Below are 55,343 nucleotides of genomic sequence, written 5' to 3'. Positions count from 1 at the left end.
GCGGGTGCTGATCCCGCTGCCGATCATGTAGCTGTCGGCGTACGGGAGCGGCAACTCGGGGACGTACACGATGGTGTCCACGCCCGCGCCGCCCAGGACGAGGACGTCGGTGTCCATGCCGGACCGGGCGGACCGGGCGGACCCGGCGGACCGGCTCACCTCAGGCCTCCCCATGGTCGTACACCGTCACCGCGATGCCGCGCTTCACCAGGCGTTCGGTGATCAGCGGCTCCACCCGGGACCACTTGCCGCCGGCCAGGCCGCACCCGATGCGGGGCATGTGGACGGAGGCGTCGAGTTCGGCGGCCTTGCCGGCCAGGGCCTGAAGTGCCGTGGCGATGGCCTCGTAGCGCACGGGGACGCCCTTGCTGCCCATGGGGGTCCCCCCGCGCGAGCGAAGCCGAGCGTGGGGGACGATGCCGCGCTGGCCGACCAGGTTGGCGACCCAGACGTACGGCTCGACCTGGACGAACTGGGCCGCGCCGAGCCCGAAGTCGTTCGCCGCGCGCTCTCGGTGCCAGGCGCGGTAGGCCGCCTCGGGCTGCGGCCAGCGGCGGGAGAGCGCCACGACGAAGCCCTTCCCCCATCCCCCGATGTCGTTGCAGACATGGGCGATCACCTTGACCCCCTTCACCGACGGCACGGTGGCGTCACCCCGGATGTAAGTGATCTCCGACATGACGCCACCGTAGGCGATGCCACTGACAGTGGCCTGCGAGTCACCGCGTGGGCCGGCCCGCTACTTCGTGGGGCCGGTCAGCTCCTGGCCGGCGGTCCGCGCCACCCTGTCGCGGATCCCGAACCAGCCGGCGACGAGTGCGGCGGCGATGAGCGGGACGAGCAGGACGGTCTTGCGGCCGACCTCGGGGTCGTTCCACATCAGGCCGAGCACGGCGATCAGGAAGGCGATCGTGACGATCTCCGTGCCCGGGCTGCCGGGGAGGCGGAAGGACGGCCGGTGGAGCAGGCCCGCCCTGGCGCGGCGGACGAAGACCAGGTGGCAGACCATGATGATCACCCAGGTGCTGATGACGCCGAGGGAGGCGACGTTCAGCACGATCTCGAAGGCCTGCTCCGGCACGAGGTAGTTCAGGCCGACGCCGAGGACGCAGACCCCGCAGGTGAGCAGGATGCCGCCGTAGGGGACCTGGCTGCGGTTCATGCGGGCGGTGAACTTCGGGGCGGAGCCCGCCGTCGCCATGGAGCGCAGGATGCGGCCGGTGGAGTACAGGCCCGAGTTGAGCGAGGACATGGCGGCGGTGAGGACGACGAGGTTCATCACGTCGCCGGCGCCGGAGACGCCGATCTTCGACAGGACGGTGACGAACGGGCTCTGGTCGGCGGAGTAGGCCGAGCCGGGAAGCAGCAGGGCGAGCAGGACGACCGAGCCGACGTAGAACAGGCCGACCCGCCACATGATCGAGTTCACCGCGCGCGGGACGACCTTCTCCGGCTCGGCGGTCTCGCCCGCGGCGACGCCGACCAGCTCCAGTGCGGCGTACGCGAAGATCACGCCCTGCATGACGATGACGACTGGCATCAGGCCGTGCGGGAGGAGGCCGCCGTTGTCGGTGATCACGCCGAGGCCGGGCGCCCGGCCGTCGACCTCGTGCCGGGTGGCGAGCAGGAAGATGCCGATGCACATGAAGGCGACGAGGGTGGCGACCTTGACGACGGAGAACCAGAACTCCATCTCGCCGAAGATCTTCACCGAGATCAGGTTGACGGCCAGCACCACGGCCAGTGCGGCCAGCGCCAGCACCCACTGCGGGATGCTGGTGAACAGACTCCAGTAGTGCGTGTAGAGCGCGATCGCCGTGATGTCGGCGATGCCGGTGGTCGACCAGTTCAGGAAGTACATCCAGCCGGCGACGTAGGCGCCCTTCTCGCCGAGGAACTCGCGCGCGTACGACACGAACGAGCCGGAGGACGGCCGGTAGAGGACCAGCTCGCCCAGGGCGCGGACGACGAAGAAGGCGAAGACGCCGCAGACGAGGTAGGCCACGGCGAGCGCCGGGCCCGCGGTGTGGAGGCGTCCTCCGGCACCCAGGAAGAGGCCGGTGCCGATGGCGCCGCCGATGGCGATCATGTTGACGTGGCGGTGCTTCAGGTCCTTGCTGTAGCCGGCGTCGCCCGCGTCCGCGGGTGTCGCGGTCGCCCCGGTGGGGGCGGCGACCTCGGCCGTGTGCACGGTGTCCTTGCTCACGGGAGTTCCACTCTCTGGTGCGCCCGGGCGTCGTGCGCCCGGGTTTCCTTACGGTCATGGCCCGCGGCTCCCGGGTCGGGGCACAGACCAAGGGGGCAGCTTCCCAGCGCGTGACCGCTCATGCGGTGGCTCATGTCACAGAGGGTGACTTCTCACAGGGTCCTCACTCCCGCCTCTCGGCTTTCACGGCGGTGGTGTGACAGCGATACTGCTGCGCATGACGATCGAGACCGAGGAGCCGTCCCTCACGGTCGACGAGCTGGCCGCCCGCGCCGGTGTCACGGTGCGCACGGTCCGCTTCTACGGCACCAGGGGGCTGCTGCCGCCGCCGGTCATCGGGCCGCGCCGGGTGGGCCGCTACGGCGCGGGGCATCTCGCGCGGCTGGCGTTGATCGAGGAGCTGAGGCGGCAGGGCATGACGCTGGCCGCGATCGAGCGCTACCTGGACCGGCTGCCCGCCGGTCTCGACGCGCACGACCTCGCCGTCCACCGCGCGGTGGTGGCGTCCTGGGCGCCGGACGCGCGGGAGACGGTGACGCGGGAGGAGCTGTGCCGGCGGGCGGGGCGGGCGCTGGAGCCGGGGGACGTGGAACGGCTGACGGCGATGGGCGTGCTGACCGGGGGGCCCGACGAGGACTCCTACCGGGTGGATCCGGGGCTGCTGAGGCTGGGCGTGCGGCTGCTGGACGTGCCGCTGTCGCCGGAGTCGATCCTCGCGGCGCGCACCGTGCTCGTGGAGCACGCGCGGGCCGCCGCGCACGAGATGTCGCGGCTGCTGCGCGAGGAGGTGGCCGAGGGCGACGCGCGGGCGGTGCGGTCGCTGTCGGCGCACATGCAGCCGCTGGTGGTGCAGGCGCTGCTCACGGCGTTCCAGCGGTCGCTGACCGAGGAGGTGCGGGAGTGGCTCGGGGAGCCGCCGCCGGCGGAAGGCTCCCCTTGAGGGAGCGGCTCGCCCGGAGAAAGCCGCTCCCCTCGATGCCGCTCAGCGGCCGTCGGTGAAGGTCTCCCCCTTCTCCGCCTTCTCGACGAGCAGCGCGGGCGGGGTGAAGCGGTCGCCGTAGCGCTCGGCGAGTTCACGCGCGCGTGCCACGAAGCCGGTGAGGCCGCCCTCGTAGCCGTTGACGTACTGGAGCACGCCGCCGGTCCAGCCCGGGAAGCCGATGCCGAAGAGGGAGCCGATGTTGGCGTCGGCGACGGAGGTCAGCACGCCCTCCTCCAGCAGCCGGACCGTGTCGAGGGCCTCGGCGAAGAGCATGCGCTCCTGCATGTCCCGGAACGGGATCTGCGCGCCCTCGCGGGTGAAGTGCTCGCGCAGGCCCGGCCACAGGCCCGTCCGCTTGCCGTCGGGCCCGTACTCGTAGAAGCCGGCGCCGCCGCTGCGGCCGGTGCGGCCGAACTCGTCGACCATGCGGTCGACGACGGCCTCGGCGGGGTGCGCGGTCCACACGCCGCCCGCGTCCTCCACGGCCCGCCGGGTCTCCTGGCGGATCCTGCGGGGCAGGGTCAGGGTCAGGTCGTCCATGAGGGACAGCACCTTGGCCGGGTAGCCCGCCTGGGCGGCCGCCTGTTCGACGGAGGCGGGCTCGATGCCCTCGCCGACCATGGCGACGCCCTCGTTGATGAAGTGGCCGATCACCCGGGAGGTGAAGAAGCCGCGCGAGTCGTTGACGACGATCGGCGTCTTCTTGATCTGCCGGACCAGGTCGAAGGCGCGCGCGAGCGCCTCGTCGCCGGTCCGCTCGCCCTTGATGATCTCGACGAGGGGCATCTTGTCGACGGGCGAGAAGAAGTGCAGCCCGATGAAGTCGGCCTGGCGCTCCACGCCCTCGGCGAGGGCGGTGATGGGGAGGGTGGAGGTGTTGGAGCACAGCAGGGCGTCGGGCGCGAGGAGGTGCTGCACCTCCTGGAACACCTTGTGCTTGAGGGAGGTGTCCTCGAACACGGCCTCGATGACGGCGTCGCAGCCGGCCACGTCCTGCGGGTCGGCGGTGGGCGTGATCCGGGCGAGCAGGGCGTCCGCCTTCTCCTGGCTCGTACGGCCCCGGGAGACGGCCTTGGCGCACAGCTTCTCGGAGTACGCCTTGCCCTTGAGGGCCGCCTCCAGGGAGACGTCCTTCAGGACGACGTCGATGCCGGCGCGGGCGCACGCGTAGGCGATGCCGGCGCCCATCATCCCGGCGCCGAGGACGGCGGCCTTGCGGACCTGGCGCCGCGGGACGTCCCGCGGACGGCTGGCGCCGGAGTTGACGGCCTGGAGGTCGAAGAAGAACGCCTGGATCATGTTCTTGGAGATCTGCCCGGCGGCCAGCTCCACGAAGTAGCGGGCCTCGATGACCTGTGCGGTCTCGAAGTCGACCTGGGCGCCCTCGACGGCGGCGGCGAGGATGTTGCGCGGGGCCGGGTAGGGGGCGCCCTTGGTCTCCTTGCGCAGACCGGCCGGGAAGGCGGGCAGGTTGGCCGCGAACTTGGGGTCGGCGGGCGTGCCGCCGGGGATGCGGTAGCCGGGCAGGTCCCAGGGCTGGCGCGACTCGGGGTGGGCGTCGATGAAGGCGCGGGCCCTGGCGAGCATGTCCTCGGGCGTGTCGGCCACCTCGTGGATCAGGCCGTTCTCCAGGGCGCGCCGCGGGCTGTACTGGGTGCCCTTGAGGAGGACCTTGAGGAGGGCGTCGGCGATGCCGAGCAGGCGCACGGTGCGCACCACGCCGCCGCCTCCGGGGAGCAGTCCGAGGGTGACCTCGGGGCAGCCGATCCGGGAGCCGGGGGCGTCGAGGGCGACGCGGTGGTGGCAGGCGAGGGCGATCTCGTAACCGCCGCCCAGGGCCGCTCCGTTGAGGGCGGCGACGACGGGCTTGCCGAGGGTCTCGATGCGGCGCAGGTTGCGCTTGATCTCCAGGCCGCCGTCGAGGAGCTGCCCGGCGGTGTCGGGGGTGACGCGGATCAGGTCGCGCAGGTCGCCGCCGGCGAAGAAGGTCTTCTTCGCGGAGGTGATGATGACGCCCCGCACGGTGTCCTTCTCGGCCTCCAGGCGGTCGGCGATCACCGCGAGGGAGTCGCGGAACGCCTGGTTCATGGTGTTCGCCGACTGTTCGGGGTCGTCGAGGACGAGGGTGACGAGGCCGGTGCGGTCCTGTTCCCAGCGGATGGCAGTGCTCTGTGTCATGACAGGGTCTCCAGTGAAGTCTGTTGTTCCGCCGGGGAGTTCAGAGGCGTTCGACGACGGTCGCGATGCCCATGCCGCCGCCCACGCACAGCGTGGCGAGGCCGTAGCGCTTGTCCTGGCGCTCCAGTTCGTCGACGAGCGTGCCGAGGATCATCGCGCCGGTGGCGCCCAGGGGGTGGCCGAGGGCGATGGCGCCGCCGTTGACGTTGACCTTGTCCAGGGACAGGCCCATGTCCTTGACGAAGCGCAGGACGACGGCGGCGAAGGCCTCGTTGATCTCGACGAGGTCGATGTCGTCGACGGTCAGGCCCGCCTTGGCGAGGGCCTTGCGGGTGGCGGGGGCGGGGCCGGTGAGCATGATGGTGGGTTCGGAGCCGGACACGGCGGCGGAGACGATCCGCGCGCGCGGGGTGAGCCCGTACCGTTCGCCGACCTCCTTGGAGCCGATCGCGACGAGCGAGGCGCCGTCGACGATGCCGGAGGAGTTGCCCGCGTGGTGGACGTGGTCGATCTTCTCCACCCAGTGGTACTTCTGCAGGGCGACCGCGTCGAAGCCGCCGAGTTCGCCGATGTCGGCGAAGGACGGCTTGAGGCCGGCGAGGGAGTCGGCGGTGGTGCCGGGCCGCGGGTGCTCGTCGTGGTCGAGGACGACCAGGCCGTTGCGGTCCCTGACCGGCACGACCGAGCGGTCGAAGCGGCCGTCCTTCCAGGCGGCGGCCGCCCGCTCCTGGGAGAGGGCCGCGTACTCGTCGACGTCGCGCCGGGTGAAGCCCTCGATGGTGGCGATGAGGTCCGCGCCGATGCCCTGGGGCACGAAGTTCACGGCGAGGTTGGTCATCGGGTCGTTGAACCAGGCGCCGCCGTCGGAGGCCATCGGCACCCGGGACATCGACTCCACGCCGCCCGCGAGGACGAGGTCCTCCCATCCTGAACGGATCTTCGCGGCTGCCAGGTTGACGGCTTCCAGGCCCGAGGCGCAGAAGCGGTTCTCCTGGACGCCGGCGACGGTGTCGGGCAGTCCGGCGGCGATCGCGGCGATGCGCGCGATGTCGGATCCCTGGTCGCCGACGGGGCTGACGACGCCGAGCACGATGTCGTCGACGGCGGCCGGGTCGAGTCCGGGGAAGCGGTCGCGCAGCTCGTGGATGAGGCCGACGACCAGGTCGACGGGCTTGGTTCCGTGGAGGGCGCCGTTCGCCTTGCCGCGCCCGCGCGGGGTGCGGATCGCGTCGTACACGTACGCTTCGGTGCTCACTGGGAGGCCTTTCGGGGAGGGTGGGCCGAGGAGGACCGGTCGCCCTGGCGGGGAGGGTCCGTGACGAGCAGGGGGACGTCCCAGTCGCGCGCCACCTCGGCGGTGTCGGCGCCGGGCCGGGCGGGGCCGCCGCGCACGGCGGCCGGGGTCAGGGAGAAGCGGGGCGCGGGGGCGGGCTGGGTGATGCCCCCGTGGTCGGTGAAGGTGCCGCGGGCGGCGAGGTGCGGGTGGCGGGGGGCCTCGGTCAGCGACAGCACGGGCGCCACGCACGCGTCGGTGTCGGCGAAGAGAGCCGTCCACTCGTCCCGGGTGCGGGACTTGAAGCGGGCGGCGACGGCCTCGCGCAGGTCGTCCCAGCGGGAGGGGTCCTTGCGGGCGTCGGTGAAGTCGTCGAGCTCCAGCAGGCGTACGAAGGTGTCGTAGAACTGCGGTTCCAGGGCGCCGACGGCCATGTGGCCGCCGTCGGCGGTCTCGTAGGTGCCGTAGTAGGGGCAGCCGCCGTCGAGGAGGTTGGCGGCGCGGCGGTCCTGCCAGCGGCCGGCGGCGAGCATGCCGTGGAGCATGGCGGACAGGTGCGCCGTGCCGTCGACGATGGCGGCGTCGACGACCTGGCCCTCGCCGGTCGCGCGCGCGTGGTGCAGGGCGGCCAGGACGCCGACGACGAGGTAGAGGGAGCCGCCGGCATAGTCCCCGAGGAGGTTGGCGGGGGCGGGCGGGGGCGTGTCCGGGGGGCCGATCAGGCCGAGGGCGCCGGTGAGGGCGATGTAGGCGATGTCGTGGCCGGCGCGGGGGGCGAGGGGGCCGCCCTGGCCCCAGCCGGTCATCCGGCCGTAGACCAGCCGGGGGTTGCGGGCGTGGCAGGCCTCGGGTCCGACGCCGAGGCGTTCGGCGACGCCGGGGCGGTTGCCCTCCAGCAGCACGTCGGCGCGGGCGGCGAGGTCGAGGACGCGCGCGGGACCGTCGGGGGACTTCAGGTCGACGATCACCGAGCGCTTGTTGCGGTTGGTGACGTCGTGCGCGGGGTCGACGGCGAGGGCGGAGCCGCCGGGGCGGTCCACGCGGACGACGTCGGCGCCGAGGTCGGCGAGGAGCATCGCGGCGAAGGGGCCGGGGCCGATGCCGGCGAGTTCGACCACGCGTACGCCGGTGAGCGGGCCGTGCCGGGGCGTGGGTGCCGCGTCCGGGGTGTCTGCCGTTGTCATCGAGCCCCCTTGCTGTGACACAACCGATGTAACACCAGTGATGCTAGGAACGTGTTCCCGTGGACACAAGAGGCGAGCGAGCAAGCGCTTAGCCAGTTTAGTCCGCGGAGCGGGGTTTCTCCCGGCGGGCGATCGAAAGGGAGCGGACGCGGGCGGCCGGCGTGCCTTCTCCCGCTTTTTCCGGGCGTTCCCGGTCACGGCCGGCCGCTGCTCGCGGCCTCGTGGACGGGCCCCGCGCCGCTCGCGCTAACCTCGCCACCCACAGCGGCGCGGGCTGCACGACAAAGGGGTGTCATGAGCAGGCTGAACAGGTCGGACCGTCCGTACGACATCGTGCTCTTCGGGGCCACCGGCTTCGTCGGGGCGCTCACTGCGGAGTACCTGGCCGCCCACGCGCCCGAGGGCCTGCGCTGGGCGATCGCCGGGCGTGACGAGGTCAAGCTGCGCCGGCTGCGCGACCGGCTTCCGGGCGGCGCGGAGCCTGGGGTGCTACGGGCCGACGTGTCCGACACGGCCTCCCTGCGCGCGCTCGCCGGGCAGGCACGCGTGGTGGCGACGACGGTCGGCCCCTATGTGACCTACGGCGAGGACCTGGTGGCCGCCTGCGCGGACGCCGGCGCCGACTACCTCGACCTCACCGGGGAGCCGGAGTTCGTCGACCTGACGTACGTCCGGCACGACGCACGCGCGCGGGAGACCGGCGCGCGCCTGGTGCACGCGTGCGGGTTCGACTCCGTGCCGCACGACCTGGGCGTGTACTTCACGGTCCGTCAGTTGCCCGAGGGCGTGCCGCTGACGGTGGACGGCTTCGTGACCGCCGACGCCGCGTTCTCGGGCGGGACGTTCGCCTCGGCGCTGGGGCAGTTCGCGCGCGGGCGGCGGATGGTGGCCGCGGCTCGGGAGCGGCGCCGGCACGAGCCCCGGCTGATGGGCCGGCGGGCGGGTGCGCCCACCGGGTCGCCCCGGTTCGCGCCGGAGGTCGGCGCCTGGGCGCTGCCGCTGCCGACCATCGACCCGCAGATCGTGCGCCGCTCCGCGAAGGCGCTGGAGCGCTACGGGCCCGACTTCCGCTACCGGCACTACGCGGCCGTACGGCGCCTGCCGGTCGCCGTGGGCGGTGTCGCGGGTGTGGGGGCGCTCTTCGCCGCCGCCCAGGTGCCGCCCGTGCGGCGCTGGCTGTCGGAGCGGCTGAAGCCCGGCGACGGGCCGAGCGCCGAGCGGCGGGCGCGCAGCTGGTTCTCGGTGCGGTTCGTGGGCGAGGGCGGCGGCCGGCGGGTCTTCACCGAGGTGTCGGGCGGCGACCCCGGCTACGACGAGACGGCGAAGATGTTCGCCGAGGCGGCGCTGGCCCTGGCCCTCGACGACCTGCCGGAGACGGCCGGCCAGGTCACGACGGCGGTCGCGATGGGCGACGCGCTGATCGGCCGGCTCGGCGCCGCGGGCATCCGCTTCCGGGTGGCGGCGCGCCGCTGAGGCCTTGATCCGGCGGTTCAGAGGTTCCAGCTTGCCAGGGTGTAGATCATTCCGGCTGTCCAGCCCAGTCCGGCCACCACGGAGAGGACCAGGGCCGCGTTCATGGCGCGCCGCACGGGCAGGGCGGGGCTGGCCGGCGGCTCGGGGAAACGGTGCGTCGTCATGGCGGCCACACTGCCGGGCGGCGGCCGGGCGTCGCATCCGTACGGGTACTCAGACGGCGTACTCAGGCGGCGGGTCCCGCTCAGCGGCTCGCCGTCGCCTCCCGGAGAGCCCGCCGGCACAGCGCGTCGGCCCGGCGGGTCGACTCCGGGAGCCGGTACCGCGGGGTGAGCGCGAGCGTGTGGGCGCAGGCGTTGTCCAGGCTCACCCGGTGCCCGACGGACACGAAGACCGGCTTGACGCCCTCGCGGGTGCGCAGGGCGCGGCCCACCTCGTCGGGGCCCGCGAGGAGCGGGGACGCCGATCCGCGGGGGACGCCGGGCTCGTCGTACGTGAAGGCGAAGGGGTTCTTGGCGACGCCGATCGTGGGCAGGCCGGTGAGGACGCCGAGGTGGCTGGCGAGTCCGAAGCGGCGCGGGTGGGCGAGGCCGTAGCCGTCGCACACGACGAGGCCCGGCGGGCAGGGCAGCGCGTCGAGCGCGGCCAGCACCGTGGGGATCTCGCGGAAGGCGAGCAGACCGGGCACGTACGGGAAGGAGATGCGTCCCACGGCGGTCGCCTCGGCGACGACGTCGAGGGTCGCCGCGTCCAGCACGACGGCCGCGGCGGCGACGACGTCCCGCTCGTCGTCGTAGGCGACGTCCACCCCCGTCACCCGGCCGGCGCCGGGCGGCGGCCCGGGCTCGTCGAGCACCAGTCGGGCCCGCAGCGCGTCCTGGACGGCGTGGGCCTCTGCCTCGGTCGCGGGCCGGCCCGCGGGAATGGGTGCGGTCGTCATGGTGGTGACGAGCGTACGGTCCCCGCGGGCCGGTCCGCGATCGTGTTCCCCGGCGGCCGGGTCAGCCCTTGTCGTCCAGGGCGCGCTGCAGCTGGCTCTTGTTCATGTCCGAACGGCCGTGGACGCCGCGGCGCTTGGCCTCCTCGTACAGCTGGTCGTACGTGGGCCCCTGCGCGCCCTTGTGGGACCGCCGGCCGCCGCGCTCGCCGGACGACATGTCCTGTGTGGAGGTGCGGCTGGCGGTCTTGGACTCGCCGGCCCGGGCGCGTTCCTTGTTGACCGTCCTGGCGGCGATCTCCTCCGCCCGGTCGGTGCTCTCACCCCGGTCCTGCGCGCTCTTCTTGATGTGCTCGTACTGGCGCTCCCGCTTGGGGCTGGAACCGCGTGGCATGTGCGCTCACTCCTTTCGCGGCTGTCGCGTTCGCACCGAGCGAGTACCCCGCAAACCGCTCACCTCTCCAGCCGTGCCACCCGCCCCTGTTCGCCGGCCGCCCAGCAGGCCCCGTCCGGGACGCAGTCGACGGTGTCGTACGAACCGGTGTCGACCGTGCGCCAGGTGCGGCCGGCGTCGGTGGTCAGGTCGGTGCCGGTGGGGCCGACGGCGAGGGCGGCGGTGCGGCTGTGCGGCAGCCAGGCGACGCCGGAGCGGTAGGCGGGCGGGGGTGCGGCGGCGGTCCGCCAGGTCCGGCCGGCGTCGCCGGTCGTGGCAGCCGGCCGGGGGGAGGTCCGGTCGGGCCGGTAGTCCCCGCCGACGGCGAGGCCGTGGGCGCGGTCGCGGAAGGCGAGGGCGAAGACCCCGCGCGCGGGGTCGCCCGCGGGGATGGGGGCGTCGGCGGCCTTCCAGGTCCGTCCGCGGTCGGAGGAGTGCAGCACCCGCGCGCGTGCCCCGCCGCCGGTGGCGAGCCAGACGTCGCGGGACCCGGCGGAGACCAGGCACTGGCCACTGGCCGCGAAGCCCGCCTCGCCCTCCAGGGCCGGCGGCATGCCGCCGTCGGGCAGCACCTTCCAGGAGCGGCCGCCGTCGCTCGTGGACAGGATGCGGAACCTGCCGTCCACCGGGTCGCTCATCGCGAGGCCGTGGCGGCGGTCGAAGAAGGTCATGCAGTCGTAGAAGGCGCGGACGTCGGTGTTGCGGAAGGACTCCTTCCAGGTGGCTCCGCCGTCGTCCGTGCGGTAGACGCGGGAGGCCTCGCCCTCGCCGATGGCCAGCACCACGGCGCGGCGCGCGTCGAACGCCTCGATGTCGCGGAACTGCAGCTCGGCGGCGCCGGGCGGGGAGACGTCCCGCCAGGTCCGCCCACCGTCGACGGTGCGCAGGACGGTGCCGAGGCTGCCGGCCGCCCAGGCGGTGTTCCGGTCGACGGCGGCCAGGCCGCGGAAGCGGACGGCGGGCTTCCCGGTGTCCTTCAGGGCCCACGCGGGCGCGTGACCGCCCGGCACGGCCGGGGCGAGGCCCGCCTCCCGCGCGGGCGCCCCGTCCGCCGCCCGGGCCGGGACGGCCGTCATGGCCAGGACGGCCGCGCAGGCCGCCGCCGCTGCCGTCACGGCGCGCGCGGCACGCCTGGTCCAGAGGAGGGGAGATGTCGGGGTTGTGCGGGTCGCGGGATCCGTCCCCGCCGTCGGAACCGTTCGTACCGTGCGTCGCGTCTTCCCCAGGGGTCTCATGGCGCGGGAAGCTAGCCCACGGCCCTGACGGCGTCCAGAGGACCACGGTCGCCCCAATCGCCTTACCGGGCACAGGAAGAGAGGTGAGTCACTCGTGTGCATGAAACTCGGTGACCGAGGTCACTCGCATTGCATGTGCACGCACCGGCAGGTTCCGACGTCTCTTCCAGTGTCCGGCTGCACTCACCCCCGGTAGTTCGTCCCGCTGTCACAAGGGAGCAAGGCGTTGTCCATCGTCATCGATCAGCCCGTTGAGGCCCGCCTGGTCGCCGCCGCACCTCGGATGTCGAGCATCCCCGCCACGCTGCACTACGACCGGCGCGACCCCTTCGCCGTCCGCATGACCTTCCCCGCCCCGGCCACTCTCGAGGGCGTCGAGGTCTGCTGGACCTTCGCCCGCGATCTGCTCACGGCGGGGCTGCACGAGGCGGAGGGCCACGGTGACGTCCGCGTCCGCCCCTACGGCTACGACAGGACGGTGCTGGAGTTCCACGCGCCTGAGGGCACCGCGATCGTGCACGTGCACTCGTCGGAGATCCGGCGGTTCCTCCAGGCCACGAGCGAGCTGGTGCCGGCCGGGCGCGAGCACCTGCAGCTCGACCTCGACAACGGTCTGGCGGAGCTGATGCGGGACGCCTGAACCGGCCGAAGCCTGAAGCGGGCGGGACGTCCGAAACCGGTGGGCGCCCGGCCCTGAATTGCGTTGACCGGCCCTCGTGGTCCCCTTACGGTGAGAACGCTTCTGTCGCCACCGAAGGGAGAAGGACGTTGTACGTCTGAGGTCAGAGACACCGCGCCACGCCTGTCAGGCGTGCGTGCAGCGTGCGACCTCGGCGTCGAGCCGTCCTTGCGAGCGGGCCCCCTTGCCATGGGTTCCCCGTGACCGCATCCCTGCCGCTCCCCCGCGGTGGTCGCCGTCTCCCGGTGTCTCGATACGCGTTGCCCTGACCGCACACGCGACCGCGAGGCCCACTTGTCATCATCAGTCACCTGTTCCGCCCTGTCCTTCGCCTGGCCCGACGGCACCCCCGTCTTCGAACGGCTCGACATCGCCTTCGGCCCCGGCCGGACCGGACTCGTCGGCGCCAACGGCTCCGGCAAGTCCACCCTGTTGAAGCTGCTCACCGGTGAACTCGCCCCGACCGAAGGCTCCGTGCACATCACGGGCGAGGTCGGCCATCTCCCGCAGAACGTCACCCTGGACACCTCCCTCCGCGTCGACGAGGCGCTGGGCATCGCCGCCCGGCGGGCCGCACTGCACGCCATCGAGGCCGGCGACGTGTCCGAGAGGCACTTCGAGACCGTCGGCGACGACTGGGACGTCGAGGAGCGCGCCCTCGCCGCTCTCGGCGAACTCGGGCTCGACCACATCGGGTTGGACCGCACCGTCGGCGAGATCTCCGGCGGCGAGTCGGTCCTGCTGCGCCTGGCCGCGCTGCTGCTGCGCCGCCCGGACGTCCTGCTGCTGGACGAGCCCACCAACAACCTCGACCTGCACGCCCGGCAACGGCTGTACGCGGCCGTCGCATCCTGGCCGGGCGTCATGGTCGTCGTCAGCCACGACCGCGAACTCCTCGACCTGGTCGACCAGATCGCCGATCTGCACGCAGGTGAGATCACCTGGTACGGCGGCAACTTCTCCGCGTACGAGGAGGCGCTCGCCGTCGAACAGGAGGCCGCCGAGCGGATGTTGAAGGTCGCCGAGGCCGACCTGCGCAAACAGAAACGCGAACTGGCCGACGCCCAGGTGAAGCTGGCCCGCCGCAAGCGGTACGGGCAGAAGATGCAGGAGCAGAAACGCGAGCCGAAGATCGTGATGGGGGCGCGCAAGCGGTCCGCGCAGGAGTCCGCGGGCAAGCACCGCATCCTGCACGAGGAGCGGCTCGCCGAGGCCAGGGAACGGCTCGACGAGGCCGCGGAGGCGGTGCGCGACGAGGACGAGATCCGCGTGGACCTGCCGTACACGGCGGTGCCGCCGGGCCGTGACGTGCTCACCCTGCGGGACCTGCGTCTCGCGTACGGCGCGCGCGTGGCGGGCGGTCTCGATCTGCGCGGGCCCGAGCGGGTGGCGCTGGTCGGGCGCAACGGCGCGGGCAAGACGACGCTGTTGCGCACCGTCGCCGGTGAGCTGGAACCGGTGTCGGGCGAGGTGCACGCGCATGTGCCGCTGCGTTTCCTGCCCCAGCGGCTGGACGTGCTCGACGGCGAACTGACCGTCGCCGAGAACGTGGCCCGTCACGCGCCCGGCGCCACCGCGAACCGGATCCGCGCCCGGCTGGCCCGCTTCCTGTTCCGCGGCGCCCGCGCCGACCGCAGGGCGGCGACGCTCTCGGGCGGGGAGCGGTTCCGGGCGGCGCTGGCGGCGCTGATGCTGGCCGAGCCGGCGCCGCAGTTGCTGATGCTGGACGAGCCGACCAACAACCTCGACATGGCCAGCGTGCGCCAGCTCACCACGGCCCTGGAGTCCTACGAGGGCGCCCTGATCGTCGCCAGCCACGACCTGCCGTTCCTGAGGTCGCTCGGCATCACCCGCTGGCTGCTGCTGGACGGGGAGTTGCGGGAGACGACCGAGGACGAGGTGAGCACACCGGTGTGAGCCGGGGGCGCGGGGCGGCGCCGGGGGTTTTGTGCTGAGCGGGACGGGTTGCATGATGGCGGATCGGTGCCGGACAAGGGGCACCGGCCACCGCCGATCCGAAAGGCCTGGACGTGCCCAGCAAGAAGGCCCTCATCCGCCGCCCCAGCCCGCGCCTCGCCGAGGGCCTGGTGACGCACCTCGAGCGGGAGGCGGTCGACGTGGGCCTCGCCCTGAAGCAGTGGGAAGGGTACGTCGAGGCCCTGCGGGCGCACGGCTGGGAGACCGTCGAGGTCGATCCGGCCGACGACTGCCCCGACTCGGTGTTCGTCGAGGACGCCGTCGTGATGTACCGCAACGTCGCCCTGATCGCGCGGCCCGGCGCCGAGTCCCGGCGGGAGGAGACCGCCGGCGTCGAGGAGACCGTCGCCCGCATGGGCTGCTCGGTCAACTGGATCTGGGAGCCGGGCACGCTGGACGGCGGCGACGTGCTCAAGGTCGGCGACACGGTCTACGTGGGCCGGGGCGGCCGTACGAACGCGGCCGGCGTGCAGCAGGTACGCGAGGCCTTCGAACCGCTGGGCGCACGGGTCGTGGCGGTGCCGGTGAGCAAGGTGCTGCATCTGAAGTCGGCGGTCACCGCGCTGCCGGACGGCACGGTGATCGGGCACATCCCGAAGGTGGACCGTCCCGCGCTGTTCCCGCGGTTCCTCTCGGTGCCCGAGGAGGCCGGCGCGCACGTGGTGCTGCTGGGCGGCCCCAAGCTGCTCATGGCGGCGAGCGCGCCGAGGACGCGCGAGCTGCTCGAAAGCCTCGGGTACGAGCCCGTCGTGGTCGACATCAGCGAGTTCGAGAAGCTGGAGGGCTGTGTGACATGCCTCTCGGTGCGAATGCGGGAGCTCTACGCCTGACCGGGTGACGCGTGCGCCGTCCCAGCCCCTGGACCCTTGCGTCCCGGGGCTGTTGCGCGTACCCGGAAAGATCGGCTCGGCGAGTCGCCGGGCCCGCTCGACCGGGGCTGATCAGCACTCTTTACGCCGACCTTAACCTACGGATTCGTAACCTACGGGCTCGTAGCCTACGATCCCGTAAGTTCCGGTGCAGCACCGGATGTCTTTCCGCTCCGCCTCCCGCCCCCCTGGAGTACCCGTGACGATCGCCTCCCCGCACCTCGGCAGCCCCTCCGTCTGGACCGACGCCAAGCTGCTGTACGCCCTGGAGGAAGTGGTCGAGAAGGAGCTCAACCGGCATCTGCAGGTCACCAAGGACTGGATGCCGCACGAGTACGTGCCCTGGAGCGACGGCCGCAACTTCCCCGGCTTCTTCGAGGACGGCGAGGCCTGGGAGAAGGAGCAGTCGAAGGTCACCGAGATCGGCCGTATCGCCCTGGTCGTGAACCTCCTGACCGAGGACAACCTGCCCAGCTACCACCACGAGATCGCCTCCCTGTTCGGCCGGGACGGCGCCTGGGGCACCTGGGTGCACCGCTGGACGGCGGAGGAGGGCCGGCACGGCATCGTGATGCGCGACTACCTGCTGGCCTCGCGCGCGGTGGACCCGGACAAGCTGGAGGCGTTCCGGATGTCCCACATGAGCGAGGGCTTCGAGTCCGACAACCGGCACTCGATGCTCCACTCGATCGCCTACGTCTCCTTCCAGGAGCTCGCGACCCGCATCTCCCACCGCAACACCGGTCACCAGTCCGGCGACCCGGTCTGCGACCGCATGCTGGCCCGCATCGCGACCGACGAGAACCTCCACATGGTCTTCTACCGCAACCTCCTGAAGGCCGCCTTCGAACTCGCCCCGGACCTCACCATGCAGGCCGTGCGGGACGTCGTCGTCAACTTCCGCATGCCCGGCCACGGCATCCCCGGCTTCGAGCGGGCCGCGGCGCAGATGGCGATCGGCGAGGTCTACAACCTGCGCATCCACCACGACGACGTGCTCCAGCCGGTGCTGCGCTTCCTGAAGGTGATGGAGATCGACGGCCTGGGCCCCGAGGGCCTGAAGGCGCAGGAAGAACTGGGCCTCTACATGAACGGCCTGGACGCCGAGGCCCTGAAGTTCGACGAGAAGCTGGCGGCGCGCAAGGCGCGGATGGCGGCACGCGCCGGAGCCTGACACCCGCCGGCCCCGGCGACACGGGCAGCTCGGACCGACGGCCCGCGCGGGGAAACGATTTCCCGGTGCGGGCCGTCGGCCTCCTGCGGCATCATGCCGCCATGCACCACAGCCACCCGGAGGGCCGGGCGCTCGGTTTCCTGCTCGGTCTGACCGACGCGGAGACCGCCCGGCGCGTCCGCGCACGCGTCGGGCTGACGGGCGGCGCGCGCGAGACCTCCGCGTCGCGGCGGCAGCGGCTTGACCGGCCGTGGACATGGCCGCCGGACGTGCCGTCCTCCGTCGTGCTGTGGGTGCTCCAGGAGGACGACCCGCAGCTGAACGCCGTGGTGTGGCAGTACACCGGCCTCGACACGGGCCTGCGCCGGGCCCTCGCCCGCGGCATCCCGTTCGGCCCCGGCCGCGAGCGCCCCCTTCGGCCCGGCTGGCGGCTGCCGGTCGAGGAACCCGGCATACCCGAGAGCTACGTCCGCCACGGCCTGGTCGGCGCTCTGCGCGCGGTGACCACCATGGCCGCCGGGCGCGCGGCCGCGTCCATGGTCCTCACCCCGGACGACTGGGCGTCGGTCACCGAGGCGGACGCCGAGCGCGCCCTGCCGGGTTACGCGCGCTGGGCGCTGTCCGTACGCCCCGACTGCCCGCCCGCGACCCGCGCCGGCTTCGGCGCGCACCCCAGGTTCACCCACCGGCTCCGTGACGCGGGCGTCCTCGACGGCCCGGCGGAGTACGCCCTGGACCACGGGCCCGCCGTACGCGTCCTGGACCTGCTGTCCATGGGCGGGGCGCTGTTCCCGGCGCGGATCGGCGAAGCCGAGGACGCCCTGCGGCCCCTGGTGCGGCGTCACCTGGGCGACCGGATGGAGGCGTGGACGGCGCTGGCGCGGCTCATCGGCACGTTCCGCGGCACCGCCCGCGAGTTGACGGCGACGGCGGGCACCGTCACCCGAAACGGGGCGCGGCGGTAGGGAGTTGAAGGGGGGCGGAGTGGCTGGATTCGAACCAGCGTGTTCCGGTTTTGGAGACCGGTGCGCCTGCCTCTGCGCTACGACCCCGCCCTTGACGCAGAGCGTAGCGGCTCTGGTCCGGTGTCAGGGAGATCAGGGAGAGGGGACGGCGGGGCCGGTCACCACTGCGCCTCGCGGTAGTCTTTCAGGAACACGCCCGACACCGGGTCGCCGGCCTCGCCGCGGACGACGGGGTCGTAGACGCGGGCCGCGCCGTCCACGATGTCCAGCGGGGTGCGGAAGCCCGCGTTCGCCATCCGGGCCTTCTTGGGCGCGGGGTTCTCGTCGGTGATCCAGCCCGTGTCGACGGCGCACATGTGCACGCCCTGCTCGGCGAGTTCGGCGGCGCTGGTGCGGGTGAGCATGTTGAGGGCGGCCTTGGCCATGTTGGTGTGCGGGTGCCCCGCCGTCTTGTTGCGGACGGCGAACCGGCCTTCCACGGCGGTCACGTTGATCACGTAGCGGCGCGGGCGCGGGGAGGCGAGCAGCAGCGGCAGCAGCCGGTCGCACAGCAGGGCGGGGGCGAGGGAGTTGACGAGCTGCGTCTCCAGTACCTCGGCCGCGTCGAGTTCGCCGAGCCGCGCGGACCAGGAGTTCTCGGGGGAGGGGTCGGGCAGCAGCCCGGCCTCGTCGGCCTCGCGCAGGGCGGCGGGCAGGGCGGAGAGGGAGCCGCCGAGACCCTCCAGCATGCGCATCGGCGTGAAGCCGGGCGCGCGGCGCGCGCTTTCGGGCAGCGCGTCGCGCTCGCCGGCGGCCAGCAGGGCGTAGGACGAGGGCGGGCGGCGTACGGTCTGGGCCGCGTTGTTGACGAGGATGTCGAGCGGCTCGCCGTCCCGGCGCAGGTCCTCGCAGAGGCCCAGCACCTGGCGCGGGTCGCGCAGGTCGACGGCGAGGACGGTGAGCCGGTCCCGCCAGGCCGCGCTGCCGGGCTCGGCGTGGAACCGGCGCACGGTATCGTGCGGGAAACGGGAGGTGACGGCCACCTCCGCGCCGTCGCGCAGCATCATCAGGGCCAGCTGGAAGCCGATCTTCACCCTGCCGCCGGTCAGCAGGACCCGGCGTCCGCTCAGGTCGGTGCTCAGGGCGCGGCGCGCACTGTTGTCGGCGGCGCAGGCGGGACAGAGACGGTGGTAGAAGGCGTTCACCTGCCGGTACGGCAGCTTGCAGACGTAGCAGGTGCGGGGCCGGCGGTAGACGCCCACGGTGCGGGGGGCGCCGGTACCGGGGCTTGCCACGGGCCCCGTGCCCGGGGCTCGGCGGCCCGTGCTGTCGGCCGACCCGGCGGGCTCGGCACCGTGTCGGACGTCGTCCGTCAGGGGTGCGTCCTCGCGGCGGTCCAGCGCGCCGGTCGCGGTCGCGGCCATCGCCGCCGCGTCGGCGGCGGACACCTGCGCGCCGCGCGCCTTGCGCCGACGCAGCCGCCCGTCGCGGGCGAAGGACGCGGCGACCTGCTCAGCCCGCAGCCGGACGGGATCGTCGACGGGCAGAGCCCGCAGCCGGCCCACGACGTCGTGGAAGGCGGCGATCTCCGCCTCGGTGATCTCCGCGCCCATCCGTCCCCGCCCGCCCCTGCCCCCGTCGAACCGTGGTCCCGACCGGATTCGAACCGGCGTGACCGCCCTGAGAAGGCGGCGAGTCTGCCTCTGCTCTACAGGACCTCGCGCATCCGGACGGCCGGACGCGCTCTTCTCGGGATCTTAACCGCACCCCCGCGACGCGGTCTCCCGATTATCCCGGCCCTGTCGTGCGGCCGGCCGTGCCGTGTGCGCCGGGCTCAAGACGACTTACGGCGCAGTTCGAGGCGTTCCTTCTCGGAGAGGCCGCCCCACACACCGAAGCGTTCGTCGTGGTTCAGGGCGTAGTCGAGGCAGGCGGGGCGCATCTCGCACAGGCCGCAGATGCGCTTGGCCTCGCGGACCGAGCTGCCGGGCTCGGGGAAGAAGAAGTCCGCCCCGGTCTGCGCGCACAGCGCCTCCCGCTGCCAGGCGAGCTCGGGTGTGCGGATCGTGTCGGTGTACATGGTGAGGATCGTGCCGGGCGGCGAAAAACGTTCGCTCAACGCCGGATATACACGGCCGGGCGGCGAGTGTCAGTGGGCGGTGTCAGACTCGGCAGTGCACAGAACGGGACTGCGAGGAGGAGGGCGCGATGCTCACCACCCGTTTCGTCAACGGCGCTCCGAACTGGGTCGACATCGGCACATCGGACATCGGGCGCGCTTCGGCCTTCTACGGCGCCCTCTTCGGCTGGCGGTTCCGGTCGGCGGGGCCGGACGCCGGCGGCTACGGCTTCTTCCAGCTCGACGGGAGGACGGCGGCGGGCGGCATGCAGACCACGCCCGAGCAGGGTCCGCCGTCGTGGACGGTGTACTTCCAGTCGGCGGACGCGGAGGACACCTGCAAGGCGGTCGAGCAGGCGCGCGGCAGGGTGCTCTTCCCGCCCATGGACGTCATGAGCCAGGGCACGATGGCGATCCTCGCCGACTCGGCGGGCGCGCCGTTCGGCGTGTGGCAGCCGGGACAGGTCAAGGGCGTGGACATCGCCGGTGACCCGGGCTCGCTGCGCTGGGTCGAGCTGCACACGCCGGACGAGGCGGCGGCCGCCGCCTTCTACGCGGCGGCCCTGGGCCTGGAGACGTCGGCCGTGCCGTTCCCGGGCGGCACGTACACGTGCCTCAACCCGGCCGGCGCCGAACAGGATGCCATGTTCGGCGGGATCGTCCCGCCGGACGACGATCCCGAGGAGGCGGGGGCGGCGTCGGGCGCGTACTGGCTGCCGTACTTCGAGGTCGACAACGTGGACACGGCCGTCGCCCGCGCCGTGGAGCTGGGCGGGTCGGTGCGCCGGGCGGCCTTCGACCTGCCGGGCGTCGGCCGCATCGCCTCACTCGCCGACCCGGACGGCGCACGCTTCGCGGTGATGAGGAGCGCACCCCGGCAGGGCTGAGGGGAACACTCCCTAGGCGGAGGCGCGGCGGATCAAGGTGGTCGGCAGGACCGTGCCGGGTCCGGAGGCGGCGGGGTCGTGTCGGCCGTGGAGCAGGAGGCGGGCCATGATCCGGCCCATCTCCTCGATGTCCTGACGGACGGTCGTCAGCGGTGGATCGGTCTGTTCGGCCACGGGCAGCATGTCGTCGAAGCCGACCACCGCCACGTCCTCGGGCACGCGCCGCCCGTGTGCGCGCAGGACGCGCAGGGCGCCCGCGGCGCTGAGGTCGTTGGCGGCGAACACGGCGTCGACGTCGGGGCTGCGGTCCAGGAGTTCCCTCATCGCGCGCTCGCCGCCGCCGGGGGTGAAGTCGCCCTCCGCCACGAGCCGCTGGTCCGTGTCGCCCATGACGTCGAGGAAGCCCTGGAGACGGTCCGCGGCGGAGGTCTGATCCAGGGGCCCGGTGATGTGCGCGACGCGGCGACGGCCCAGGCCCACGAGGTGGCGGACGGCCTCGCGGGCGCCGCCGCGGTTGTCGCTGTCGACGTGGACGACGTCCCGGGTGCCGTCGCTCCAGCCGGGACGCCCGCCGAACACGGTGGGCACGCCGGCGCCCTGGATCAGGCCGGGCAGCGGATCGTCGAGGTGGAGGGAGAAGACGAGGGCGCCGTCGACATGGCCGCCGGCGAGATAGCGGGCGACCCGGGCGTGGTCGTCGCGGCCCTCGGTGAGGAGCAGGACCAGCTGATTGTCATGGGCCGTCAACTCCTTGCTGATTCCTCGGAGTTGGAGCGCGAAGAAGGGGTCGGCGAAGACCCTGGTCTCGGGTTCGGCGATGACGACGGCGACGGCGTCGTGCCGTCTGGTCACCAGACTGCGGGCGGCCTGGTTGGGGACGTACCCGAGTTCCTCCACGGCCCGCCGGACCCGCTCGACGAGCGGCTCCCTGACCCCGTCGCCGCCGTTGACGACCCGTGAGACGGTGGCCCGGGAGACCCCGGCCCGCGCGGCCACGGCCTCCAGGGTGGGGCGCGGGGCTGTCTCGGTCACTGCGGGGCTCCTCCTCGGTGGGTGTGGGCCAGGATAGCCCCGGGCCGGCGACCTGCCCGGAGAGCGCTCTCCTGCCCGTCCGCGACCGTCAGGAGGGGCTCTTGCGGGCGCGGCTCGGCTGGACCCGTCTGGGCTCCCCCGGCATCTTCGGGTACTCCGGCGGATACGGCAGGTCGCCGAGGCCGTGGTCGCGTTCGTCGCGCCGGGCGAGGTCGAGGAGGGCGTCCAGGGAGTAGGCGTGGTCGTCCATGTCGGCGTGCACGTCGCCGAGTTCGGTGTAGCGGGCCGGCATCGTCGCGATGTCGAAGTCGCGCGGGTGGGCCACGCCGACCTCCTCCCAGCGCAGGGGCGCCGACACGGGGGCGTGCGGGCGGGGCCGTACGGAGTAGGCGGAGGCGATGGTGCGGTCGCGGGCGGTCTGGTTGTAGTCGATGAAGATGCGCTCGCCGCGCTCCTCCTTCCACCACTTGATGGTGACCCGCTCGGGCATCCGGCGTTCCATCTCGCGGCCGACGGCGATGGCGGCGCGCCGGACCTGGGTGAAGGTCCAGCGCGGCTCGATCGGCACGAACACGTGCAGACCGCGTCCGCCGGAGGTCTTGGGCCAGCCGCGCAGCCCGAACTCCTCCAGTACGGAGCGCAGTTCGTGGGCGGCGTGCACGGCGTCGTCGTAGTCGGTGCCGGGCTGCGGGTCGAGGTCGATGCGCAGCTCGTCGGGGTGGTCGACGTCGGTGCGGCGGACCGGCCAGGGGTGGAAGGTGAGCGTGCCGTACTGGGCGGCCCACAGGACGGCGGCTTCCTCGGTGGGGCACATCTCGTCGGCGGAGCGGCCGCTGGGGAAGGTGATGTGGGCGGTCGGGATCCAGTCGGGCATGTTCTTCGGGGCCCGCTTCTGGAAGAAGGACTCGCCGGTGACGCCGTCCGGGTAGCGCTCCAGGGTGGTGGGCCGCTCGCGCAGGGCGCGCAGGATGCCGGGGGCGACCGCCTGGTAGTAGCGGGCGAGGTCCAGCTTGGTGTAGCCGCGCTCCGGGAAGAAGACCTTGTCGGGGCTGGACAGCCGTACGGTCCGGCCGCCCGCCTGAAGTTCCACCGCATCGCCCATGCGAGCCACGGTAGGCGTACCGCCCATGGCTCGCACACCGGGCGGCCGCCGCCGTACCGGAGCAGAATCGGACCATGGATCTGCCGGTCATGCCGCCCGTGAAGCCGATGCTCGCCAAGTCGGTGGCGGTGATCCCGCCGGGCATGCAGTACGAGGCGAAGTGGGACGGGTTCCGGGCGATCGTGTTCCGCGACGGGCCCGACGTCGAGTTGGGCAGCCGTACCGGGAAGCCGCTGACCAGGTACTTCCCCGAGCTGGTGGCGGCCCTGCGGGAGCGGCTGCCCGCGCGGTGCGTGCTGGACGGGGAGATCGTGATCGCGCGGGAGGGGCGGCTGGACTTCGACGCGCTGACCGAGCGCATCCATCCGGCGGACTCCCGGGTGCGCACGCTCGCCGAGCGGACCCCGGCGTCGTTCGTCGCGTTCGATCTGCTGGCGCTGGCCGACGAGTCACTGCTCGGCGTGGGGATGACGGACCGGCGGGCGCTGCTCGCCCGGGCGCTGGCGGGCGTGACGCCGCCCGTGCATCTGGCGCCGGCGACGACCGACGTCGAGGTGGCGCGGCGGTGGTTCGAGGAGTACGAGGGGGCGGGGCTCGACGGGGTGATCGCCAAGCCGTTGACGCTGCCCTACCGGCAGGACGAGCGGGTCATGTTCAAGGTCAAGCACGAGCGCACGGCGGACGTGGTGGTGGCCGGCTACCGGCTGCACAAGAGCGGCCCCGTGGTCGGCTCGCTGCTGCTCGGCCTGTACGACGACCGGGGCGTCCTCCAGCACGTCGGTGTGTCCGCCGCGTTCTCGATGAAGCGGCGGGCCGAGCTGGTCGAGGAGCTGGAGCCGCTGCGCATGGACGACGTGGCGGGCCACCCCTGGGCCGCCTGGTCGGAGGAGGCCGCCCATGAGACGGCCAGGCTGCCGGGCGCGCCGAGCCGCTGGTCGGGCAAGAAGGATCTGTCCTGGGTGCCGTTGCGGCCGGAGCGGGTGGTGGAGGTGGCGTACGACCACATGGAGAAGAGCGCCCGCTTCCGCCACACGGCCCGCTTCCGCCGCTGGCGCCCCGACCGCACCCCGGAGAGCTGCACGTACGCCCAGCTGGAGGAGCCGGTGCGCTACGACCTCGCGGAGATCCTGGGCGCGCCGCCCCGGACGCCGCCCGGACCGTGAGACCCGGTCGGCGCTGCGTCTGACGGCGCCGGTCACGACTACGGCGTCATGAGGAACTTGACCGCGCCGTCCCGCTTCTGCTGGAACGTCTCGTAGGCCCGGGGCGCCTCCGACAGCGGCACGCGGTGGGTGGCGAAGTCGTCGACGCCGAGCGGGTCGTCGTCGGTGAGGTAGGGGAGGATGTCGTCGACCCAGCGGCGCACGTTGGCCTGGCCCATCCGGATCTGGATCTGCTTGTCGAACATGGTGAGCATGGGCATCGGGTCGGCCATGCCGCCGTAGACGCCGGTCAGGGAGAGGGTGCCGCCGCGGCGCACGAGTTCGATGGCGGTGTGCAGGGCGGCGAGCCGGTCGACGCTGAAACGTTCGGCGAGGAGGCCGCCGATCTTGCGGGGCAGCAGGGCGGAGGCGTTCTGGACGAGGCGCGCCGCGGCGCTGCCGTGAGCCTCGGTGCCGACGGCGTCGATCACGGCGTCGGGCCCGCGCCCGTCGGTCTGGTCACGGATCGCGGCGACCAGTTCCTTCTCGCTGTCGAAGCTGCGCAGGTCGAACGTCTCGACGCCCCGTGCGCGGGCCCGCCGCAGCCGGTCCCCGACCAGGTCCACGCCGAACACCCGTCCGGCGCCGCGCACTTGCGCGACCCGGCAGGCCATGTCGCCGATGGGGCCGAGACCGAGCACCGCGACGCTGCCGCCCTCGGGGATGTCGGCGTAGGCGACCGCCTGCCAGGCGGTGGGCAGCACGTCGGAGAGGTAGACGAAGCGGTCGTCGGCCGGGCCCTCGGGGACCTTGATCGGGCCGAACTGCGCCTGCGGGACGCGCAGGTACTCGGCCTGGCCGCCGGGCACCGCGCCGTACAGCCGGGTGTACCCGAACAGGGCGGCGCCCATGCCCTCGCCGGTGACCTGGGTGGTCTCGCACTGCGTGGGCAGGGAGTTCAGGCACATCCAGCAGTTGCCGCAGGCGATCTGGAACGGGACGACGACCCGGTCGCCGGCCTTGAGGTCGGGCACGCCCGGGCCGACCTCCTCGACGATGCCCATGGGTTCGTGGCCGAGGATGTCGCCGGGGGTCATGAAGGGCGTGAGCACCTCGTAGAGGTGCAGGTCGGATCCGCACAGCCCGGTGGACGTGACGCGGATGACGGCGTCCGTCGGTTCCTGGATCGTCGGGTCGGGCACGGTCTCCACCCGTACGTCGCGCTTCCCCTGCCAGGTCACTGCCTTCATCGTGCCGCGCTCCCTCCACCGACTTCGGGGGCCCGCCCCGTCCGGGGCCGGGCCCTGGGTTCGTCCCGGGTACCCGAGGGCCCGGATGGCGAACCGCGCCGCGGACGTTCCCCTGGGCCGAACGGCCCAGTCAGCGCGAACGATCGGGATCGATCGGGTAGGGCCACCGATGAACCGATAAGCGCACAATCAAGTCATGGAACGGGGTGCGAGGGTGGGCGTGACGACGGTGGACGGCGGGACGGGCCCCGGGTGCGGAGCGCGCCGGGGGCGGCCCGTGAAGAGGTCGGCGGCGGCCCTGGCCACGCTGGTCACGGCCGCCCTCGCGGCGGGCTGCTCGGCGCCGAGCACTCCCGTCGACGACGCCCGCGGCGCGGGCCACGGACCCGCCGGCCACCGGCCGGACGGCGCGGATCCCGCACCGGCCGCCCCCTCGCCAGGCCGGCCCGAACGCACCCCGGGCGGCGCGGACCGCGCCCCCGGCGTGAGGACACCGCCGCCCGCCGGCCCACTGCTCGCCGTGAAGATCGACAACGTCCGGGCGGCCCGTCCGCAGACCGGCCTGGACGCCGCGGACATCGTCTACGTCGAACCGGTCGAGGGCGGCCTGAGCCGGCTGATGGCGGTGTACGCGACGAAGCTGCCGAAGGCGGTCGGGCCGGTGCGCAGCGCCCGCGAGTCCGACCTCGAACTGCTGCGCCAGTTCGAGCGGCCGGTCCTGGCCTTCTCGGGAGCGCAGCGCAAGCTGCTGCCGCTGATCGGCGGGGCTCCGCTGAGGGCCGTCACCCCCGACGCGGCCCCGGGCGCCTACTACCGCGGCGCGGACGGACAGGCGCCGCACAACCTGTACGTACGGCCCGGACGGCTGCTGCCCTCAGCCCCCGGCGCGGCCGCTCTGACCACAGGGTTCCGCTTCGGCGCCGCCCCTGACGGCGGAACGCCGCGGACCTCGCGCACGGTGCGGTACCCGGCCGCCCGCTTCACCTTCGAGTGGTCGCCGGACCGGCGGCGCTGGCTGGTCTCCACCGACGGCCGCGCGACCACGACCGCCGACGGGCGGCGGGCGGCGCCGGCGACGGTGGTCGTGCAGTACATGAAAGTGCGCGCGTCCGCCTACCACGACTCGCTCGGCAACCACACCCCGTACCCGGAGACGGTAGGCGCGGGGAAGGCGGAGGTGCTGCGCGACGGCCGCTCCTACGCGGTGCGCTGGAAACGGCCGACGGCCGAGGAGGGCACCCGGTTCACGACGAACGACGGCAGACCGGTCGCCTTCGCCCCTGGCCAGGTGTGGGTGGTCTTCGCGAAGGCCCCGTAGCGGGCCCGGGCCTTCGATCAGCTCTCCGGGCCGGCCGGCCCCTCGCCGCTCTCCGGGTTGCGCAGCCCTTCCGCCGCGTCCGCGACCCGGCGGAGCAGGTCGAAGAACACCGTCCGCTCCTCGGCGGACAGCGGCGCGAGGAAGACCTGGCTCATCCGGGCGGCGCGCACGGCGAGCCGGCGGTGCGTGCGCGCCCCGTCGTCCGTCAGGCGCAGCAGCGAGCGGCGGCCGTCCCGCGGGTCGCGGACCTTGTCGAGCAGCCCGCGCCGGGTCAGCCGGCTGACGACCTCGGCGACGGTGGAGCGGTCCAGCTTCACCCGCTCCCCCACCGTGCGCTGGTCGAGGCCCGGCTCGGCGACGAGGGCGTTGAGGACGGCGAACTGGGGCGAGGTGGTCTCCTCGGACACCATGGCGTTCCACAGCAGGTGGTGCCCCTGCTGGAGCCGCCGGGCCTGGTGCCCGGGATGGGTGTTCAGGTCCACCGCCGCCATGCGCGCTCCCGAGGTCGGATCGTACGTGCACTGAACGATACCCGGGGCCGAATCGGCCGTCTCCCCTCCGGACACCGGCGCTCGATGGAGCTTCCAGCGGGGTTGACGGTCGGGTTCGGCGGTGGCAGCGTGAAGTACACCTCGTCGGATCGTCAGTGCACTGATTGATGGGAGCCACGGATCAGGCGCGCGCGGATCGAGGGTTCGAAGGCCTTGCGGCGCGTCGGCGCGTCCACGAGAGATGGGGCTTGACGGATGGACAAGGTGGTCGCCACGGCCCTGGAGGCGGTGGCCGACGTGCCGGACGGCGCGTCGCTGGCGGTGGGCGGGTTCGGGCTGAGCGGCGTGCCGAACGTCCTCGTGCAGGCGCTGTACGAGCGGGGAGTCACCGGCCTGTCGGTCGTCTCCAACAACTGCGGGGCGATGGAGTCGGGCCTCGCGGTCCTCCTGGCCGCCGGGCGGATCGCCCGGGTCACCGGTTCCTACATAGGGGCCAACAAGGAGTTCGCCCGCCAGTACCTGGCCGGGGAGCTGGAGGTGGAGATGATCCCGCAGGGCACGCTCGCGGAACGGCTGCGGGCCGGCGGCGCCGGGATCCCCGCCTTCTACACGCCCGCCGGTGTGGGCACGCAGGTCGCGGACGGCGGTCTGCCCTGGCGCTATGACGGTGAGGGCGGCATCGCGCTGGCCTCGCCGGCGAAGGAGGTCCGCGAGTTCGACGGCGCGCGCTACGTCCTGGAGCGCGGTATCCGCACCGACTTCGCGCTGGTCAGGGCGGCGAAGGGGGACCGGCACGGCAACCTCGTCTTCAACCGGTCCGCCCGCAACTTCAACCCGCTCGCGGCGATGGCGGGGCGGGTGACCGTCGCCGAGGTCGAGGAACTCCTCGAACCCGGCGAGATCGACCCGGACGCGGTGCATCTGCCGGGCGTCTTCGTGCAGCGGGTGGTCGCGCTGACCCCGGAGCAGGCGGCCGACAAGAAGATCGAGCGGCGGACGGTCTCGGCGTCCCGCGCGGAGGAGGCGGTGAGCGGCTGATGGCCTGGACACGTGAGGAGATGGCCGCCCGCGCCGCGCGCGAACTCCGCGACGGCCAGTACGTCAACCTCGGCATCGGACTGCCGACCCTGATCCCCAACCACCTGCCGCCGGGCGTGGAGGTGATCCTCGAGTCCGAGAACGGCATCCTCGGGACCGGCCCCTACCCCACCGAGGACGAGGTCGACCCGGACCTGATCAACGCCGGCAAGGAGACCGTGACGGTACTGCCGGGCGCGTCGTTCTTCGACTCGGCGCTGTCGTTCTCGATGATCCGCGGCGGGCACATCGACGTAGCCGTGCTGGGCGCGATGCAGGTGTCCGCGAGGGGCGACCTCGCCAACTGGGCGATCCCGGGGAAGATGATCACCGGGATCGGCGGGGCGATGGACCTCGTGCACGGCGCCCGCACGGTCATCGTCGTCATGAGCCACACCGCGAAGGACGGCAGCCCCAAGATCCTCGACGAGTGCGCGCTGCCGCTCACCGGCAAGGGGTGCGTGGACCGGATCATCACCGACCTCGGCGTCCTGGACGTCACCGGCGACGGGCTGGTGCTGGCCGAGACCGCGCCCGGCGTGAGCGTCGAGGAGGTCGCCGCGCGCACCGCCGCCGAACTGACCGTCGCAGACGCCCTGCGATGAGGGACGTCCACATCGCCGGCGCGGTCCGCGCGCGGTCGGCCGCTGCGACGGGGCGCTCTCAGCCGTCCGCCCGGACGATCCGGGCGCACGCCCGTCCGGCGAGCGCCACCGCGTCCCTCGCCCCCCTTCGACCGCTCCCTTCGACGTGACCGTCAGGAAACCGGGACACCCCATGACTCTCACCCAGCACGACATCGACCTGGAGATCGCGGCCGAGCGCGCCGCGTACGAGAAGCGGATCGCCGGCGGGGCGCCCGTCGAGCACCAGCCGCGCCGCGACTACGCCCCCTACCGTTCCTCCGTGCTGCGCCATCCGAAACAGCCGCCGGTCACCGTCGACGTGGGCACGGACCCCGAGCTGGTCGAGCTGGCCTCCCCCGCCTTCGGCGAGCGCGACGTCACCGAGATCGACAACGATCTGACCCGGCAGCACACCGGCGAGCCGATCGGTGAGCGCATCACCGTCTCCGGCCGGCTCCTCGACCGCGCCGGGCGGCCGGTCCGCGGCCAGCTGATCGAGATCTGGCAGGCCAACTCGGCGGGCCGCTACGCCCACCGGCGCGAGCAGCACGACGCCCCGCTGGACCCGAACTTCACCGGTGTCGGCCGTACGCTCACCGACGACGCCGGCTCCTACCGTTTCACCACGATCCAGCCGGGCCCGTACCCGTGGCGGCAGCACCTCAACGCCTGGCGGCCGGCGCACATCCACTTCTCGCTCTTCGGCACGGCGTTCACGCAACGGCTGGTGACGCAGATGTACTTCCCGGGCGACCCGCTGTTCCCCTACGACCCGATCATCCAGTCGGTGACGGACGACGCGGCCCGACAGCGGCTGGTCGCCACCTACGACCACGCCCTGTCGGTGCCGGAGTTCTCGATGGGCTACCACTGGGACATCGTGCTCGACGGCCCGCACGCCACCTGGATCGAAGAGGGACGCTGACATGACGAAGATCGACACGGCTCGCCCGGAGACGGTCCTGCCCACCCCGTCGCACACGGTCGGTCCCTTCTACGGCCACGCCCTGCCGTTCCCCGGCGGCGGCGACATCGCCCCGCTCGGCCACCCCGACACCGTCACCCTTCACGGCTATGTGTACGACGGTGAGGGCCGGCCGCTGCCGGACGCCTTCCTGGAGCTGTGGGGCGCGGACCCCGAGGGCCGGCTGTCCCGGGTCGACGGCTCGATGCGGCGCGACCCGGCCGGCGGCGGCTTCCTGGGCCGCAACGGCGTGGAGTTCACCGGCTGGGGGCGGGTGCAGACCGACGCCGACGGCCACTGGTCCGCCCGCACACTCCGCCCCGGGGCGCGCGGGCGCAGCGCCCCCTACCTGAGCGTCTGCGTGTTCGCGCGCGGACTGCTCGTCCACCTGTTCACCCGGATCTACTTCCCCGAGGACACGGCCGCGCACGCCGCCGACCCGCTGCTCTCCGGGCTCGACGAGGCACGCCGAGCGACGTTGGTCGCCGGGGGCGGCGGAGGCGGCGGAGGCGGCGGAGGCGGCAAGGACGCCTACCGCTTCGACGTCCGCCTCCAGGGCGAGGGCGAGACCGTCTTCCTGGAGTTCCGGTGACCCTGCCGGCGTCCGGGCCTGAAGGGAACCCGGCCGCGCCCGACGACGCCGGTCTGCTCGCCCCCGGCCGGGCCGGCTCCCCCGCCGCCTCCGCGACCGGCGACCGCGCCTATCTGCGGGCGCTGCTCGACGCGGAGGCCGCGCTCACCCGGGCCCAGGCCGCCCTGGGGCTGGCCCCCGGCGAGGCCGCGCGTGCGGTGACCGAGACGGCCGCTTCCGGGGCCTTCGACGTACGGTCCCTCGCAGACCGCGCCCGCGCCGGCGGCAACCCGGTGATCCCGCTGGTCGAGGACCTCACCGAGGCGGTCGGCGCGGAGCACGGTCCGTACGTCCACCGGGGCGCGACCAGCCAGGACATCATGGACACCGCGGCCATGCTGGTGGCCCGGCGCACCCTGGACCTGCTCCTGCCCGACCTGGAGCGCACCCAGCGGGCGCTCGCCGGGCTCGCGGCCGGGCACCGGGACACGCCGATGCCGGGGCGCACCCTCACCCAGCACGCCGTGCCCACCACCTTCGGGCTGAAGGCGGCCGGATGGCGGTCGCTGGTCCTGGACGCACGGGACCGGGCGACGGCCGTACGGGACGCCCTGCCCGCCCAACTCGGCGGCGCGGCCGGGACACTGGCCGCGTTCACCGCCTACGGCGCCGAGGACGCGACCGCGCTGCCCGCCGCCTACGCTCGTGAACTCGGGCTCGCGGCACCGCTGTTGCCGTGGCACACCCTGCGGACGCCGATCGCCGACCTCGCCGGGTGCCTCGCCTTCACGGCGGGCGCGCTGGGGAAGGTCGCCGTCGACGTGCTCACCCTCGCCCGCACCGAGATCGCCGAGGTGGCGGAGGGCAGCGGGGGCGGCTCCTCGGCCATGCCGCACAAGGCGAACCCGGTGCGCGCCACGCTGATCGCGGCGGCCGCCCGGCGCGCGCCGCAACTCGCGGCCGTGCTGTACGGGTCCCTGGTCGCGGAGGACGAACGGCCGGCCGGGGCCTGGCACGCCGAGTGGGAGCCGCTCCGGGATCTGCTGCGGTTGGCCGGCGGCGCCGTCCGGGACGCGGCCGAGCTGGCGGAGGGGCTGCGCGTGCACCCCGGCACGATGCGCTCCCATCTCGCTCTCACCCATGGGCTGATCGTCTCCGAGCGGCTCTCCGCCGAACTGTCCCGGATCCTCGGGCGGTCCCGCGCGAAGGAGCTGCTCACCGAACTCGCGCCCCGCGCCCACACCGAAGGCCGCTCCCTCGCGGAACTGCTGCGTGAGCAGGTCGAGTTGAACGACGTCGACCTGGGCGATCTCACCGACCCCGCCCGCTACACCGGCTCCGCCGGAGCCCTCACCGACCGTGCGCTGGAGCGACGTTGACCGAGACACTGCTCAACCACCGCGCCGAGGGGCCCGTTTCCGCGCCCGCGCTCCTGCTCGGCCCGTCGCTGGGGACCTCGTACGCCCTGTGGGACAAGGTCGCGCCCGAACTGTCCGCCGCCCATCGGGTGATCCGCTGGGATCTGCCCGGACACGGCGGCTCGGCGGCCGAGTTGATCGGGCCGGGCGCCACCGTCGGGGACCTCGCCGCGCTGGTGCTGGCACTCGCCGACGCGCTGGGCGTGGAGCGCTTCGCTTACGCCGGGGTGTCGTTGGGCGGCGCCGTCGGCCTGCACCTCGCGGCGCACCACGCCGAGCGGGTGTCCTCGCTGGCGGTGGTCTGCTCCTCCGCCCACTTCAACGGGGCGCAGCCGTGGCGGGATCGGGCCGCGCTGGTGCGGCGCGAGGGGCTTGCCGAGTTGGCCGCCGGGGCGGACGCCCGCTGGTTCACGCCCGGGTTCACCGTCCCGCAGCTCGTCGCCGACCACCGGGACACGGACCCCGGGGCGTACGCCGCCTGCTGTGACGCGCTGGCCGCGTTCGACCTGCGGGAGTTGCTGCCGGCGATCTCGGTGCCCACGCTGGCGGTCGCCGGGCGCGAGGACCCGGCGACGCCGCCCGCGCATCTGCGGGAGATCGCGGACGCTGTGCCGGGCGCCGCGCTGGTCGAGATCCCGGGAGCCTCGCACCTGGCGCCGGCGGAGCGGCCGGAGGCGGTGCTGACGGCGCTGCGCGCCCACTTCGACGGGCACGCCCGGCGCGGAACGGAGGTCCGCCGCCAGGTGCTGGGCGACGCGCACGTGGACCGGGCGCAGGCCCGGCAGAGCGCGTTCACGGCCCGCTTCCAGGACTTCATCTCGCGGTACGCCTGGGGGGAGATCTGGACCGACCCGACCCTCAGCCGCCGGGAACGCAGCATGATCACCCTGACCGCGCTGGTGGCCCACGGCCACCTGGACGAACTGGCCATGCATGTGCGGGCGGCCCGGCGTAACGGTCTCACCCCGGAGGAGATCGCCGCGGTCCTGCTGCAGACGGCCGTCTACTGCGGCGTCCCGGCGGCGAACGCCGCCTTCGCCACGGCTCAGCGAGTGCTGGCCGAGGAGGGCCCCGCCGACGGCGGCGTCTGAACCGGGAGCGGAGTCAGCGGCGGGTCTGGCCGGGGACCAGCCCCACCTGGGGTGCGCCGAGACCGTCCAGTGCCTGCTGGGCCTTGACGACCAGGCCGTCCGCGCCGCAGGAGCGGGCCAGGGTGAGGCCGCGGTGGAGTTCGGACACCGAGCGGGCGGCGATGCCGTGTTCGACGCGGGCCGCCGCGTGCTCGTACTGGCAGGGTGAGGCCTCCAGGTAGGCGACGGCCTGGGCGGTCAGCCGGACCGCGCGCTGGCCGGTCTCCAGGGCGGCGGCGCAGCGCAGGGCTTCGCCGATCGCGGTGTCGGTGCCGAAGCGTTCGGCCTGGCGGCGGGCGTCGGAGGCGAGACGGGCCGCGCGGGCCGGGTCCTCGGTGGCGAGGGCGCGGGCGAGGTCGACGGCCCAGGGGACCATGACGGGGTTGAGGTGGCCGCGGACGGCCGCCGCCTTCTCGGCCTCCTCCAGTTCGTTGACGGCGTCCTTGGTGCGGCCGACGGCGAGCAGCAGCCGGCCCCGCACGGACCGCGGGTCGGGCAGCACGATCGTGGACGGGTAGGGCGGGGCGAATCCGTGCTGTTCGGCCATCTGCCACGCCTCGTCGACATGGCCGCGGGCGAGCAGCGTGTCGACGAGGTTGCAGGTGGCCGACCAGTACAGGGGCAGGCCGCGGCCGACGCGTTCGGCGAGGCGCAGCGACTCCCGCAGGGACTTCTCCGCGTCCTTCAGACGGCCCCGGCGGCGGTGGCCGAGCCCGAGGTAGGCGTGGGCGAGGGCGAGGTGGCCGCCGCTCCAGCCGGCCGTCTCGTAGGCGCGCAGGGCCTCGTTGAAGAGGGCCTCGGCGCGGTCGAGGCGGTCGGTGTAGGCGTAGGAGCTGGCCAGCATCATCAGCAGTTCGAGGCCCCATTCGGGGTCGGTCCAGCCGAGTCCGGGCGCGAGGCGGCCGTTGACGAGGGCTCGGTCGCAGTACTCGACGACCTCTTCGGCGTTCTCGCCGTGGGTCATGGCGTCGAAGCCGCGCAGGATGAGCAGGGCGCGTTCGGCGTTGTCGCGGCCGGCGCAGGTCGCGGCGAGCGAGGCGAGTCTCTGTGAGCGGGCCGGGGAGGCGGTCTCGCCGGCGTGCACGCCCTCCCACATGAACTGCACGGCCTGGAGCCGCATCCGCGCCGGTCCCGGCGGCTGCCGGGCGACCTCGGCCTCGACCGTGCGCACGGCCTCGGCCATCTGGTCGTTGTGCAGGAGGGCCTGGGAGAGGCGGAAGATGGCGTCGACGCGTTCGCCGCCGTCGAGGCCCGGCATGGCGAGCGCCGCCCGCAGGTGCTCGATGGTCTTCGCGGGTGCGGTGAGGTGGGTGGCGCTGCCCAACTCGTGCAGTACACGGGCGTGGACGTCGGGCGGGGGCGGTTCCTGCAGGGCGCGTTCCAGGCAGAGGCGGGCCGCGTCGGGGGCGCCGACGGCGAGGTGTTCGCGGGCCGCGCCGCGCAGTTGCTCGACGAGTTCCTCGTCGCCCTCGGGGTGGACCTGGATCAGGTGGCGGGAGGCGGCGGCGAGGCCCTTGCCGGCGTCGGTGACGACCGCGGCGGCGATGCCGTGCATCGCGGTGCGCAGGCTCGGCGGGATGGACTCGTAGATCGCGGAGGCGATCAGGGGGTGGAGGAACTCCAGGTCGCCGTCGGCCGAGGGCATGGCCGCCGGGTCGGGCGCGGTCAGGATGCGGGCGGTGCGCAGCAGTTCGGCGCAGCGGGCCGCGTCCTCGCGGCTCATGACGGCGAGCCGGGCGGCCTCGTCGACGGAGATGTCGGTGCCGAGGATGGCGGCCGCCATCGCGAACCGGTGGGCGTCGACGCCGAGTTCCTCCAGGCGGGCGACGAGTCCGCCGCCTCGGGCGGAGCGGTTGAGAGGGCGCAGTTCGGTGGCGGAGGGCTCGCTCGGGTCGAGTTCGCTCTCCCGCACCTTGGCGAGGAGTTCGACGGTCTCGTAGGGGTTGCCGCCGGTGACGGCCCACACCTCGCGGCAGAACGGGTCGTCGGCGTGCGCGCCGAGGGTGTCACGGGTCAGGCCCGCCACGGCGTCCGGGGTGAGGGCGCTCAGGCTGGTCACGGAGTGCTCGGCGGCGCCGGAGATCGCGTCGAGGTGTCCGGCGGCGTCGCCTTTGACGTCGGGCCTGCGGGCGATGACGAGCAGGACGGACAGGTGGTCGAGGCGTTCGGTGAAGGCGGCGAGCCAGCGCAGGGTCTCCTGGTCGGCCCAGTGCGCGTCGTCGACGAGCAGCACCAGTGGGTAGTAGCGGGCGGCCAGCCGGCTCACGGCGGCGACCAGGCCGTCGCACACGCCCTGCGGGTCGGCGTGGCCCGCGACGGGTTCGGCGATGCCGAGGGCGGGGCCGGCGATGTCGTACCAGTCGCCGAGGTACTCGCGGGCCTCCTCGGGCAGCAGCGACAGCAGCGCGGGCTGCAGCAGTTGGCGTACGACGTTGAAGGGGACGGACCGCAGGGTCTCACCGCCTCGCGCCGACCACACGGTGCAGCCGCGGGCCTCCGCGATGCGGCGGGTCTCGGCCAGCAGCGTCGTCTTGCCCAGGCCCGCCTCGCCCCGCAGCACGTGCACATGGCCCGAGGAGGAGCGGTCGGCGCGGAGCGCCTCCACCGCCCGCTCGATGGCGGCGACTTCCGCGTCGCGCTCCCACAGGGAAGCCGAGGCGGCCGCCGCCGGCCGTACCTCCGTCATCCCGCTACCTCCCCAAGTCGCCCGAACGACGTACAGACCTTGAGCGTAGCCCTCCGGCGGCCCGCGCGGGGACGGTCGGGCGAGCTGTTGCCTCCACGGGTGACGGCGAGCGCCCCGAGCCGCCCCGACGGGCCTGCGGAGGAGACGTCGGAGCGTCAACACCGTTCGGCACGAGCAGAATTGACGTCGCGTTTCGGCCAGGGCGCCTTGTCGGGCTCCGGGCGTCCGGCCCGCACGGGAGGAGGGCGCCGCCGGTGTCCGGAGGGCGCGCCGGCGCAGGGGGAACGGCGGGCGACGGCGTCGGGGGGCTCGCGCGGCGGGGGCGCGCCGGTCACCATGGGGAGGCACGAGACGGCATCCCTCTCATCCGACTTTCACCGACGCCTCATACGGTGGGGACATGACGCAGGTGACTCCCCCCGGGTGGTACCCCGACCCCGGGCAGACAAGTGACGGTCCCGCCACCGAGCGCTGGTGGGACGGCGGTGCGTGGACGGACCGGACCCGCCCCGCGGGCTCGGCCGCCGCGTGGGGTCCGCCGGCGCAGGGGCTCGCCGCCGGGCCCTACCCGGCGCACTCCGCCTATCCCTATCCGCAGTACCCGGCGGTGCCGCCCGGCAAGGGGGGCAGGCGCGGTCTGCGGACCGGCATAGCCGTCGCGGCGGCCGTGGCGGTGCTGACCAGCATCGGGATCGGCGTGTACGCGCTGACCAAGAACGACGGCGGTTCGGGCGAGCCCGGCACGGCGCAGGGGCCCGGCGGCCGGGGCGGTCCCGGCGGGCAGGACGGCGGAGGGGGCGGCCCGTTCGGTGACTCGGAGGGCTCCGACGGCTCCCCCCGCTCGCCCCGCGGGTCCGCGCCCCCGGAGATCAAGAGCGGTTCGGTGACGGACCCTCTCAACGGGATCAGCATCCCCATCCCGGCCGGCTGGACGGGGCAGCAGATGACCGGGGGCGCGCAGGTGACCTCCGACTCCGCCTACAAGTGCCCCGGCGACACCACCAAGACGTGCACCAAGGGCGGGGTGTACTCGGCCCCCGCCGAGGTACTGGGCGCCAAGGGTTCCACGGCGGAGGCGATCGCCAAGGCGGACATCGGGGCGAACGCGAAGGAGTCCTACGGCGGCACCACCTACGGCGCGATCACCTCCCACCAGGTGCTCGCCTCGCAGGCGGTGACGGTGGCCGGGCAGAAGGGCTACCTGGTCCGCTGGAAGGCGATCACCAGCAAGGGCGCGGACGGCTTCGTCGAGTCCGTGGCGTTCCCGGCCCCGGCCGACGCCGAGCGGTTCGTCGTCCTGCGCTTCGGAGTGGACGCCGACCAGAGCCCGTCGGTGATCGACACCATCACCAAGGGAATCAAGGCAGCGAAGGGCGGGGGAAGCGGCCAGGACGTGTGAAGGCGCCTCGACGGGCGCCCTGGTCGGGGCACCTGAGCCGGACGGCCGGGGCCCGCCCTGGGCTGCCGCAGCAGGGAGCCTGCAGCCGGAAGGCCGGGGGCGCACCGCGAGCGGCCGGACGGCCGCGGCCCCCACCCTGGGCTGCCGGGCCCGGGCGGGGCCGCTGGCCGGGCGGCCGAGGGCGGGCCGCAGGCCGCCCGAGCCGGGACGCCTGAGCCGGGCGGCCCAGGGCGCACCGCGGACTGCCGGGGCGAGGAGCCCGCAGCCGGACGGCCGGGGCGCACCGCGGGCGGCCGGACAACCGCGGCCCCCGCCCTGGGCTGCCGGGCCCGGGCGGGCCGGGCGGGGCCGACTGATCGACCAGCAGGGCGGCTGGTCCACCCCGTCACCGCTTTAGCCGGCTCGGCAGGATCCGGTTTTGCCGGCTCGGCAGGATCCGGTTCGTCACCCGCTGTCCGGCCGGCCCCGCGCGGGGTCGAACAGCGCGACCGGCGGCGCTGCCGGGCTTGCGGGCCGGGCTCATGCCTGTGCGAGCAGGGGATCGTAAGGGGTGGTGCGCCGGCGGCCGGTCATGAAGGACAGGAAGTCCTTGATGAATGCGCTGCGCGTGTACGCCGTCCCGACGCCCGTCGTGTCGCGGTGGAAGGCGGTGCGGAACAAGGCGCGGTATTCATCGGCGTCGATGGTCTGGTCTCCGTCTTTGTCGGTGACGTCGAAGAGGACCTCCGCGACCCGGATCAGCGCGGGTCCGGCCATGGAGGGGGCGGCCACGGCGTACTCCTGCGCGCTGATGCGGCCGTCGCCGTCGGCGTCGACGGCGGCCTGCAGTTCCCGCCACCAGTCGGCGAAGGCGTTGTACAGCCGGGTCTCCTCGGGTTCGTCCAGGTCGAGGCGGCTGGACAGCTCGCGGGCCATGGCGGCGAGGTCGGGCCAGTCCAGGTAGCCGTTGCCGGTCTGGTCCAGCACCTGCGTGAAGAACTCCTCGGTGCTGCGTAGCGTTTTGCCTTCTGGGGCGGGTTCCGGCTCGGCGGGGAGAGGGGTGACGAGCCGGACGAGGGCTGCGGCCCGGTTCATTTTGTCGCGCAGGGCGGTGATCGTGCGGGCTCGCGGGTCGTCGCTGTCGGGTGAGAGGAACAGCAGGTCGGTCATGGCGCCGGCGTTGATCCAGCCGCCCGGCAGGAGGCGGGCCAGGCCGGCGGCCAGGTAGGCGCCTTGCATCAGGGTCTGTGTGCCGGGCAGTTCCGGCAGCCCCGCCCGCCGGCGGAACGGCTCGGGCAGGGACGCCACGGTGATCGCCCCGATGACCGGGCCGGCCACCACGCGTCCGGCCCCCCACAGGGTGGGCAGTCCGTTCAGCAGTGGCGGGGCGGGGAGGTGGTCGAAGAGCTTGTAGAGGATGATGTGCATCGCCTCGGTGTTCTCCAGTTCCTCCTCCACCATCCGGTCGTAGTACTGCCAGAACTCCTGCAAGGTGGGCGGCAGATGGCCGGCCTCATCTCCCATGGCGGCGAGGAATGCCTGGAACTCCGTGTACAGCCGCTCCATGGCGTGTTGCACGAGGGGTTGGCCGCTGAGGCGGCACATGGTGACGGCGCTCTCGAACAGCGTCGCCACCACCCAAGCCCGTACGTCGGGGGACATCGCGTCGTAGGAGCGGCCCTGCGGGTCGGTGCCGTTCAGCCGTGCGTGCAGGCGGTTGAGCCGGGCCGCCTCCCTTTGCCGGACGTGATCGTCGGCACCGAACATGCGCTGCATGCTCAGGAAGGTGTTGCGCAGCCGCCGCCAGGGATGGGCGACGAACGTGGAGTTGTCGATCAGGGCGGCGCCGATCTGCGGGTGGGCCGCCTCCAGGACGGTCGCCCGAACCATGGCCAGTGCCCAGCGCGGGTCGTTGAAGAACTCGTCGAACTGCGAGCCGGGCCCGAACAACGGCCCCGTCGCCTCCTCCCCGGTGAGGGGATGTGAGGCGCCGCCGGAATCCGTGGCGTGGGCTCCGGTGCCGCCTCGGGAACCTCTGTGGTTGTGGGTCACGGCCGATGTTCTCCGTTCTGATGCGGCAGCACGCCACCGAAGCGGCGCTCCCGTTGCCGGTAGGTGTGCAGGCACTCGAGGAAGTGCGATGCGCGGAAGTCGGGCCACAGCACCGGCGGGAACATCCATTCGGCATAGGCGACCTGCCAGAGCATGAAGTTGGAGATCCTCTGCTCCCCGGAGGTCCGGATGACCAGGTCGACGTCGGGGGTGTCCGGGAAGCGCAGGTGGGCGGCGAAGCTCTCCTCGGACACCGCTTCGGCCGGAACTCCGCTGCGGATCATGGAGCGTGCGGCCTCCACGATGTCCCTGCGCCCGCCGTGGTCGAAGGCGATGGTCAGCGTCATGCCGCGGTTGCCGCCCGTCAGGGTCGTCAGGTCGGCGAAGTCCCGGGTGAGCGCCGTGGGCACCCGCGGATCGGTCACGCCGAGGAAGCGGCAGCGGATGCCGCGTGCGTGCAGCAGCGGGGCGTGTTTGCGCACCACGCGGCGCACCAGGTGCATGAGGAAGTCGACCTCGGCGCTCGGGCGGCGCCAGTTCTCCGTCGAGAACGCGTAAAGGCTCAGCCATCGGACACCGGCCGAACGGGCCGCCTCGATGACGTCGATCACCGCCGTCTCTGCGGCACGGTGCCCCGACGTCCGCGGCAGCGACCGTTGTGCCGCCCACCGCCCGTTGCCGTCCATCACGCAAGCGACGTGGCGGGGCAACCCGCGCGACATCCCGCCGCCCGGGCCACTGCGCCCCGCGAGAGCTTGCCGCTGTGTCACATCCGCCCCCAGAATCGTGACGTCTGCCCTGGGCGCGAGAAGGACCGGCCGGGCCCTTCACCACCGTCCAAGGCAACTGCCCACCCACCGCACGTCGCTTCATGCGTCAGCAAGACGCGGCTCGATGCGCTGACTGCTCCTCAGGGTGCCAGCCCACGGCTTCGCGGGCCGTGCCGGTTGTGCTCTTTCACTCTTGGCACTCCTGTCCGAGCCTGCCCCCGCGTCATTCGCTGTGCGGCCATGCCGCCGCTGCCGACCTGTGGGATGGCGGTGCCGCGTGCTGACCAGGTCCTGGCCTGGCTCAGCGACAACACCCACCGGCCCTGATCCGTCGGTACAGGTGTCAGCGGTGATCACGGTTCGGCGGGGACAAGGGCGCTGACTCGGTTGATTGACAGCGGGCGGGGAGCCGGCGGTGGAGTGCCCCAGGCCCGCCCGGCATGGGCAGCTCGCGGCCGTCCGGCGCGGCCAGGGCTACAGCCTGCGCGTCGGCGCCACCCGGAAGGCGCGGGGCGGCCGAGGGGGGCCACAGGCCGCCTGGGGCGAGAGGTGTGAACCGGACAGCCGTGGGCTCCCGGCCCGGGCCGGCGCGGGCAGGATTCCCGGGGACCGGGTGGGGCGCCTGCCGCTCATGGGGCGTCCCACCCGGCCGGGGGGTGCGCCGCCCCCGTCCCCACGGTGCGGCGCGTGCAGGTCGCCGTCCGGTCATCCCGCGGGCGGCGGCCTGGGTCTTCAGGTCAGGCCGAGTGCCGGCAGCACGGCGGCCTCCACGAAGCGGAGCAGGTACTCCTCGTCGGCGTACGAGCCGTCCACCACGGGGCGGGCGCGGACCACGCCGAACATCTGGGCCGGGATGTACTCCAGCGCCGGGTGATCTGCCGGGATCTCGCCGCGCTCGACCCCGCGCCGCAGGATGTCCCGCAGCGCCGCGATCTCCGGGTCGACGAGCGCCTCGCGCAGCGCCCGCGCGAGTTCCTGGTCCTGGGTGACGGCGTGGCCGAGGGCCTGGAGGAGCTTGGTGTCGGTCATGGACCACCGGGCGGCAGCCCGCGCGGCCTCGCGCAGGTCGCCGGCGAGGGTGCCGGTGTCGATGCCCTCCAGGCGTGAGCGCCGACGGGAGCGCAGGGCGGCCACCACGAACTGCGGCTTCGTACGCCACTGCCGGTACAGCGTGGACTTGCTGCACCGCGTGGTCGCGGCGACCCCCTCCATCGTCACGGCGTCGTACCCGCACTCGCGGATCTGTTCGAGGACGGCGTCGAAGAACTCCTGCTCACGCTCGGGCGTGAGTTTGGAGCGGCGCGAGGCGGTGACCGACTCCGGTCCGTCCGCGGCCTGCGACGTCATCGGCGCTTCTCCTCTTGTCTCCGTCGTGTCCCACGGGTCTCCCCGCGAGGGCCTGCTTCAAGTGTGTCGTACGCAATCGATACGCCAGTGTACCGGTACCGGCGCGTATCGGTACACTGGCGTATCGGTACGGCACCGTATCGATGACGTGCCGTCATCACACGCACCACGAGTCACACGCACCACCACCGTCAGCGAAGGGGCCGGGGGATGAATGCCCGCACCGAGCCTGTACAAGCGGAGCCGGACATACCGGCACGGCCGCCGATAGTCCGTGAGCTCCTGCTCGTCGCGGGGCTCTTCCTCGTCTACAAGCTCGGCCGTCGACTGTCGGCCGGCCACACCGGCGAGGCCTTCCGCGACGCGCACCACGTGTGGGGGGTGGAACGGTGGCTGCGGCTGCCCGGCGAGGGCGGGGTGCAGTCCCTGCTGCTGCACGGCGACACGGTGGTCCGCGTCGCGAACGCCTACTACGCGACCGTCCACTTCCCGGCCACCGCCGCCTTCCTGATCTGGCTCTACCTGCGCCGCCCGGCGCACTACGTCTGGGCGCGCCGGGTGCTGGCCGCCGTGACGGCCGCCGCCCTGGCGCTGCACCTGGCGTTCCCGCTGGCCCCGCCCCGCATGCTCGCCGCGACGGGACTCGTCGACACCGCGCGCGTGTACGGGCCGTCGGTGTACGGACCGCCGCAGACCGATCACCTGTCGAACCAGTTCGCCGCGATGCCCTCGCTGCACTTCGGCTGGGCGCTGATGGTCGCCGTCGGCCTCGTCGTGGCGACCCGGTCGCGCCTGCGCTGGCTGTGGCTGCTGCATCCACTGGTCACCCTGCTGGTGATCGTCGGGACGGCGAACCACTACTGGCTCGACGCGCTGGTCGCCGCGGCCCTGCTGGGCCTCGCGCTCGCCGTGGTCCGCGCCCCGCGCCGCGGCACGGTCGGCACGCCGGCCGGACGCGGTGCGCCACGGCTCGCGCCGGCCGGCGAACGCCAGCTGCTCGTGGGGGCGGGACGATGAGCGCCGGGTACGCCACCCTCGTCGCCGTCGGCCTGTCGCTGCTGTCGGCCGTCGCCTACGCGGCCGCCGCCGTCGCCCAGGAACGGCTGGCCTCCCGCGCCCCGGGCTCGGGCGTGGCGCGGATGTTGCGCCGGAGCGCCTGGTGGGCGTCGGTGGGACTGAACGCGGGCGCCGCGCTGCTGCACGTCGTGGCGCTCAAGTACGGTCCGCTGACCGTCGTGCAGCCGCTGGGCGCGCTCACCCTGGTCGCGGCGGTGCCGATGGGCGCACGGGTCGCGGGCCGGCGGGTGAGCGCGGCCGAGTGGCGGGGCACCGCCTGCACCCTGGCCGGGCTGGCCGCGATCCTGGTCACCGCGTCGGGGACGTCGCCCGAGGAGGTGCTGAGCGCGCCGGAGGCGCTGGCGGTGGCCGGAGCGACGGCGGCGGTGATCGGTCTGCTGGCACGGCCCGGCGCCCGGCCCGGCCTGCGGCACGCGGGCGCGTCCGGCTTCGCCTCGGGCGTGGCGTCCGCCCTCACCCAGACGGTGACGGTGGCCGCGACGGACCGGTCCGGCCCGGTGCTGAGCGTGCAGGTGATCGGGGTGGCGCTGCTGGTGGCCGCATTCTCGACGGCGGGGCTGCTGCTGTCGCAGACGGCCTACCGGGGCGGCCTCGGGGCTCCGCTGGCGGTGGTGACGCTGGCCAATCCGCTGGCGGCCGCGGTCATCGGCCTGTCGCTCCTCGGGGAACGGCTCGAGGGCGGACCGACGGGCGTGCTGCTCGCCGCGGCGGGTGCCGGACTCGCCGGCTGGGGCGTGGTGCTGCTGTCCCGGGCGACGCCGGGAACCGGCTCCGAGGAGGAACACCCGGTGGCGGCCGTCCTCGCCCTGGAACCCGGGACGGCCTCCCCCGAACCGGCCCTGCTCCCCCGCGCGACGAGGACGCGGACGTCCCGCCGCCGGCACTCCGCACGGGGCACGGGGCACCTGACGCGGTTGTGACGCGGTCGGTCTCCCCCGGTCCCACGGCGCCTTCGGCAGTGGCGCTGCGCCCTCACCAGCCTGCAACCCTCCCGGTGCGGTCACACGGTCACGATGGCCGGATCGCTCACCCCGGGCCGCCCGTTCTCCACGTGCCCGGCGAACCGCCTCCGGAAGGAGGGGTTTTGGACCGAGGTCACGGTGAGGTCGTACCAGCGTCGGCTCGCCGACAGAGCGACGGTCCGCCTGAGGACGGCGCGGGCCCGCACCCGTACCGTCGTCGTCCGGCCGCCGTAGCCGTCCGCCACCTTCAACTCGGCTGTCTCAGTACCCCGGTTGGTGAACGTCAGTTCCAGCCCTTCACCCACGTGCCGTACGACGACCTCGGGTCCGGCGGCGTCTCCCTGGCCCCGGAAGACGCGCAGGAAGCCGTTGGGGCCGTGCACGGTCAGGTCGTACGCGCCGTCGGAGAGGGCGTGGTCCCAGGTGCCGGAGACCTTCTTGCCGGCCTCGGTGGTGTAGTTCCACGGCCCGTCGGCCCGGTTGCCGGAGGTGACCAGGAAGGCGGCGCCCGCCGTGGCGCCCGAGGCGAAGGTGAGGGTGAGCGTGCCCGCGGCCGGGTCGAGCGAACCGTCCACGCTGGGCGCGTACTTGAGCGGCCGGGTGGGCCGGTTGCCGCGCTCCTGCCGGGGCAGGACGCCCTGGGCCGGCGGGGTGGGCCGGTAGTCGGGGTGACGCTCGCGGTCCGGGGGTTCGTAGGCGTCGGTGTCGGGCAGCGCGACCGGCTCGGCGTCCTTGCGGGAGAAGTCGAAGGCCGAGGTGAGGTCACCGCAGACGGTGCGCCGCCAGGGCGAGATGTTCGGCTCGCGCACACCGAACCGACGTTCCATGAAGCGGATGACCGAGGTGTGGTCGAACGTCTCGGAGCAGACGTAACCGCCCTTGCTCCAGGGCGAGATGACCAGCATGGGCACGCGCGGCCCGAGACCGTAGGGCCCCGCGACATGGGTCGCGCCACCCGGGAAGACGTCCAGGGAGACGTCGACGGTGGAGCGGCCCCGGTCGGGTGAGACGGGCGGGAGCGGCGGCACCACGTGGTCGAAGAAGCCGTCGTTCTCGTCGTAGGTGATGAACAGGGCCGTCTTCGCCCAGACCGCCGGGTTGGAGGTGAGCGCGTCGAGGACCTGCGCGATGTACCACGCGCCGTAGTTGGAGGGCCAGTTGGAGTGCTCGGAGAACGCCTCCGGGGCGGCGATCCAGGAGATCTGCGGCAGCCTGCCCGCCTTGACGTCGGCGCGCAGGACGTCGAACCAGCTGTCGCCGTTCTTGACGTTGGTACCGGTGCGAGCCTTGTCGTGGAGCGGGTCGCCCGGCCGGGCGTCGCGGTACTTGTTGAAATAGAGCAGGGAGTTGTCGCCGTAGTTGCCGCGGTAGGCGTCCTGGATCCAGCCCCATGAGCCCTTGGCGTCGAGGCCGTCCCCGATGTCCTGGTAGATCTTCCAGGAGATCCCGGCCTTCTCCAGCCGCTCGGGGTAGGTGGTCCAGTCGTATCCGGCTTCGTCGTTGCCCAGGACGGGCCCGCCGCCGCGGCCGTCGTTGCCGGTGTGGCCGGTCCACAGGTAGTAGCGGTTGGGGTCGGTGGAGCCGATGAAGGAGCAGTGGTAGGCGTCGCAGACGGTGAACCTGTCGGCGAGGGCGTAGTGGAAGGGGATGTCATCGCGGGTCAGGTAGGCCATGGTGGTGGTGCCCTTGGCGGGGACCCAGCGGTCGTAGCGGCCGCCGTGGTAGGCCGCCTGGCCGTCGGGCCAGCTGTGCGGCAGGCCCTCCAGGAACTGCATGCCGAGGTCGTCGGCGGTGGGGTGGAAGGGCAGCACGTCCTTGGCGCCGTCCGACTGGTGCCACACGGACTTGCCGTCGGCGAGGGTGACCGGATGGGGGTCGCCGAAGCCGCGTACGCCCCTGAGCGTGCCGAAGTAGTGGTCGAAGGAGCGGTTCTCCTGCATCAGGACGACGATGTGCTCGACGTCCTCGATCGTGCCCGTGCGGTGGTGGGCGGGGAGGGCGGCGGCACGCTCGATGCTGCCCGACAGGGCGCTGAAGGCCGTGGTGGCGCCCGCGATCTGGAGGAATCTGCGCCGGTTGACTTCGGACATGACTGGAGGACCTCTCGTGCGGTTCTTGCCGGGGGCCGGCCGGTTCGACGGTCGGTCGGTTCGACGGTCGGTCGGTTCGACGGTCGGTCGGCGAGTCGGCCGGCGGACGACGGAGTGCGCGCGCGAGAAGTCTTCCAAGGCCGCCCGGAACGAAGGGGAAGTACCGGGTGGCGTCAGCGTGAAGCTCGACGGTACGTGGGGTGCGCGGGGAACGGGTGACGCCGGGTCAGCGCTCAGCGCGCCGCCGCACGACCGGCGTTCACAGCACCTCGTTGCCGTACATCTCCCCCAGCGGGTCGGCGATGAGCTCGATGCGGGCGCCGTCGGGGTCGCGGAAGTAGACGGAGACCTCGCTGTGCACGACGTGGTCGACGCCGGCCTCGGCGAGCTTGTCGACGAGGCTGCGCCAGCGCTCCGGTTCGACGGAGATCGCCACATGGTGCAGCCCGCCCAGGACCTCGGCGTAGGGGCCGACGCCGAGGCCGGGGAAGTCGAAGAAGGCGAGGAGGTTGCCGTTGCCGATGTCGAAGAAGAAGTGGGAGGAGCCGGGGTAGTCGCGGTTCTCGATCAGCTCGGTCAGCGGGAACTCCAGCACGTCCTGGTAGAAGCGGACGGTCCGTTCGACGTCGCTGCTGATCAGGGCGGTGTGGTGCAGGCCGCGGGCGGACGACGCGGGGCGCGACCCGCTCGGCCGCAGGTGCCGTTCCCGGATCCGCTGCCGCTGGGCCTCGAAGGCCGAACGGTCCGGCTGTGGTTCTTCCTTGGGGGTGCTGGTCATCTCTTCTCTCCTCGGGCGGCGAAGCGGACGGGGCCCTCCGTGATCAGCATCGCAGACTCCGTCCGCCCCGGCCGAGCACGACGTCCCGGCCGCCGCGGGGTCGCGCGGCCGCCCGCGCCCAGCGGGAGAGCGGCGTGCTCACGGCCGCACGCGTGGAAGTCCTTCCGCCTGACAGAAGCCGTCTTGCGGGGCGGTCGCGGCCGTCAGGAACCTGAGTGTCATCACGGCCGTGGGGCGACGGCGCCCCGCACTCAGCGACGGGAACGCCATGCCTCACACGACCGCCTTCGCCAGGAACCAGTGGTATGTCGCCGCCTACAGCCATGAGGTCGGGCGGGACCTGCTCGGCCGGACGATCCTCGGCGAGCCCCTCGTCCTGTACCGCACCGAGGGCGAGGGCACGCCGGTCGTCCTGCACGACCGCTGTGTGCACCGCCGTTACCCGCTGTCGCACAGCGGTCTCGACGGCGACCGGATCGTGTGCGGCTACCACGGGTTCACGTACGACACGACGGGCGCCTGCGTGTACGTGCCAGGGCAGAAACGCGTTCCACGCACCGCCCGGGTCGCCTCCTACCCGGTGATGGAGCAGGACTCCCTGATCTGGGTGTGGATCGGTGATCCGGCGCTCGCCGATCCGCGGGGCATCCCGCGCGCCCGTCACCTCGACTCCCCCGGCTGGACCACCGTGCGCGGGATGGAGCCGGTCGACGCCGACTACGGGCTGCTCGTCGACAACCTCCTCGACCTGTCCCACGAGACGTATCTGCACGGCGGCTACATCGGCACCCCCGAGGTCGCCGAGACGCCGATCACCACCGAGGTCGACGAGGGCGCGGGCGTCGTGCGGGTGAGCCGGCACATGGACGACGCCGAGTGCCCGCCGTTCTACGCCCGTTCGACGGGCATCGAGGGCCGGATCACACGCTGGCAGGACATCGAGTACCACGCGCCCTGCCTGTATCTGCTGCGCAGCCGGGTCGCCCCGGTCGGTGTGCTGCCCGAGGCGGACGGAAGCGACCCGGGCGGCTTCCACACCGAGGTCACGTACGCGATCACCCCGTCGGACGACGGCAAGGTGTACGACTTCTGGATGGTCTCGCGGGACTGGGCGGTCGACGACGAGGAGGTCACCGAGTTCCTGCGGACCAGCAACCACACGGTGGTCATGCAGGACGTCGACGCGCTCAACCTGCTGCAGCGGACCCTGGGCACCGAGCGCTCCGGCTACCAGGAGCTGAGCATCAACATCGACACCGGTGGGCTGGCCGCGCGCCGTATCCTCGCCCGGCTGGTCGAGGAGGGCGACAAGCCGGCGGAGCCCGCGCTGTGAGCGGCCCCACGGGCGAGATCTACCGCATCGACTGGCTGCCGGGCACCGACATCCTGCACGGCACCTGTCACTGCGGCGCCGAGCACACCGCCCAGGACCCGACCGCGATGTGGGAGTGGATGCTCGGCCACCCCGAAGGCCACCGCCCGGCGGCCGCGGCTGCACGTCCCCCGGCGGACCGGCCGGTTTCCGGGCCACGAGGGAGCGGCTCGTGAACGCCGGGAGGGCCGTACCCGAGGCCGAACTCGTCGTCGCCGAGGCGGAGTCGGCGGCGGACGGCGTGCTCGCGCTCACGCTGCGCCATCCGCTGGGCGAGCCGCTGCCCGCATGGGAGCCGGGCGCCCACGTCGATCTCGTCCTCGGGCCGGGCCTGGAGCGCCAGTACTCGCTGTGCGGCGACCCGGCGGACCGTTCGGCATGGCGGGTGGCGGTGCTGCGCGAGCCGACCGGACGGGGCGGATCGGCCTATGTGCACGAGGAGTTGACGCGCGGTCACCGCCTGCGGGTGCGCGGGCCGCGCAACCACTTCGCGCTGCGGCCTGCGCCCCGCTACCGCTTCATCGCGGGCGGCATCGGCATCACCCCGATCCTCCCGATGCTCGCGGCGGCCGAGGCCGCCGGCGCCGACTGGACCCTCCTCTACGGCGGCCGCTCCCTCAAGTCCATGGCGTTCACGAGCGAGTTGGCGCGCTACGGCGACCGGGTCACGCTCGTACCGCAGGAGGAGTCCGGCCTGCTGGACCTCTCAGCCGTGCTGGACGGGCTGCCCGAAGGGGCGTTGGTGTACTGCTGCGGCCCGGGCCCGCTGCTCGACGCCGTCGAGAAGAGGTGCCCGCCCGGAACGCTGCACGTCGAACGATTCCAGCCGAAGGAGCAGCCGCCGGATGAGGGAGCAGAGTTCGAGGTGGAGCTGGCCCGGAGCGGCCGTACGGTGACCGTCGCGGCGGACGTCTCCGTGCTGGACGCCGTCCGCGCGGCCGGCGTCGAGGTGCTGTTCTCCTGCACCGAGGGGACGTGCGGCACCTGTGAGACCGACGTGCTGGAGGGCGCCGTGGACCACCGGGACTCGGTGCTCACCGCGCAGGAGCGCGAGGCCGGGGAGACGATGATGATCTGCGTGTCGCGGTGCCGTGGGAAGCGGCTGGTCCTGGATCTGTGACCGCTCGGCGGTGACGCCGCGCGCCGGTCCGCCCGGGCGCCGTCGGCGACCTGAACGCCGGCGGTGCCCGGTCAGACCTCGGGGGCGGGAACCACGCTGAGGTGTCCCGCGGTGCGGCGGGGCCTCGGGGCCCTGCGGGGCGCGGGCACGGGGGCCTCGCGCAGCACCATCGTCAGCCGGGCGAACCCCCACTCGCTCAGGGTCCTCGGCGTCTCGTCGACGATACGGCACCGCGTGGCGCCCCAGCGAGGGTCGGGGTGGAAGAGGGGCCTGACCGCTCCGTCGTGCTCGACGGCGTCCTCGCCGACCGCGCGGATCCAGTGCGGCAGGCCCTGCCGGTAGGCGGCCTCCATGATCGGGTCCTGGGCGATCTCCCGCCGGACCGCCTGGAGAGCGGGGTCGTGGCCGTGCCGTTCGAGGGCCTCGGCGAAGCGGGCCAGCATCGGCAGGCACCAGCTCGCCTCGTGGTCGCCGAGGACCGCGGCCGCGTCGGGATGGAAGAGGACGAACCGAAGGAAGTTGTCGTCGGGCTGGGCCGTCGGGTGCGGGCCCACCTCCCGGAAAAGTGTCCGGAAAGCGGTGTTGGTCAGGACGACGTCCCACCGGTGGTCCAGCACGACGGAAGGGAAGGAGACGGCCTCCAGGTACGCGGCGTAGTCCTCGAGGTAGGCCTGGGCCCGAGGACTGTCGGGGACGGGCCGCGGCGCCGACCGCTGCCCTCCTGCCTGATATGCCATCGGGAGGTCACCCCTCTTGCCTCTGCCGCCTTCAAGCGGCGCCCCGATCCTGGTGCCCCGACGCGAGGCGTGTCAACTATCGTGGCATTAGGCCCTCGTTGACAGCTGAAATAGGCCACAGTTGTGGCGATGTCTGGATGTGAGTTCGAAGGACCCGCTACTCTCCGGTCAGTTCACGGCGATCGCCTGTGCCTGTGAGAGGGTCGTGAGAGACGTAGGAGACCTGTCGGTGACGGATGGCTTCGAGGTTCCGGGCGCCACGGCGACGGTTCTGCTGTCGGCCGTCGTCGCCCGTGTCGCCGCACTCGCGGACCGGCTGGGCGTGCCGCACGCGGAGGTCTTCGACACCGGCCGGCTGTCCGTGGCCTCCGGCGTCCCGGAGGCCGTCGTCAAGGCCCTGCTCAGCGGCCGGCCCGCGGGCGAGCCGGACGTGCAGGCCCGCTTCCTGCAACGGCTGGACCTGCTGCGCCGCACCCGGCTCAAGCCCAACGGGCGCAAGTACACCCAGCAGGAGATCGCCGACGGCGCCGGCATGTCACGGCAGCAGGCGGGCGCCCTCATCAACGGCGACCGCCGGCCCACGATGGAGCACTGCGACGCCATCCAGCGCTTCTTCCACGTGAACGCCGGTTTCCTGACGGCCGAGGACCCCGAGGCGCTCGCCGGCGCCCTCCAGCGCACCGAGCAGGACCTGTTGCAGAGGCTCGCCGCGCGGGAGGCGGCCGCGGCCGCCGAGGATCCGCTGGAGCGGCTGCTCCAGGACCACGGGGTGCGCGGCATCGCCTGGCGGGCCGCACAGTTGCCCACCGACCAGCACCGCGACAAGGTCGCCGAGTGGCTGGACATGCTCTTGGAGAGCGTGAAGCGGCCCGAGTCGTGATCCGGGAGAGAACTGTGGGCATCAGCAAGGACATGCGCCGTCTGTGCGACGAGCTGGTCGCGGAGCTGGCCCTCCTCCCGGCCCCCGCCGCGCCGGCCGACCTGTACGCGGCCCTGTGCGAGGGCATGAGCAGACGCCGCGGCCGCCCCGTCCACTTCCGTACGGCTCCCTTCCCGCCCGGCACGGCCAGCGGGCTGTGGCTCGACATGGCGGACCAGGACCTCGTCGTCGTCGAGGAACGCACCGCGCCCGACCACCAGTTGGTGATCCTCGGACACGAGCTGTGGCACATGGAGGCGGGGCACTGCAGCCACCAGGTGGAGGGCGCCGCCGTCGCGGCCCGTTTACTCAGCGACGGCGCCGACCTCCGGGCGACGGTCAGGAAGGTGGCCGCACGCACCCGCTTCGACCAGGCCGACGAACGGGACGCCGAACGCTTCGGCCTGCTGCTGGCCAGCAAGTGCCGTGCCTGGCTGGCGGATTCCCCGGGACGGGGCCGTGGCCGGCGCGACCACCTGGCCGGCCGCATCGAGGCGGCTCTCGGCTACCTGGGCCCGAAGGACCGCGGCGCGAGCTGAGGGGCTCCCCTCCGCCGCGCCCCCGGCGGTCGCCGCACGGTTCCGCTCCGGCGCGGGAGCCGTTTCCGCCGGGGCCAGGGTGACGGCGTGCCTGGGCTGAGCGGGCGAACCGGTGACGGGCGGAGCCGGATTGTCAGTGGTGGGCGGCAAGCTGGGGAGTGCGCCGCCGCACGGTGGCGTACGCGCCGTCAGGCGCGGCGGAGACGACGCCGACCCGGGGAGAGCCGACCGATGCCCACTGCCGTACTGACCGACCGCGAGCGCACCGCCGTCCAGGCCTACCTGCGGCTGCTGCACACCGTGCGGGCCGCCTTCGGCGAGGAGACCGCCGGCGCGCCGTACGCCCGCCGCCCGCCGGTGGTGCCGCCCGCTGCCCTGGCCGAGGCGGAGCAGGCGCTGGCCGAGGCCGGGCTGGCGGGCAACGAGGAGGAGTTCTTCCGGCTGCTCCACCACTGGTGTTCCGGTCCGTGATCCGATTGCGCACGCCGCGCGCGGCTACCGGATCGCGGCGGGCTGCACCGGGACCGCCGTCGCCGTCAGCCCCCGCTCCACCGTCCAGCGGCCGTCGAAGTGCGTGAGCCGCCGTCCGCCCACGAGCGGGCCGGGGACGAGGAGCCGGGCGCGGAAGGTCCCCTGAGCGGCCGTCACCGCGACCGCGTCGCTCGCGGTGCCGGGATGGACGTCGATGTCGGCCTCGCTGAAGTCCAGCCACTTCCGGGTGAGGGGGAACCACGCCTTGTAGACGGACTCCTTGGCGCTGAACAGCAGCCGGTCCCAGCAGATCTCGGGGTGCTCCGCGGCCAGCCGGCGAAGACGCTCGGTCTCCGCCGGCAGGGCGACGGCGGGCAGCACGTCCTCGGGCAGCGGCTCGTGCGGTTCGGCGTCGATGCCGAGGGAAGCCAGCTCCGCCGTCCGGGCCAGGGCCGCCGCGCCGTAGCCCTCGCAGTGGGTCATGCTGCCGGTCAGCCCGTCCGGCCATCGGGGCGCGCCGCGCTCGCCGGGCAGCACCGGCTGCGCCGGCACGCCGAGCTTCTCCATGGCGCGCCGGGCGCAGGAGCGTACGAGGGCGAACTCGCGGCGGCGTTTGAGGACGGCGCGCGCCACGAAGACCTCCTCCTCGGGGTGCAGCGGCGCGTCACCGAACTCGCGGGCGTCCTCCTCGTCGTACGCCTCCACCACGACGGCCTCGGGGAGCAGCTTGTCGATCACGCGGTGTCGTCCTCTCGCGGCAGGATGCGGCGCAGCCGGCCGGGGGGCGTCGGGCGCTCGCGCCACTCGCGGGGGTAGCCCACGGACACCTCCTCGAAGCGGACGCCGTCGTGCCAGGTGGTACGGGGGATGTGCAGATGGCCGTAGACCATGGTCTCGACGCGGAACCGGCGGTGCCAGTCGGCTGTCAGCCGGGTGCCGCACCACATGGCGAACTCGGGGTACCACAGGACGTCCGTGGGGTGCCGGTCCAGCGGGTAGTGGTTGACGAGGACGGTGGGCAGGTCGGGCGGGAGGGCGGCGAGGCGGCGTTCGGTCTCGGCGACGCGGGCCCGGCACCAGGCCTCGCGGGTCGGGTACGGGTCGGGGTGCAGCAGGTACTCGTCGTTGCAGACGACGCCGGTGCCGTGCGCGTACGCCAGGCCCTCCTCCTTGGTGGCGCAGCCCGCCGGCAGGAACGAGTAGTCGTACAGGAGGAACAGCGGGGCGACCGCGACCGGGCCGCCGGGGCCCTCCCACACCGGGTAGGGGTCCTCGGGGGTAGTGACGCCCAGCTCACGGCAGACCTCGACCAGGTGCTCGTAGCGGGCGACGCCCCGCAGGGTGACGGCGTCCTTGGGGTGGGTCCACAGCTCGTGGTTGCCGGGCGCCCAGAGGACCCTGCGGAACCGGCCCGCGAGCGTTTCCAGCGCCCAGCGGACGTCCGCCACGCTCTCCGAGACGTCGCCGGCGACGAGCAGCCAGTCCTCGTCGGTGTCCGGGGCCATGCGCTCGACCAGGGCGCGGTTCTCGGGGTAGCCGATGTGCAGATCGCTGACGGCCAGCAGCCGTCCGGCTCCCTGGGCGCCACCCGCTTCCCCGGCTCTCGACGTCACCTCGCACCCCCCGCTCCGCCAGCCCTGTGCGCCGCACCCGCGGCAGACCGCACGGCGTGAAGGCCACGCGATGCGAGCACCGCACGGCGTGAACAACACACGGTGTGGTGACCGCACGATGCGAAGACCGCACGACGTGATGAACGCACGGCGTCCCATCTTTACCCGCCCTCGCGCCCATCATGAACAAGATCGGAAAATCCGTAACATGCGCGTTGCACGCGGCACCCCTCGGAAGCCGTATGATCCCCCCAACACCACCGCCTCGAACCCGCCTCAGAGCAGGGCGGTTTGGTGTCCCTCCATTCCCCCTGCCCGGGCACGGGCCCGCTTCGCCCTGCCCGCGAACCCTGAAAGGCGGCCTGCATGGTCTCTCGCGTACGCGTCTGGCTCAACCGCACGTACGCGGAGAACGTGTTCTTCATGGATCAGCTGCGGCGAAATCCGAAGGACCGCGCCGTCGAGATCCACGCCACGCACGCCGACGCCGACTCCCCCGTCCTGGCCGCGGCCGACACCGCCGACCTGGAGCCGGAGGGCCTGTCCCCGGCCGGCTACGTCGAGTTCGCGCTCGACCAGTGCGCGCGGCGCGGCATCGACGTGTTCGTCCCCCGGCTGCACCAGGCCGAGATCGTCGCCCACCGCGCCGACTTCGAGGCGGTCGGCACGGCGCTGCTGGCGCCGACGCCCGAGGGCGTCGCCGTCTTCCACGACAAGGTGGTCGCCTACGAGGCGGTCCAGGCGGTCGGCGTGCCGGTGCCGCCGTGGTGGCGGGTCCGGACGGCGGACGAACTCGTCGCAGCTGTCGGGGAGTTGGAGGACGGCGGGCACCGGGCGTGCTTCAAGCCGGCATCCGGCGCCGGCGGTGTGGGCTTCCGCGTGATCACCCGGTCGGCCTTCTCCCTGGAGCAGCTGAACGGGTTCCCCAGCTCCTACGTCCAGCTCGACACGGTCGTGGCGGCGCTGGAGGAGGCCGAGGAGCAGGTCGACTGGCTGGTGATGCCGCGCCTGGAGCAGCCCGAGGTGTCCGTGGACTGCCTCACCGGTCCCGACAACCTGGTCCGGATGGCCATCGGGCGCACCAAGAACGGCCGTCGTCGCGGATTCACCCTTCAGGACCAGTGGCTGGAGCCGGCCCGGCTGATCGCCGAGGGCTTCGGGCTGCACTACCTGTCCAACATCCAGTTCCGGATGCTGGGCGAGCAGCCGGTTCTCATGGACGTCAACACGCGTCCCGCCGGTGGACTCCATCAGCTGTCGCTGTGTGGGGTGAACGCGCCCTGGGCGGCCGTGCAGCTGGCGCTCGGCGAGGACCCCGGGGAGATCGTCCCGCCGTTCCTCGGCCAGGACTACACGGTGGTCTCGGGGCCGCGTCCGCTGCGCGCGGTGTCGCTCCCGCACCAGCGCGCGGAGGAGACGGAGACCCTGCTCCCGGCGGTCCCGGCCCCCGCACCCCAGCCCGACCACACCGCCGTGGCCGCCCCGGCGACGGCGTAGAGCGAAGAGGCCGCCGAACGGCGGCGCCGGGCACGGGATGCGGTGACGCCGCCGGGTGCGGCAGCGGCGTCAGGCGCAGGGTAGTGGCGCGCGGTCGGTGATCTTCGTCAGGGTGCCGTGTTTTCGGTGTGCGGCCGAGCGGTGGGTGGCCGGGGCCGGCTCTGTCCGCCCCTTGCCGCGACTACCTCTTGGTGTCCCTCGTCGACTGTCGGCCGGAGCGGGTCACGACGGGGGAGGTCCCAAGAACCTTGCCCTGCGCATCGAGCGCCTTCACCTGGAAGTACGGTCCGGGGGCGTTCGTGGTGATGGCTGTCTCGAATCCGGAACGTGGGGCGCGTCCGACCACGACGGACAGGGAGCGGGGGCCGGATCCGGCGAGTACCCGCCATGCTCTGGTCTGCGTCGAGCCGTTCCAGGAGGCGTAGACGACGCTGTGTCCGCCGTCGGACCGTGCCGCGGCACTCGGTGGGTAGTACGGCGTGCCGATCCATTCGTTCCGGAACGCTCGGTACGAGATGTTGGAGCCCGGCAGCCTCGCGTCGTAGAGCAGGTTCTGCAAGCCGTCGGCTTGGGTGTTCCCCGCACCCGCGTACTCCGAGTAGTACGGGCTCTGGCCCCATCCGATGAACTCGTTGCCGTTGGAAAGGGCCTGGGTGTTTCCCTGGGTCGGTGACTCCAGCGGCGGCTGGTGGTAGTAGGTCCTGTCCACGGTCGCCTTCCGGCTGCGGAAGTCGAGGTTGAGGATCAGGCCGTGCGACACCTGTTCGGGGGCGCCATCGGGCAGGTCGCAGCAGCCGTCGTCGAACATACTGATCCGGTTTCCCGGCCGGAATCGGGCATCGTGCTGCCAGTAGAAGTCCGCGTTGGGGCCGAAGGTGAAGTCGCTCTTCTTTCCTCCGATCTGATAGCGGATCCTCCCGGTTCTCTTGGTGACGTCGTAGACCGCCCACATGTTCCGGGCCGAGATCAGCAGTCGGCCGTCAGGACCCTCGTCGACGGAGTTGATGTGAAAGGCATCCCAGACCCCGCCGGACGACGACGCACTGGAGACCGGCTCCTCGGAATCCGCGAGGTCGAGGTGGTCCAGTGCGTTCCATGAGAAGAGGAGTCTGCCCGTGGCGAGGTCGACCTCCTGGATCTCGCTGTTCTCGACGGCTCCGTTCTTCGGACCTCCGTAGGGGGTGAGATCCATGGGCACGGGCCTGGATGCGATGAACAGCGCGGTGCCCCTGCGGGTCAGGGTGAATTCGTGCTCGTCCGGGTA

General features: G+C 73.1%; 52 protein-coding genes and 2 tRNA genes (2 of these 54 running past the window's edge). 26 read left to right on the top strand and 28 right to left on the bottom strand.

Annotated elements, in window-relative coordinates:
• The 3 genes in view from ACIOC0_RS37450 to ACIOC0_RS37440 are tightly spaced (at most 60 nt apart) and all read right to left on the bottom strand, a layout consistent with a single transcriptional unit that may run on beyond the window.
• Positions 1-117: the 5' portion of a PfkB family carbohydrate kinase gene (locus tag ACIOC0_RS37450; RefSeq protein ID WP_402161167.1), read on the bottom strand. 801 nt of this gene lie to the left of the window's left edge; the window shows 117 of its 918 coding nt (coding positions 1-117); the start codon lies at positions 115-117; its stop codon lies off the left edge, out of view.
• A 43-nt stretch (positions 118-160) separates the two neighbouring features.
• Entirely contained in the window at positions 161-679 is a 519-nt protein-coding gene (locus tag ACIOC0_RS37445) for a macro domain-containing protein (protein WP_402161002.1), read from the bottom strand.
• 60 nt (positions 680-739) lie between these two features.
• Positions 740-2,206 (bottom strand): amino acid permease, encoded by a 1,467-nt coding sequence (locus ACIOC0_RS37440; protein WP_402160999.1) that lies wholly within the window; start codon positions 2,204-2,206, stop codon positions 740-742.
• Between the two features lie 217 nt (positions 2,207-2,423).
• On the opposite strand from ACIOC0_RS37440, the gene ACIOC0_RS37435 reads away from it, so the two are divergent.
• On the top strand, positions 2,424-3,146 hold the full coding sequence (locus ACIOC0_RS37435) for a MerR family transcriptional regulator (protein ID WP_402160997.1): 723 nt from the start codon (positions 2,424-2,426) through the stop codon (positions 3,144-3,146).
• Positions 3,147-3,188: 42 nt separating this feature from the next.
• On the opposite strand, the gene ACIOC0_RS37430 is transcribed toward ACIOC0_RS37435, so the two are convergent.
• Genes ACIOC0_RS37430 through ACIOC0_RS37420 form a run of 3 tightly spaced genes read right to left on the bottom strand, consistent with a single transcriptional unit; the run spans position 3,189 to position 7,823 of the window.
• Positions 3,189-5,366 carry a 3-hydroxyacyl-CoA dehydrogenase NAD-binding domain-containing protein gene (locus tag ACIOC0_RS37430; protein ID WP_402160995.1) on the bottom strand — a complete coding sequence of 726 codons (2,178 nt, stop codon included), beginning with the start codon at positions 5,364-5,366 and terminating at the stop codon, positions 3,189-3,191.
• Positions 5,367-5,406: 40 nt separating this feature from the next.
• On the bottom strand, positions 5,407-6,621 hold the full coding sequence (locus ACIOC0_RS37425; protein WP_402160992.1) for an acetyl-CoA C-acetyltransferase: 1,215 nt from the start codon (positions 6,619-6,621) through the stop codon (positions 5,407-5,409).
• Positions 6,618-7,823, bottom strand: coding sequence for a CaiB/BaiF CoA transferase family protein (locus tag ACIOC0_RS37420; RefSeq protein WP_402160990.1), 1,206 nt, complete (start codon positions 7,821-7,823; stop codon positions 6,618-6,620). The genes ACIOC0_RS37425 and ACIOC0_RS37420 overlap by 4 nt, the downstream gene beginning before the upstream one ends.
• Before the next feature lie 294 nt (positions 7,824-8,117).
• Between ACIOC0_RS37420 and ACIOC0_RS37415 the strand changes: the two genes are divergently transcribed.
• Entirely contained in the window at positions 8,118-9,296 is a 1,179-nt protein-coding gene (locus tag ACIOC0_RS37415; protein ID WP_402160987.1) for a saccharopine dehydrogenase family protein, read from the top strand.
• Between the two features lie 17 nt (positions 9,297-9,313).
• On the opposite strand, the gene mmpA is transcribed toward ACIOC0_RS37415, so the two are convergent.
• From mmpA to ACIOC0_RS37395, 4 genes are all read right to left on the bottom strand, one after another.
• A complete protein-coding gene (gene mmpA, locus ACIOC0_RS37410; RefSeq protein WP_402160985.1) occupies positions 9,314-9,460 on the bottom strand; it encodes a morphogenic membrane protein MmpA in 147 nt (48 codons plus the stop codon).
• Between the two features lie 80 nt (positions 9,461-9,540).
• On the bottom strand, positions 9,541-10,236 hold the full coding sequence (locus ACIOC0_RS37405) for an endonuclease V (protein ID WP_402160983.1): 696 nt from the start codon (positions 10,234-10,236) through the stop codon (positions 9,541-9,543).
• A gap of 61 nt (positions 10,237-10,297) precedes the next feature.
• Entirely contained in the window at positions 10,298-10,627 is a 330-nt protein-coding gene (locus ACIOC0_RS37400; protein ID WP_351097099.1) for a plasmid stabilization protein, read from the bottom strand.
• Positions 10,628-10,686: 59 nt separating this feature from the next.
• Positions 10,687-11,742 (bottom strand): WD40/YVTN/BNR-like repeat-containing protein, encoded by a 1,056-nt coding sequence (locus tag ACIOC0_RS37395; RefSeq protein WP_402161164.1) that lies wholly within the window; start codon positions 11,740-11,742, stop codon positions 10,687-10,689.
• A 385-nt stretch (positions 11,743-12,127) separates the two neighbouring features.
• On the opposite strand from ACIOC0_RS37395, the gene ACIOC0_RS37390 reads away from it, so the two are divergent.
• From ACIOC0_RS37390 to ACIOC0_RS37370, 5 genes are all read left to right on the top strand, one after another.
• Positions 12,128-12,541, top strand: a complete 414-nt coding sequence (locus tag ACIOC0_RS37390; RefSeq protein WP_130437639.1) for an SsgA family sporulation/cell division regulator — start codon at positions 12,128-12,130, stop codon at positions 12,539-12,541.
• Between the two features lie 333 nt (positions 12,542-12,874).
• Positions 12,875-14,497: an ABC-F family ATP-binding cassette domain-containing protein gene (locus ACIOC0_RS37385; RefSeq protein WP_402160979.1), complete on the top strand. Its 1,623-nt coding sequence runs from the start codon at positions 12,875-12,877 to the stop codon at positions 14,495-14,497.
• Between the two features lie 113 nt (positions 14,498-14,610).
• Positions 14,611-15,387 (top strand): dimethylargininase, encoded by a 777-nt coding sequence (ddaH, locus tag ACIOC0_RS37380; RefSeq protein WP_351097095.1) that lies wholly within the window; start codon positions 14,611-14,613, stop codon positions 15,385-15,387.
• 238 nt (positions 15,388-15,625) lie between these two features.
• The gene (locus ACIOC0_RS37375; protein WP_402160976.1) at positions 15,626-16,600 is read left to right on the top strand and encodes an acyl-ACP desaturase; all 975 of its coding nucleotides are present in this window, start codon (positions 15,626-15,628) and stop codon (positions 16,598-16,600) included.
• 101 nt (positions 16,601-16,701) lie between these two features.
• Positions 16,702-17,565 carry a hypothetical protein gene (locus tag ACIOC0_RS37370; protein WP_402160974.1) on the top strand — a complete coding sequence of 288 codons (864 nt, stop codon included), beginning with the start codon at positions 16,702-16,704 and terminating at the stop codon, positions 17,563-17,565.
• Positions 17,566-17,578: 13 nt separating this feature from the next.
• Here ACIOC0_RS37370 and ACIOC0_RS37365 read toward each other — a convergent pair.
• The 4 genes from ACIOC0_RS37365 to ACIOC0_RS37350 form a co-directional block, all read right to left on the bottom strand.
• Positions 17,579-17,654, bottom strand: a tRNA-Trp gene (locus ACIOC0_RS37365).
• Between the two features lie 69 nt (positions 17,655-17,723).
• Positions 17,724-19,157 carry an SDR family NAD(P)-dependent oxidoreductase gene (locus ACIOC0_RS37360; protein ID WP_402160972.1) on the bottom strand — a complete coding sequence of 478 codons (1,434 nt, stop codon included), beginning with the start codon at positions 19,155-19,157 and terminating at the stop codon, positions 17,724-17,726.
• 33 nt (positions 19,158-19,190) lie between these two features.
• Positions 19,191-19,262 (bottom strand) — tRNA-Glu (locus tag ACIOC0_RS37355).
• A 116-nt stretch (positions 19,263-19,378) separates the two neighbouring features.
• Positions 19,379-19,624, bottom strand: a complete 246-nt coding sequence (locus tag ACIOC0_RS37350; protein WP_402160971.1) for a WhiB family transcriptional regulator — start codon at positions 19,622-19,624, stop codon at positions 19,379-19,381.
• A gap of 128 nt (positions 19,625-19,752) precedes the next feature.
• Between ACIOC0_RS37350 and ACIOC0_RS37345 the strand changes: the two genes are divergently transcribed.
• Positions 19,753-20,550, top strand: coding sequence for a VOC family protein (locus tag ACIOC0_RS37345; RefSeq protein ID WP_402160968.1), 798 nt, complete (start codon positions 19,753-19,755; stop codon positions 20,548-20,550).
• Between the two features lie 12 nt (positions 20,551-20,562).
• Here ACIOC0_RS37345 and ACIOC0_RS37340 read toward each other — a convergent pair whose 3' ends face one another.
• Both ACIOC0_RS37340 and ligD read right to left on the bottom strand, forming a co-directional pair.
• Positions 20,563-21,582, bottom strand: coding sequence for a LacI family DNA-binding transcriptional regulator (locus ACIOC0_RS37340; RefSeq protein WP_402160965.1), 1,020 nt, complete (start codon positions 21,580-21,582; stop codon positions 20,563-20,565).
• An 88-nt stretch (positions 21,583-21,670) separates the two neighbouring features.
• On the bottom strand, positions 21,671-22,684 hold the full coding sequence (gene ligD / locus ACIOC0_RS37335) for a non-homologous end-joining DNA ligase (RefSeq protein ID WP_402160962.1): 1,014 nt from the start codon (positions 22,682-22,684) through the stop codon (positions 21,671-21,673).
• A 74-nt stretch (positions 22,685-22,758) separates the two neighbouring features.
• Here ligD and ACIOC0_RS37330 point away from each other — a divergent pair, with 74 nt between their 5' ends.
• On the top strand, positions 22,759-23,847 hold the full coding sequence (locus ACIOC0_RS37330; protein WP_402160960.1) for an ATP-dependent DNA ligase: 1,089 nt from the start codon (positions 22,759-22,761) through the stop codon (positions 23,845-23,847).
• Between the two features lie 38 nt (positions 23,848-23,885).
• On the opposite strand, the gene ACIOC0_RS37325 is transcribed toward ACIOC0_RS37330, so the two are convergent.
• Positions 23,886-25,076, bottom strand: a complete 1,191-nt coding sequence (locus ACIOC0_RS37325; RefSeq protein ID WP_402160957.1) for a zinc-dependent alcohol dehydrogenase — start codon at positions 25,074-25,076, stop codon at positions 23,886-23,888.
• A 196-nt stretch (positions 25,077-25,272) separates the two neighbouring features.
• Between ACIOC0_RS37325 and ACIOC0_RS37320 the strand changes: the two genes are divergently transcribed.
• Positions 25,273-26,394 carry a DUF3048 domain-containing protein gene (locus ACIOC0_RS37320; protein WP_402160954.1) on the top strand — a complete coding sequence of 374 codons (1,122 nt, stop codon included), beginning with the start codon at positions 25,273-25,275 and terminating at the stop codon, positions 26,392-26,394.
• A 17-nt stretch (positions 26,395-26,411) separates the two neighbouring features.
• Here ACIOC0_RS37320 and ACIOC0_RS37315 read toward each other — a convergent pair whose 3' ends face one another.
• Positions 26,412-26,885 carry a MarR family winged helix-turn-helix transcriptional regulator gene (locus tag ACIOC0_RS37315; protein WP_402160952.1) on the bottom strand — a complete coding sequence of 158 codons (474 nt, stop codon included), beginning with the start codon at positions 26,883-26,885 and terminating at the stop codon, positions 26,412-26,414.
• Between the two features lie 255 nt (positions 26,886-27,140).
• Here ACIOC0_RS37315 and ACIOC0_RS37310 point away from each other — a divergent pair, with 255 nt between their 5' ends.
• The 6 genes from ACIOC0_RS37310 (at position 27,141) to pcaD (ending at position 32,632) form a co-directional block, all read left to right on the top strand.
• Complete coding sequence (locus ACIOC0_RS37310) at positions 27,141-27,923, top strand: CoA transferase subunit A (protein WP_402160950.1); 783 nt, start codon at positions 27,141-27,143, stop codon at positions 27,921-27,923.
• The gene (locus ACIOC0_RS37305) at positions 27,923-28,567 is read left to right on the top strand and encodes a CoA transferase subunit B (protein ID WP_130437653.1); all 645 of its coding nucleotides are present in this window, start codon (positions 27,923-27,925) and stop codon (positions 28,565-28,567) included. The genes ACIOC0_RS37310 and ACIOC0_RS37305 overlap by 1 nt, the downstream gene beginning before the upstream one ends.
• 172 nt (positions 28,568-28,739) lie before the next feature.
• Positions 28,740-29,513, top strand: coding sequence for a protocatechuate 3,4-dioxygenase subunit beta (gene pcaH, locus ACIOC0_RS37300; RefSeq protein ID WP_402160948.1), 774 nt, complete (start codon positions 28,740-28,742; stop codon positions 29,511-29,513).
• A 1-nt stretch (position 29,514) separates the two neighbouring features.
• The gene (pcaG, locus tag ACIOC0_RS37295; protein ID WP_402160945.1) at positions 29,515-30,144 is read left to right on the top strand and encodes a protocatechuate 3,4-dioxygenase subunit alpha; all 630 of its coding nucleotides are present in this window, start codon (positions 29,515-29,517) and stop codon (positions 30,142-30,144) included.
• A complete protein-coding gene (gene pcaB / locus ACIOC0_RS37290) occupies positions 30,141-31,502 on the top strand; it encodes a 3-carboxy-cis,cis-muconate cycloisomerase (RefSeq protein WP_402160942.1) in 1,362 nt (453 codons plus the stop codon). The genes pcaG and pcaB overlap by 4 nt, the downstream gene beginning before the upstream one ends.
• The gene (pcaD, locus tag ACIOC0_RS37285) at positions 31,499-32,632 is read left to right on the top strand and encodes a 3-oxoadipate enol-lactonase (RefSeq protein WP_402160940.1); all 1,134 of its coding nucleotides are present in this window, start codon (positions 31,499-31,501) and stop codon (positions 32,630-32,632) included. Before pcaB ends, pcaD begins: the two co-directional genes overlap by 4 nt.
• A gap of 13 nt (positions 32,633-32,645) precedes the next feature.
• Here the strand turns inward: pcaD and ACIOC0_RS37280 are convergent, their stop codons facing one another.
• Entirely contained in the window at positions 32,646-35,357 is a 2,712-nt protein-coding gene (locus ACIOC0_RS37280; protein WP_402160938.1) for an ATP-binding protein, read from the bottom strand.
• Between the two features lie 400 nt (positions 35,358-35,757).
• Between ACIOC0_RS37280 and ACIOC0_RS37275 the strand changes: the two genes are divergently transcribed.
• A complete protein-coding gene (locus ACIOC0_RS37275; RefSeq protein WP_402160936.1) occupies positions 35,758-36,756 on the top strand; it encodes a DUF2510 domain-containing protein in 999 nt (332 codons plus the stop codon).
• 519 nt (positions 36,757-37,275) lie between these two features.
• Here the strand turns inward: ACIOC0_RS37275 and ACIOC0_RS37270 are convergent.
• The 3 genes from ACIOC0_RS37270 to ACIOC0_RS37260 all read right to left on the bottom strand — a co-directional run bounded on the left by ACIOC0_RS37270 (position 37,276) and on the right by ACIOC0_RS37260 (position 40,904).
• Positions 37,276-38,685: an oxygenase MpaB family protein gene (locus ACIOC0_RS37270; protein WP_402161162.1), complete on the bottom strand. Its 1,410-nt coding sequence runs from the start codon at positions 38,683-38,685 to the stop codon at positions 37,276-37,278.
• 98 nt (positions 38,686-38,783) lie between these two features.
• Positions 38,784-39,509: a polyprenyl diphosphate synthase gene (gene uppS, locus ACIOC0_RS37265; protein ID WP_402160933.1), complete on the bottom strand. Its 726-nt coding sequence runs from the start codon at positions 39,507-39,509 to the stop codon at positions 38,784-38,786.
• Between the two features lie 780 nt (positions 39,510-40,289).
• Entirely contained in the window at positions 40,290-40,904 is a 615-nt protein-coding gene (locus ACIOC0_RS37260; protein ID WP_402160931.1) for a TetR/AcrR family transcriptional regulator C-terminal ligand-binding domain-containing protein, read from the bottom strand.
• 210 nt (positions 40,905-41,114) lie between these two features.
• On the opposite strand from ACIOC0_RS37260, the gene ACIOC0_RS37255 reads away from it, so the two are divergent.
• Both ACIOC0_RS37255 and ACIOC0_RS37250 read left to right on the top strand, forming a co-directional pair.
• Positions 41,115-41,921, top strand: a complete 807-nt coding sequence (locus ACIOC0_RS37255; protein ID WP_402160928.1) for a phosphatase PAP2 family protein — start codon at positions 41,115-41,117, stop codon at positions 41,919-41,921.
• Complete coding sequence (locus tag ACIOC0_RS37250; RefSeq protein WP_402160926.1) at positions 41,918-42,901, top strand: hypothetical protein; 984 nt, start codon at positions 41,918-41,920, stop codon at positions 42,899-42,901. Before ACIOC0_RS37255 ends, ACIOC0_RS37250 begins: the two co-directional genes overlap by 4 nt.
• Before the next feature lie 80 nt (positions 42,902-42,981).
• Here the strand turns inward: ACIOC0_RS37250 and ACIOC0_RS37245 are convergent, their stop codons facing one another.
• Positions 42,982-45,033, bottom strand: a complete 2,052-nt coding sequence (locus tag ACIOC0_RS37245) for a phosphocholine-specific phospholipase C (RefSeq protein ID WP_402160923.1) — start codon at positions 45,031-45,033, stop codon at positions 42,982-42,984.
• 259 nt (positions 45,034-45,292) lie between these two features.
• Complete coding sequence (locus ACIOC0_RS37240; protein WP_402160920.1) at positions 45,293-45,811, bottom strand: VOC family protein; 519 nt, start codon at positions 45,809-45,811, stop codon at positions 45,293-45,295.
• A 268-nt stretch (positions 45,812-46,079) separates the two neighbouring features.
• On the opposite strand from ACIOC0_RS37240, the gene ACIOC0_RS37235 reads away from it, so the two are divergent.
• Genes ACIOC0_RS37235 through ACIOC0_RS37225 form a run of 3 tightly spaced genes read left to right on the top strand, consistent with a single transcriptional unit; the run spans position 46,080 to position 48,303 of the window.
• Entirely contained in the window at positions 46,080-47,144 is a 1,065-nt protein-coding gene (locus ACIOC0_RS37235) for a Rieske 2Fe-2S domain-containing protein (RefSeq protein ID WP_402160918.1), read from the top strand.
• On the top strand, positions 47,141-47,359 hold the full coding sequence (locus tag ACIOC0_RS37230; protein ID WP_402160915.1) for a hypothetical protein: 219 nt from the start codon (positions 47,141-47,143) through the stop codon (positions 47,357-47,359). The genes ACIOC0_RS37235 and ACIOC0_RS37230 overlap by 4 nt, the downstream gene beginning before the upstream one ends.
• Positions 47,356-48,303, top strand: a complete 948-nt coding sequence (locus tag ACIOC0_RS37225; protein WP_402160913.1) for a PDR/VanB family oxidoreductase — start codon at positions 47,356-47,358, stop codon at positions 48,301-48,303. Before ACIOC0_RS37230 ends, ACIOC0_RS37225 begins: the two co-directional genes overlap by 4 nt.
• 71 nt (positions 48,304-48,374) lie before the next feature.
• Here the strand turns inward: ACIOC0_RS37225 and ACIOC0_RS37220 are convergent, their stop codons facing one another.
• Entirely contained in the window at positions 48,375-49,040 is a 666-nt protein-coding gene (locus ACIOC0_RS37220; protein WP_402160910.1) for a hypothetical protein, read from the bottom strand.
• A 229-nt stretch (positions 49,041-49,269) separates the two neighbouring features.
• Here ACIOC0_RS37220 and ACIOC0_RS37215 point away from each other — a divergent pair, with 229 nt between their 5' ends.
• The 3 genes from ACIOC0_RS37215 (at position 49,270) to ACIOC0_RS37205 (ending at position 50,969) form a co-directional block, all read left to right on the top strand.
• Positions 49,270-49,920, top strand: coding sequence for a helix-turn-helix transcriptional regulator (locus ACIOC0_RS37215; RefSeq protein WP_351340921.1), 651 nt, complete (start codon positions 49,270-49,272; stop codon positions 49,918-49,920).
• 32 nt (positions 49,921-49,952) lie between these two features.
• Positions 49,953-50,498 (top strand): toxin-antitoxin system, toxin component, encoded by a 546-nt coding sequence (locus ACIOC0_RS37210; protein ID WP_402161159.1) that lies wholly within the window; start codon positions 49,953-49,955, stop codon positions 50,496-50,498.
• 231 nt (positions 50,499-50,729) lie between these two features.
• Positions 50,730-50,969 carry a hypothetical protein gene (locus ACIOC0_RS37205; RefSeq protein ID WP_402160907.1) on the top strand — a complete coding sequence of 80 codons (240 nt, stop codon included), beginning with the start codon at positions 50,730-50,732 and terminating at the stop codon, positions 50,967-50,969.
• A gap of 24 nt (positions 50,970-50,993) precedes the next feature.
• Here ACIOC0_RS37205 and ACIOC0_RS37200 read toward each other — a convergent pair whose 3' ends face one another.
• Both ACIOC0_RS37200 and ACIOC0_RS37195 read right to left on the bottom strand, forming a co-directional pair.
• Entirely contained in the window at positions 50,994-51,707 is a 714-nt protein-coding gene (locus ACIOC0_RS37200; protein WP_402160904.1) for a 4'-phosphopantetheinyl transferase, read from the bottom strand.
• A complete protein-coding gene (locus ACIOC0_RS37195; protein ID WP_356684230.1) occupies positions 51,704-52,582 on the bottom strand; it encodes a metallophosphoesterase in 879 nt (292 codons plus the stop codon). Before ACIOC0_RS37195 ends, ACIOC0_RS37200 begins: the two co-directional genes overlap by 4 nt.
• 366 nt (positions 52,583-52,948) lie before the next feature.
• Here ACIOC0_RS37195 and ACIOC0_RS37190 point away from each other — a divergent pair, with 366 nt between their 5' ends.
• The gene (locus tag ACIOC0_RS37190) at positions 52,949-54,079 is read left to right on the top strand and encodes an ATP-grasp domain-containing protein (RefSeq protein WP_402160902.1); all 1,131 of its coding nucleotides are present in this window, start codon (positions 52,949-52,951) and stop codon (positions 54,077-54,079) included.
• A gap of 181 nt (positions 54,080-54,260) precedes the next feature.
• Here ACIOC0_RS37190 and ACIOC0_RS37185 read toward each other — a convergent pair whose 3' ends face one another.
• On the bottom strand, positions 54,261-55,343 hold the 3' portion of the coding sequence (locus ACIOC0_RS37185; protein ID WP_402160899.1) for an arylsulfotransferase family protein. 363 nt of this gene lie beyond the right edge of the window; 1,083 of the gene's 1,446 nt are visible here — the last part of the coding sequence; the start codon falls outside the window, past its right edge; the stop codon is at positions 54,261-54,263.

Source organism: Streptomyces sp. NPDC088254 (genome assembly GCF_044740925.1).
Classification (GTDB): Bacteria; Actinomycetota; Actinomycetes; order Streptomycetales; family Streptomycetaceae; genus Streptomyces.
This window is presented reverse-complemented; position numbering and strand designations above follow the sequence as displayed.

What these genes read in the sequence shown, in the direction of transcription:
- ACIOC0_RS37445 (WP_402161002.1), bottom strand. Translation starts at nt 679, where the DNA reads ATGTCGGAGATCACTTACATCCGGGGTGACGCCACCGTGCCGTCGGTG.
- ACIOC0_RS37435 (WP_402160997.1), top strand. Translation starts at nt 2,424, where the DNA reads ATGACGATCGAGACCGAGGAGCCGTCCCTCACGGTCGACGAGCTGGCC.
- ACIOC0_RS37430 (WP_402160995.1), bottom strand. Translation starts at nt 5,366, where the DNA reads ATGACACAGAGCACTGCCATCCGCTGGGAACAGGACCGCACCGGCCTC.
- ACIOC0_RS37420 (WP_402160990.1), bottom strand. Translation starts at nt 7,823, where the DNA reads ATGACAACGGCAGACACCCCGGACGCGGCACCCACGCCCCGGCACGGC.
- ACIOC0_RS37415 (WP_402160987.1), top strand. Translation starts at nt 8,118, where the DNA reads ATGAGCAGGCTGAACAGGTCGGACCGTCCGTACGACATCGTGCTCTTC.
- mmpA (WP_402160985.1), bottom strand. Translation starts at nt 9,460, where the DNA reads ATGACGACGCACCGTTTCCCCGAGCCGCCGGCCAGCCCCGCCCTGCCC.
- ACIOC0_RS37405 (WP_402160983.1), bottom strand. Translation starts at nt 10,236, where the DNA reads ATGACGACCGCACCCATTCCCGCGGGCCGGCCCGCGACCGAGGCAGAG.
- ACIOC0_RS37400 (WP_351097099.1), bottom strand. Translation starts at nt 10,627, where the DNA reads ATGCCACGCGGTTCCAGCCCCAAGCGGGAGCGCCAGTACGAGCACATC.
- ACIOC0_RS37395 (WP_402161164.1), bottom strand. Translation starts at nt 11,742, where the DNA reads ATGACGGCCGTCCCGGCCCGGGCGGCGGACGGGGCGCCCGCGCGGGAG.
- ACIOC0_RS37370 (WP_402160974.1), top strand. Translation starts at nt 16,702, where the DNA reads ATGCACCACAGCCACCCGGAGGGCCGGGCGCTCGGTTTCCTGCTCGGT.
- ACIOC0_RS37360 (WP_402160972.1), bottom strand. Translation starts at nt 19,157, where the DNA reads ATGGGCGCGGAGATCACCGAGGCGGAGATCGCCGCCTTCCACGACGTC.
- ACIOC0_RS37350 (WP_402160971.1), bottom strand. Translation starts at nt 19,624, where the DNA reads ATGTACACCGACACGATCCGCACACCCGAGCTCGCCTGGCAGCGGGAG.
- ACIOC0_RS37345 (WP_402160968.1), top strand. Translation starts at nt 19,753, where the DNA reads ATGCTCACCACCCGTTTCGTCAACGGCGCTCCGAACTGGGTCGACATC.
- ligD (WP_402160962.1), bottom strand. Translation starts at nt 22,684, where the DNA reads ATGGGCGATGCGGTGGAACTTCAGGCGGGCGGCCGGACCGTACGGCTG.
- ACIOC0_RS37330 (WP_402160960.1), top strand. Translation starts at nt 22,759, where the DNA reads ATGGATCTGCCGGTCATGCCGCCCGTGAAGCCGATGCTCGCCAAGTCG.
- ACIOC0_RS37325 (WP_402160957.1), bottom strand. Translation starts at nt 25,076, where the DNA reads ATGAAGGCAGTGACCTGGCAGGGGAAGCGCGACGTACGGGTGGAGACC.
- ACIOC0_RS37320 (WP_402160954.1), top strand. Translation starts at nt 25,273, where the DNA reads ATGGAACGGGGTGCGAGGGTGGGCGTGACGACGGTGGACGGCGGGACG.
- ACIOC0_RS37315 (WP_402160952.1), bottom strand. Translation starts at nt 26,885, where the DNA reads ATGGCGGCGGTGGACCTGAACACCCATCCCGGGCACCAGGCCCGGCGG.
- ACIOC0_RS37310 (WP_402160950.1), top strand. Translation starts at nt 27,141, where the DNA reads ATGGACAAGGTGGTCGCCACGGCCCTGGAGGCGGTGGCCGACGTGCCG.
- ACIOC0_RS37305 (WP_130437653.1), top strand. Translation starts at nt 27,923, where the DNA reads ATGGCCTGGACACGTGAGGAGATGGCCGCCCGCGCCGCGCGCGAACTC.
- pcaH (WP_402160948.1), top strand. Translation starts at nt 28,740, where the DNA reads ATGACTCTCACCCAGCACGACATCGACCTGGAGATCGCGGCCGAGCGC.
- pcaG (WP_402160945.1), top strand. Translation starts at nt 29,515, where the DNA reads ATGACGAAGATCGACACGGCTCGCCCGGAGACGGTCCTGCCCACCCCG.
- ACIOC0_RS37280 (WP_402160938.1), bottom strand. Translation starts at nt 35,357, where the DNA reads ATGACGGAGGTACGGCCGGCGGCGGCCGCCTCGGCTTCCCTGTGGGAG.
- ACIOC0_RS37275 (WP_402160936.1), top strand. Translation starts at nt 35,758, where the DNA reads ATGACGCAGGTGACTCCCCCCGGGTGGTACCCCGACCCCGGGCAGACA.
- uppS (WP_402160933.1), bottom strand. Translation starts at nt 39,509, where the DNA reads ATGTCGCGCGGGTTGCCCCGCCACGTCGCTTGCGTGATGGACGGCAAC.
- ACIOC0_RS37260 (WP_402160931.1), bottom strand. Translation starts at nt 40,904, where the DNA reads ATGACGTCGCAGGCCGCGGACGGACCGGAGTCGGTCACCGCCTCGCGC.
- ACIOC0_RS37255 (WP_402160928.1), top strand. Translation starts at nt 41,115, where the DNA reads ATGAATGCCCGCACCGAGCCTGTACAAGCGGAGCCGGACATACCGGCA.
- ACIOC0_RS37250 (WP_402160926.1), top strand. Translation starts at nt 41,918, where the DNA reads ATGAGCGCCGGGTACGCCACCCTCGTCGCCGTCGGCCTGTCGCTGCTG.
- ACIOC0_RS37245 (WP_402160923.1), bottom strand. Translation starts at nt 45,033, where the DNA reads ATGTCCGAAGTCAACCGGCGCAGATTCCTCCAGATCGCGGGCGCCACC.
- ACIOC0_RS37240 (WP_402160920.1), bottom strand. Translation starts at nt 45,811, where the DNA reads ATGACCAGCACCCCCAAGGAAGAACCACAGCCGGACCGTTCGGCCTTC.
- ACIOC0_RS37235 (WP_402160918.1), top strand. Translation starts at nt 46,080, where the DNA reads ATGCCTCACACGACCGCCTTCGCCAGGAACCAGTGGTATGTCGCCGCC.
- ACIOC0_RS37220 (WP_402160910.1), bottom strand. Translation starts at nt 49,040, where the DNA reads ATGGCATATCAGGCAGGAGGGCAGCGGTCGGCGCCGCGGCCCGTCCCC.
- ACIOC0_RS37210 (WP_402161159.1), top strand. Translation starts at nt 49,953, where the DNA reads ATGCGCCGTCTGTGCGACGAGCTGGTCGCGGAGCTGGCCCTCCTCCCG.
- ACIOC0_RS37205 (WP_402160907.1), top strand. Translation starts at nt 50,730, where the DNA reads ATGCCCACTGCCGTACTGACCGACCGCGAGCGCACCGCCGTCCAGGCC.
- ACIOC0_RS37190 (WP_402160902.1), top strand. Translation starts at nt 52,949, where the DNA reads ATGGTCTCTCGCGTACGCGTCTGGCTCAACCGCACGTACGCGGAGAAC.